The sequence below is a fragment of the Streptomyces sp. NPDC088766 genome (genome assembly GCF_044750845.1).
Taxonomy (GTDB): Bacteria; Actinomycetota; Actinomycetes; order Streptomycetales; family Streptomycetaceae; genus Streptomyces.
In genome coordinates this window covers 1-57,671 of record NZ_JBIVKQ010000027.1, presented here as the reverse complement: position 1 = coordinate 57,671, position 57,671 = coordinate 1, and the positions used below count along the sequence as shown (strand labels likewise).

At 71.1% G+C, this 57,671-nt stretch carries 45 protein-coding genes and 5 pseudogenes (1 of these 50 running past the window's edge); 24 read left to right on the top strand and 26 right to left on the bottom strand.

Annotated features, from left to right (window positions below):
• The 7 genes in view from fxsT to ACIP5W_RS29810 are tightly spaced (at most 46 nt apart) and all read right to left on the bottom strand, a layout consistent with a single transcriptional unit that may run on beyond the window.
• Positions 1–1,253: the beginning of an FxSxx-COOH system tetratricopeptide repeat protein gene (gene fxsT / locus ACIP5W_RS29840; protein ID WP_401480147.1), read on the bottom strand. The gene continues 2,647 nt to the left of window position 1, outside the view; only the first 1,253 of its 3,900 coding nucleotides appear in the window; it begins with the start codon at positions 1,251–1,253; its stop codon lies beyond the left edge, outside the window.
• Positions 1,250–2,383 carry a hypothetical protein gene (locus tag ACIP5W_RS29835; RefSeq protein ID WP_401480144.1) on the bottom strand — a complete coding sequence of 378 codons (1,134 nt, stop codon included), beginning with the start codon at positions 2,381–2,383 and terminating at the stop codon, positions 1,250–1,252. The genes fxsT and ACIP5W_RS29835 overlap by 4 nt, the downstream gene beginning before the upstream one ends.
• Complete coding sequence (locus ACIP5W_RS29830) at positions 2,380–3,429, bottom strand: AAA family ATPase (protein ID WP_401480141.1); 1,050 nt, start codon at positions 3,427–3,429, stop codon at positions 2,380–2,382. The genes ACIP5W_RS29835 and ACIP5W_RS29830 overlap by 4 nt, the downstream gene beginning before the upstream one ends.
• On the bottom strand, positions 3,423–4,670 hold the full coding sequence (locus ACIP5W_RS29825) for a toll/interleukin-1 receptor domain-containing protein (RefSeq protein ID WP_401480138.1): 1,248 nt from the start codon (positions 4,668–4,670) through the stop codon (positions 3,423–3,425). The genes ACIP5W_RS29830 and ACIP5W_RS29825 overlap by 7 nt, the downstream gene beginning before the upstream one ends.
• A 22-nt stretch (positions 4,671–4,692) precedes the next feature.
• The gene (locus tag ACIP5W_RS29820) at positions 4,693–5,580 is read right to left on the bottom strand and encodes a DUF4231 domain-containing protein (protein ID WP_401480135.1); all 888 of its coding nucleotides are present in this window, start codon (positions 5,578–5,580) and stop codon (positions 4,693–4,695) included.
• Positions 5,581–5,626: 46 nt separating this feature from the next.
• On the bottom strand, positions 5,627–6,892 hold the full coding sequence (locus ACIP5W_RS29815; protein ID WP_401480132.1) for an FxsB family cyclophane-forming radical SAM/SPASM peptide maturase: 1,266 nt from the start codon (positions 6,890–6,892) through the stop codon (positions 5,627–5,629).
• Position 6,893: 1 nt separating this feature from the next.
• Positions 6,894–7,097, bottom strand: coding sequence for a hypothetical protein (locus tag ACIP5W_RS29810; protein ID WP_401480129.1), 204 nt, complete (start codon positions 7,095–7,097; stop codon positions 6,894–6,896).
• A 362-nt stretch (positions 7,098–7,459) separates the two neighbouring features.
• Here ACIP5W_RS29810 and ACIP5W_RS29805 point away from each other — a divergent pair, with 362 nt between their 5' ends.
• Positions 7,460–8,905 (top strand): glyceraldehyde-3-phosphate dehydrogenase, encoded by a 1,446-nt coding sequence (locus ACIP5W_RS29805; RefSeq protein WP_401480126.1) that lies wholly within the window; start codon positions 7,460–7,462, stop codon positions 8,903–8,905.
• A 45-nt stretch (positions 8,906–8,950) separates the two neighbouring features.
• On the opposite strand, the gene gndA is transcribed toward ACIP5W_RS29805, so the two are convergent.
• Positions 8,951–10,393, bottom strand: coding sequence for an NADP-dependent phosphogluconate dehydrogenase (gene gndA, locus ACIP5W_RS29800; RefSeq protein WP_401480123.1), 1,443 nt, complete (start codon positions 10,391–10,393; stop codon positions 8,951–8,953).
• 329 nt (positions 10,394–10,722) lie between these two features.
• Here gndA and ACIP5W_RS29795 point away from each other — a divergent pair, with 329 nt between their 5' ends.
• Entirely contained in the window at positions 10,723–11,301 is a 579-nt protein-coding gene (locus ACIP5W_RS29795; protein WP_401480120.1) for a hypothetical protein, read from the top strand.
• A gap of 368 nt (positions 11,302–11,669) precedes the next feature.
• Here ACIP5W_RS29795 and ACIP5W_RS29790 read toward each other — a convergent pair whose 3' ends face one another.
• A complete protein-coding gene (locus ACIP5W_RS29790) occupies positions 11,670–13,730 on the bottom strand; it encodes a discoidin domain-containing protein (RefSeq protein WP_401480117.1) in 2,061 nt (686 codons plus the stop codon).
• 320 nt (positions 13,731–14,050) lie between these two features.
• On the opposite strand from ACIP5W_RS29790, the gene ACIP5W_RS29785 reads away from it, so the two are divergent.
• From ACIP5W_RS29785 to ACIP5W_RS29765, 5 genes are all read left to right on the top strand, one after another.
• On the top strand, positions 14,051–14,866 hold the full coding sequence (locus tag ACIP5W_RS29785) for an SAM-dependent methyltransferase (protein WP_401480114.1): 816 nt from the start codon (positions 14,051–14,053) through the stop codon (positions 14,864–14,866).
• Between the two features lie 181 nt (positions 14,867–15,047).
• Entirely contained in the window at positions 15,048–15,302 is a 255-nt protein-coding gene (locus tag ACIP5W_RS29780; RefSeq protein WP_401480111.1) for an EF-hand domain-containing protein, read from the top strand.
• A gap of 99 nt (positions 15,303–15,401) precedes the next feature.
• Positions 15,402–16,880 carry a glutamate--cysteine ligase gene (locus tag ACIP5W_RS29775; RefSeq protein ID WP_401480108.1) on the top strand — a complete coding sequence of 493 codons (1,479 nt, stop codon included), beginning with the start codon at positions 15,402–15,404 and terminating at the stop codon, positions 16,878–16,880.
• A 198-nt stretch (positions 16,881–17,078) separates the two neighbouring features.
• Entirely contained in the window at positions 17,079–18,323 is a 1,245-nt protein-coding gene (locus ACIP5W_RS29770; protein WP_401480105.1) for a hypothetical protein, read from the top strand.
• Positions 18,324–18,661: 338 nt separating this feature from the next.
• Complete coding sequence (locus tag ACIP5W_RS29765; protein WP_401480102.1) at positions 18,662–18,940, top strand: hypothetical protein; 279 nt, start codon at positions 18,662–18,664, stop codon at positions 18,938–18,940.
• A 48-nt stretch (positions 18,941–18,988) separates the two neighbouring features.
• Here the strand turns inward: ACIP5W_RS29765 and ACIP5W_RS29760 are convergent, their stop codons facing one another.
• The gene (locus tag ACIP5W_RS29760; protein ID WP_401480099.1) at positions 18,989–21,451 is read right to left on the bottom strand and encodes a tetratricopeptide repeat protein; all 2,463 of its coding nucleotides are present in this window, start codon (positions 21,449–21,451) and stop codon (positions 18,989–18,991) included.
• A gap of 232 nt (positions 21,452–21,683) precedes the next feature.
• Between ACIP5W_RS29760 and ACIP5W_RS29755 the strand changes: the two genes are divergently transcribed.
• Both ACIP5W_RS29755 and ACIP5W_RS29750 read left to right on the top strand, forming a co-directional pair.
• Positions 21,684–24,764, top strand: a complete 3,081-nt coding sequence (locus tag ACIP5W_RS29755; RefSeq protein WP_401480096.1) for an AfsR/SARP family transcriptional regulator — start codon at positions 21,684–21,686, stop codon at positions 24,762–24,764.
• Between the two features lie 416 nt (positions 24,765–25,180).
• Positions 25,181–25,588: a hypothetical protein gene (locus ACIP5W_RS29750; RefSeq protein WP_401480093.1), complete on the top strand. Its 408-nt coding sequence runs from the start codon at positions 25,181–25,183 to the stop codon at positions 25,586–25,588.
• A gap of 153 nt (positions 25,589–25,741) precedes the next feature.
• Here ACIP5W_RS29750 and ACIP5W_RS29745 read toward each other — a convergent pair whose 3' ends face one another.
• A complete protein-coding gene (locus ACIP5W_RS29745) occupies positions 25,742–26,020 on the bottom strand; it encodes a hypothetical protein (protein ID WP_401480091.1) in 279 nt (92 codons plus the stop codon).
• A gap of 339 nt (positions 26,021–26,359) precedes the next feature.
• Between ACIP5W_RS29745 and ACIP5W_RS29740 the strand changes: the two genes are divergently transcribed.
• Positions 26,360–28,276 carry a glycoside hydrolase family 5 protein gene (locus tag ACIP5W_RS29740; protein WP_401480088.1) on the top strand — a complete coding sequence of 639 codons (1,917 nt, stop codon included), beginning with the start codon at positions 26,360–26,362 and terminating at the stop codon, positions 28,274–28,276.
• Between the two features lie 62 nt (positions 28,277–28,338).
• Here the strand turns inward: ACIP5W_RS29740 and ACIP5W_RS29735 are convergent, their stop codons facing one another.
• Complete coding sequence (locus ACIP5W_RS29735) at positions 28,339–29,151, bottom strand: VOC family protein (RefSeq protein WP_401480085.1); 813 nt, start codon at positions 29,149–29,151, stop codon at positions 28,339–28,341.
• A 362-nt stretch (positions 29,152–29,513) separates the two neighbouring features.
• Between ACIP5W_RS29735 and ACIP5W_RS29730 the strand changes: the two genes are divergently transcribed.
• The gene (locus ACIP5W_RS29730; RefSeq protein WP_401480082.1) at positions 29,514–30,248 is read left to right on the top strand and encodes a hypothetical protein; all 735 of its coding nucleotides are present in this window, start codon (positions 29,514–29,516) and stop codon (positions 30,246–30,248) included.
• Between the two features lie 17 nt (positions 30,249–30,265).
• On the opposite strand, the gene ACIP5W_RS29725 is transcribed toward ACIP5W_RS29730, so the two are convergent.
• Positions 30,266–31,957 (bottom strand): MFS transporter, encoded by a 1,692-nt coding sequence (locus ACIP5W_RS29725; protein WP_401480079.1) that lies wholly within the window; start codon positions 31,955–31,957, stop codon positions 30,266–30,268.
• A gap of 550 nt (positions 31,958–32,507) precedes the next feature.
• Here ACIP5W_RS29725 and ACIP5W_RS29720 point away from each other — a divergent pair.
• Together ACIP5W_RS29720 and ACIP5W_RS29715 are read left to right on the top strand one after the other, a co-directional pair.
• The gene (locus ACIP5W_RS29720) at positions 32,508–33,497 is read left to right on the top strand and encodes an aldo/keto reductase (RefSeq protein ID WP_401480076.1); all 990 of its coding nucleotides are present in this window, start codon (positions 32,508–32,510) and stop codon (positions 33,495–33,497) included.
• 36 nt (positions 33,498–33,533) lie between these two features.
• Positions 33,534–34,538 (top strand): RimK family alpha-L-glutamate ligase, encoded by a 1,005-nt coding sequence (locus ACIP5W_RS29715; RefSeq protein WP_401480073.1) that lies wholly within the window; start codon positions 33,534–33,536, stop codon positions 34,536–34,538.
• Positions 34,539–35,337: 799 nt separating this feature from the next.
• On the opposite strand, the gene ACIP5W_RS29710 is transcribed toward ACIP5W_RS29715, so the two are convergent.
• The gene (locus tag ACIP5W_RS29710) at positions 35,338–36,684 is read right to left on the bottom strand and encodes an RICIN domain-containing protein (protein ID WP_401480070.1); all 1,347 of its coding nucleotides are present in this window, start codon (positions 36,682–36,684) and stop codon (positions 35,338–35,340) included.
• A 361-nt stretch (positions 36,685–37,045) separates the two neighbouring features.
• Between ACIP5W_RS29710 and ACIP5W_RS29705 the strand changes: the two genes are divergently transcribed.
• The 3 genes and pseudogenes from ACIP5W_RS29705 to ACIP5W_RS29695 all read left to right on the top strand — a co-directional run bounded on the left by ACIP5W_RS29705 (position 37,046) and on the right by ACIP5W_RS29695 (position 38,664).
• Positions 37,046–37,219, top strand: coding sequence for a hypothetical protein (locus ACIP5W_RS29705; RefSeq protein WP_401480067.1), 174 nt, complete (start codon positions 37,046–37,048; stop codon positions 37,217–37,219).
• Positions 37,220–37,234: 15 nt separating this feature from the next.
• A pseudogene (locus ACIP5W_RS29700) lies at positions 37,235–37,867 on the top strand (helix-turn-helix transcriptional regulator).
• 164 nt (positions 37,868–38,031) lie between these two features.
• Positions 38,032–38,664, top strand: a complete 633-nt coding sequence (locus tag ACIP5W_RS29695; protein WP_401480064.1) for a DUF6058 family natural product biosynthesis protein — start codon at positions 38,032–38,034, stop codon at positions 38,662–38,664.
• Positions 38,665–38,670: 6 nt separating this feature from the next.
• On the opposite strand, the gene ACIP5W_RS29690 is transcribed toward ACIP5W_RS29695, so the two are convergent.
• The gene (locus ACIP5W_RS29690) at positions 38,671–38,805 is read right to left on the bottom strand and encodes a hypothetical protein (protein ID WP_401480260.1); all 135 of its coding nucleotides are present in this window, start codon (positions 38,803–38,805) and stop codon (positions 38,671–38,673) included.
• Between the two features lie 298 nt (positions 38,806–39,103).
• On the opposite strand from ACIP5W_RS29690, the gene ACIP5W_RS29685 reads away from it, so the two are divergent.
• Both ACIP5W_RS29685 and ACIP5W_RS29680 read left to right on the top strand, forming a co-directional pair.
• Positions 39,104–39,565, top strand: a complete 462-nt coding sequence (locus tag ACIP5W_RS29685; RefSeq protein ID WP_401480062.1) for a pyridoxamine 5'-phosphate oxidase family protein — start codon at positions 39,104–39,106, stop codon at positions 39,563–39,565.
• Between the two features lie 407 nt (positions 39,566–39,972).
• Positions 39,973–40,140: a hypothetical protein gene (locus ACIP5W_RS29680; protein ID WP_401480059.1), complete on the top strand. Its 168-nt coding sequence runs from the start codon at positions 39,973–39,975 to the stop codon at positions 40,138–40,140.
• A 4-nt stretch (positions 40,141–40,144) separates the two neighbouring features.
• Here the strand turns inward: ACIP5W_RS29680 and ACIP5W_RS29675 are convergent, their stop codons facing one another.
• The 7 genes and pseudogenes from ACIP5W_RS29675 to ACIP5W_RS29645 all read right to left on the bottom strand — a co-directional run bounded on the left by ACIP5W_RS29675 (position 40,145) and on the right by ACIP5W_RS29645 (position 47,821).
• Positions 40,145–40,906: an isocitrate lyase/phosphoenolpyruvate mutase family protein gene (locus ACIP5W_RS29675; RefSeq protein WP_401480056.1), complete on the bottom strand. Its 762-nt coding sequence runs from the start codon at positions 40,904–40,906 to the stop codon at positions 40,145–40,147.
• 586 nt (positions 40,907–41,492) lie between these two features.
• A complete protein-coding gene (gene uppS / locus ACIP5W_RS29670) occupies positions 41,493–43,157 on the bottom strand; it encodes a polyprenyl diphosphate synthase (RefSeq protein ID WP_401480053.1) in 1,665 nt (554 codons plus the stop codon).
• 157 nt (positions 43,158–43,314) lie between these two features.
• The gene (locus ACIP5W_RS29665) at positions 43,315–44,181 is read right to left on the bottom strand and encodes an ABC transporter permease (RefSeq protein WP_401480050.1); all 867 of its coding nucleotides are present in this window, start codon (positions 44,179–44,181) and stop codon (positions 43,315–43,317) included.
• Complete coding sequence (locus ACIP5W_RS29660) at positions 44,178–44,786, bottom strand: ABC transporter ATP-binding protein (protein ID WP_401480047.1); 609 nt, start codon at positions 44,784–44,786, stop codon at positions 44,178–44,180. Before ACIP5W_RS29660 ends, ACIP5W_RS29665 begins: the two co-directional genes overlap by 4 nt.
• 142 nt (positions 44,787–44,928) lie before the next feature.
• The gene (locus tag ACIP5W_RS29655) at positions 44,929–46,338 is read right to left on the bottom strand and encodes an NF041680 family putative transposase (RefSeq protein ID WP_401480254.1); all 1,410 of its coding nucleotides are present in this window, start codon (positions 46,336–46,338) and stop codon (positions 44,929–44,931) included.
• Between the two features lie 187 nt (positions 46,339–46,525).
• Positions 46,526–46,897, bottom strand: coding sequence for a hypothetical protein (locus ACIP5W_RS29650; RefSeq protein ID WP_401480045.1), 372 nt, complete (start codon positions 46,895–46,897; stop codon positions 46,526–46,528).
• A gap of 14 nt (positions 46,898–46,911) precedes the next feature.
• Positions 46,912–47,821, bottom strand: a pseudogene (locus tag ACIP5W_RS29645) (IS5 family transposase).
• A 189-nt stretch (positions 47,822–48,010) separates the two neighbouring features.
• Here ACIP5W_RS29645 and ACIP5W_RS29640 point away from each other — a divergent pair.
• From ACIP5W_RS29640 to ACIP5W_RS29630, 3 genes and pseudogenes are all read left to right on the top strand, one after another.
• Positions 48,011–48,184 (top strand): annotated as a pseudogene (locus ACIP5W_RS29640) (DDE-type integrase/transposase/recombinase); the annotation flags it as partial.
• Between the two features lie 486 nt (positions 48,185–48,670).
• Positions 48,671–50,941: a hypothetical protein gene (locus ACIP5W_RS29635; protein ID WP_401480042.1), complete on the top strand. Its 2,271-nt coding sequence runs from the start codon at positions 48,671–48,673 to the stop codon at positions 50,939–50,941.
• Positions 50,942–51,156: 215 nt separating this feature from the next.
• Positions 51,157–51,483 carry a hypothetical protein gene (locus ACIP5W_RS29630; RefSeq protein WP_401480039.1) on the top strand — a complete coding sequence of 109 codons (327 nt, stop codon included), beginning with the start codon at positions 51,157–51,159 and terminating at the stop codon, positions 51,481–51,483.
• 609 nt (positions 51,484–52,092) lie between these two features.
• On the opposite strand, the pseudogene ACIP5W_RS29625 reads toward ACIP5W_RS29630, so the two are convergent.
• Positions 52,093–52,305: pseudogene (locus ACIP5W_RS29625) on the bottom strand (transposase family protein); the annotation flags it as partial.
• Between the two features lie 151 nt (positions 52,306–52,456).
• Here ACIP5W_RS29625 and ACIP5W_RS29620 point away from each other — a divergent pair.
• Positions 52,457–52,717, top strand: coding sequence for a hypothetical protein (locus tag ACIP5W_RS29620; RefSeq protein WP_401480036.1), 261 nt, complete (start codon positions 52,457–52,459; stop codon positions 52,715–52,717).
• Positions 52,718–52,871: 154 nt separating this feature from the next.
• The gene (locus ACIP5W_RS29615; protein WP_401480033.1) at positions 52,872–54,878 is read left to right on the top strand and encodes a hypothetical protein; all 2,007 of its coding nucleotides are present in this window, start codon (positions 52,872–52,874) and stop codon (positions 54,876–54,878) included.
• 75 nt (positions 54,879–54,953) lie between these two features.
• On the opposite strand, the gene ACIP5W_RS29610 is transcribed toward ACIP5W_RS29615, so the two are convergent.
• Together ACIP5W_RS29610 and ACIP5W_RS29605 are read right to left on the bottom strand one after the other, a co-directional pair.
• Positions 54,954–55,901 (bottom strand): hypothetical protein, encoded by a 948-nt coding sequence (locus tag ACIP5W_RS29610; protein ID WP_401480030.1) that lies wholly within the window; start codon positions 55,899–55,901, stop codon positions 54,954–54,956.
• Between the two features lie 104 nt (positions 55,902–56,005).
• A complete protein-coding gene (locus ACIP5W_RS29605; RefSeq protein ID WP_401480027.1) occupies positions 56,006–56,410 on the bottom strand; it encodes a hypothetical protein in 405 nt (134 codons plus the stop codon).
• A gap of 151 nt (positions 56,411–56,561) precedes the next feature.
• Here ACIP5W_RS29605 and ACIP5W_RS29600 point away from each other — a divergent pair.
• Positions 56,562–57,255, top strand: a pseudogene (locus tag ACIP5W_RS29600) (transposase family protein).
• 6 nt (positions 57,256–57,261) lie between these two features.
• Here the strand turns inward: ACIP5W_RS29600 and ACIP5W_RS29595 are convergent.
• Positions 57,262–57,423: a hypothetical protein gene (locus ACIP5W_RS29595; RefSeq protein WP_401480024.1), complete on the bottom strand. Its 162-nt coding sequence runs from the start codon at positions 57,421–57,423 to the stop codon at positions 57,262–57,264.
• Positions 57,424–57,671 lie beyond the last annotated feature (248 nt).

Sequence of the window (57,671 nt, the reverse complement as noted above, 5' to 3'; positions counted from 1 at the left end):
CCCTCGGGCAGGGGCGCGGCGGTCAGGGCGATGGCCGCGAAGCGGTCCCGGTGCGGGCCCACGATCATCCGGAAGGCTTCGGCCCAGGCCCGGTCGCTGTGCAGGTCGGGGCGCAGGGCCCGTTCGTTGACGAGCAGCAGGACCTGTCCGGGCGCGGCGAGCAGGGCGCCGAGGGACTCGGTGGGGGTGCGGGAGGCGGTGTCCCAGTGCAGCAGGGTGGTGGTGCAGCCGGCCCGTTCCAGCTGGCGGGCCGTCCACCTGGCCCAGGAGCGGCTCTCCCCGGCGTAGCAGATGCTGATGTGGCCCGCGGCCGGCGGGGGTTCGGCTCCGGTGCCGCCGGTCTCGTCCGGCTCGTCCGTGCCGTCCGGCCGGGTCGTGGGCACCGGATGGAGCCGGGTGGCCGCCGGGGCGGGCAGCAGGTACATCGCCCCGTCGGCGGTGCCGAGCCAGCCGCTCTCCGGGCCCACCCACTCCTCCACGGACGAGTCCCGTTCGATGAGGATGGTGCGGATCGAGGAGGCGGTGACCAGCTCCACGACCCGCGGGTCGGTGTCCGGAACGGTGATCGCGAAGGTGTCCGGGCCCAGGTCGCCGTCGCTCACCAGCAGCCGGGGCTCGGCCCACCGCAGGTACAGCGGCACCTGGGGCAGCCCCTCGGCGATCACCGAGACGTCGGCGAGGGTCAGGCGGGGCGGGCGGGGGGTGCTGGGCGGGGTCTCGGCCAGTCTGACCGCGGACAGGGTGAGCAGCTGCCAGGCCGTCGTGGAGCGCTGCACCCGTTCGGGCAGGGTGTCCCAGGCGCCCAGGAACCAGCGGGCGATGCCCTCGCGGTCGTCCTCCTCGACGAGGGCGCGCAGGGCGGGCTGGAGGGACTCCTCGATCCGCCGGTCGGCCTCCGGTCCGCCGTTCACGGCCTGCCAGGTCGCCGCCTCCTGGGCGATCAGGGCGGGGCTCTGGCCGGCGCGCACCTCCTGGAAGGTGGGCCAGAGGTGACGGATCGGGTCGTCCTCGGCGGCCCGTCGCAGCCGGGCACCCAGTTCCGCGCGCAGGTCCGGGAGCAGTCCGGTGTCCAGGACGACGAAGCCGAAGCCCCGCTGTTCGACCAGGTCGCCGAACCAGAGGTCGACCTCGGCCGCGACGTCCAGGTCACGGGCGGCGCGCAGCCGGACGGCCCGCATCAGCTCCGGCTCGATCCGGGCCGCGATGCTGAGCAGCACCGCCAGTTCGCGCCCGGCGCCGGACGCGAGGCTCACCGCCGGGCTCCCAGCGCCTTGCCGACGGTGGTGCCGCGGTCCCAGGCGACCATCGGCAGCAGCCCGCCGCGCGCCCAGTCCGGCCAGAGCCGCTCGGGCAGCGGCACCAGGGCGACGGGTTCGCAGCCGCGCTGGCGGATGGCGGCGATGGTGGTACGCCACTCCTGCTCGGTGGCCCGCCAGGGGTTCACCGCGGAACCCCCGGCGCCGAGGTCGGACAGGATCAGCACCCGCACGCCGGGCCGCGGCGGCCGGTACGGGCGCTGCCAGGTGGCCCGGGGGCCCGGTCCGGCGCCGCGCAGGGGTACGTCGGCGAAACGCAGCACCTGGGTGCCGGCGACGCCGGCCAGGGCCCGGACGTGGCCGATCACGTCGTCGACGTCCCGGGCGAAGGGCTCCATGGCGCTGGAGCTGTCGGCGAGGATCTGCACGCCGTAGCGCAGGGTGGGCAGGGGCAGCCGGGGGATGGCGGTCAGGGGGCGGGCCTGGGCGAGGTGCTCGGTGGCCCGCTCGACGTCGAGTTCGCCGTCGCGGGTGATCCTGGCCAGCAGGACGGTGAGCAGGGCGGCGGTGGAGCGGGGCGCGAGCAGCGGCAGGTGCGGGGGCCGGACCGGCGCCTGGTCCCGGCCGGGCGGGCGGGCCATGGGATCGGTCGTCCAGCGGGCGGGGCGGCGCGGCTGCCGTTCGACGGGGACCAGGACGGTCACGGTGCTCGTGCCCGCGGTGGTGGGGCGGCGCTGGAAGAGCGGCGGGGGCTCCTGGTCCCGGGCGGGCCGCTCGGGTGCCTCCCGGGCGGTCGCCTCCCGGGCGGGATCGCCCCGTCCCTCCTCGGACCGGGGCGGAAGCTCCACGTCGGCCGCCCCGCCGCCGCCCACCCCCAGCAGGCCGGCGATCCTGGCGAAGTCCTCCGCGGTCCGCGCTCCGAGCGCCCGGGCGGCCCGCGCGACGTCCCCGAGCCAGGCCTCCCCGATCACCCGGTGCGGGCCGGGAGGCGGGGCGCCGGAGGCGGCCCGGCCGGGCGGGGCGGACGGCGGGGGGCCGGAGCTGGCCCGGCCGGGCGGGGCGGACGGCGGAGGGCCCGGAGTGTCGCTCCCCCGCGCCTTCTCCGGCGGGCCGGGATCGCGCGTCACGCGCGGTCTCCCGCCATTTGCTGGGGCTTGATGAGGACGTTCCTGGTGAGGAGTTGCCATTCGTGGTCGCCGGGGCGGATGCCGAGGGAGCGGCAGGCCAGGAGGGCGTCGAGGTACTCCGCGGTGCTGGGGCGGCGTACGCCCTGTTTGTCGGCGTGCTGGCGGACCTTCATGAGTTCACCGGCGACCGCGTCCGCGAGCTCGCGGTCGGTGTCCGTGACACCGCCCGGCCACAGGGCCATGTGCTCCTCGGCGATGCGGACGAGCATGGCGCGGTCGTGCTCGGGCAGGACGTGGACGACGCAGCGGCGCAGCAGCGCCTGGGGCAGTTCGCGTTCCTCGTTGGTGGTCAGGACGACGAGGTGGCGGGCGCCGCGCTCCCCGTCCGGGGACTCGCCGTCCGAGGGCTCGCCGTCCGTCCCTTCCGGCCGCTCGGTGCGGATCTCGCGGCCGATCTCGGCCACCGTGAACCGGTGGGAGCCGAGGGGCACCAGGAGGCTGTTGGGGACGTCGGGGTCCGCCTTGTCGATCTCGTCGATGAGGACGACGGCCCGGTCCGGCTTGCGGGTGGCGTTCACCTCCTCGAAGGGGTCCGGGCAGGGGTCGGTGATGCCGGTGCCCTCCGGCCTGCCGCGCCTGCGCGCCGAGTGGGGGGCGAGTGCCCACCACAGGACGCCCGGTTCGACGTAGCTGGCGTCGTCGGGTGTCCGGCCGCTGCGGACGGTGACCTGCGCGTCGGCGAGCCGTCGCACGCTGTCGAAGCTCCACAGCAGGTCGCGGGGTTGCGTGCGGTAGGTGACGACGTGTTCGTAGTAGCGCCAGTTCATCCGGGTCGCGATGTACAACGCGAGGGAGGACTTGCCGGAGCCCGGCATGCCGCGCAGGAGCAGGGGACGGCGGGTGACGAGGGCGACGCGCACCGCGAAGCGGAGGTCGTCCGGCATCACGTACACGCGTCCGTCGCTGCGGTCGGGTGTGTCGAGCCATCCGACGTCGGCCGTGGCGTCGGCCTGCCGACCCTCAGGGATCTGATTGTCCGTCACCATGTCCCCCTGTGAACCGAGTTCAGACGGTCGATCAAGCGCCGTGTGACTCCCCTGACCAGAGTCTCATGCTTCTCCCCGAACGGTGGGTCGAGAACCAGCACTTCGTCGGGGTCACCGGGCCAGCTCCCCCGCGCGTCCCCGCCCCGGCCGGGAATCACCAGGACGTGCAGCCAGGGCACCTTCTCCTGGAGCTGGGAGACGACCCGGTGGACCATCACCAGGTCGCACTTCCTGGCGTCGACGACCAGGTAGAACCGGCCGGACTCGGTGGGCTCGTCGGGGTGGTCGAGCACGTCGTCCCGGTCGAGGCCGACGTAGTACTTCACCGCCCCCTCGCACTGGTCGCGCAGGGCCCCCTCCAGGTCCTCCACGCCCGGCGAGAATCCGGTGGCCGATGCCATGAAGTAGCTGGTGGCGTCGACGCAGAAGGCGCGCGCCAGGTACTGCTCGCCGATCTGCGGGCTGTGGACGTTGAGGATGACGACCCGGCGGGTGGAGCCGTCCCTCTCGCGCACGATGCGCCGGGCCTCGTCGCGGTCGATCCAGACCGGGAGGACCATGTCCGCGAGCTGGCGGGCGCGGCCGGCCTCCAGGCCGCCCATCCAGGCCTCCGCCACGGTGTTGGCGAGTCGTTCGATGTTGTGGGTGTCCAGCATCTGCGAGGCCAGCAGCAGATGGCCGAATCCGGGGGTCACCGCCTCGTGCTCCTCCTCGGGCAGGCCGAGGGCGACAGCCATCCGGCCGAAGACCGAGGGGTCCTGGATGTGGCTGAGCTGGACGCCGATGTTGGACAGCCATTTGCTGACGGCGTCGTCGGCGGCCCGGATCTCCGGGAAGAGTTCGACGAGCCGTGCCGCCTCCCGGTCGGGCGAGCCGTTGGTGGCCCGTTCCACGTCGTCGTCCGCCAGATAACGCAGGTCGGAGGCGCGCAGGGTGCCGGCGGTGACGTCGTCGACGAGGACGGTGATCACGACCATCTCCGGGTGGAGGGTCTTGCGCCAGTGCAGGATGTTGGTCTCGCGGCGCACCCAGGGGGAACCGAGCGCGTCCGCGTTCACCAGGACGAGGGCGGCGTCGCACTCCCCCAGGAACTGGGCCAGTTTGAGCTGCCAGGGCCGGCCGGGTTTCCTGATCCGGACGTCCAGCAGTACGTGGTAGTTGCGGTCCTCCAGACCGCGGGCCAGGGCGTCCCTCAACTCCGCGGTCCGCGGATCCTCGCTGGTGCTGTGGCTGATGAACACCTTGACCACCCTTGACCCGCTTTCAGTCCGCTGTCCACTTGGCCATCCAGCCCTCGTTCTGTACCGAGACGACGTGTTCGGTGCGTTCGGCGAGCCGGTCGGCCTCCGCGCCGGTGGCCGGGGAGAGCCGCCCCCACCACCTCAGGATGCGGTCCAGCTCGCCCGCGGTCCTGCTGTATTCGACCTCCAGGGCGACATAGCGTGCGGACGCTCCGTGGGAGACGACCGACGCCGAGACCGCGGCGACGACGGGGATCCAGGCCGCCGCCTGTTCGGCGGCGAAGGCGCCGGCCGTCGCGCCCAGGAGCACGGACAGCGCGGCGAGGGCCACGCCGCAGCGCTCGACGCGCCGGGCCCGGCGGGCCATCTCGTCCGCCTTCGGCCGGTAGTAGCCGTCGAGTTGGCCGCGCAGCCGGCCGGAGACGTAGCCGGCCGGGTCGGTGACCGGCGGCAGCGGGCGGTCGGCCGGCCGGATGCCGCGGATCGCGGCGGCGAGGTCGGCCGCCTGTGTCTGCACCTCGTCGGTACGGCGCTGGAGTTCGGCGTCCCGGTCCGGCTGCCGGTAGGGGGCGAGCTTCGCCAGGTAGACGTAGACCTGGCTCTTGAGTTCCTCGGAGACCGAGCGCAGCCGGGTCCACTCCCGTAATCGGTCGGGCGCCGCGCCCCGGGCGGCGAGGGGTGCGGCGCCGGCGGCGAGCAGGGCGAGGAAGGCGCAGACGCGCCCCAACTCGACTGAAGAAAGCATGAGTTGGGAGGAGGCGACGCCCAGCACACCGGCGGCGACCGAGGCGCACAGCGTCGCCGCCCGTGCGCGTCCGATGCTTCTTCTGCTGCGGTCCGCCGCCTGCGACCAGATGCTCTGGGCGCGCCAGACGTCGTCCACCACCGCCGTTCCCCCGACTGTGCTCACAGCAAGATTTTGACGCGGCTTCAACTCCACTGCAATCAGAACGGCTTCAATCGGGCAACAGGGGACCGACCGCCAGAACCCCTTCGAGTCTGCGGGCGATGTGCCGGATCAGCATGTCCAGGTCGGCGCAGTACACGGAAGGGTTGCGGAATCCGCTGCCGGGCCGGTAGCGGTGGGCGTAGTGGCCGCCCCCGCAGACGCGGACCAGCGGGCAGCCGCGGCAGGTGTCGGAGAGGGCGTCGACGCCCAACTGCCTTGCGGCGATGCCGGGATGCTCCAGGACGTCGTCGAAGCTGTTGCGGAAGACGTCCATGCCGGTCGAAGGGGCGTCCTGGTAGGCGGCTTTGAGCGAGTCCACCTGTTCGATGTCCCCGTCGGTCTCCACGAGAACGGCGGCGACCGGGGAGAGGCCGACGGCCTCCGCACTGCTGGGGAAGCCGAGGAGCAGCCCGATGATCTCGGTGAACAGCCGGATCCTGGTGCGGTACCTGCCTCCGTCGAACCAGCGGTCGAAGGCGTGGGCGAGCCATTCGCCGTACGGTGCCGAACCCGCGCTGGAGGGGCCCTTGCCCGGTGGAGGCGCGGCCCAGTTGGCGTGCGGGAGGAGCAGGTCGAGGGCGGCGGGCCGGAACTCCAGCAGGGAGTCGTAGACCTCGACGGGGTCGAGGTCCAGGTCGATGGTGCACAGGATGCCGGCGTACGCCTCGGGGTGACGGGCGAGGACGGCGAGGCCGCGGGTGGCGGCGTCCCAGGAGGGGCGGCCGGCGTGGTCCACGCGCCGTTTGTTGTGTCCGGCGCGGCCGCCGTCGAGGCTGACGCCGACCCGGATGCCGTCGGCCGCGAGCCGCCGGACGACGTCGGTGGTGAGGAGGGTGCCGTTGGTCTGGACGCCGATCTGCACCTCGCAGCCCGCGCCGGTGGCGGCGCCGACGGCGGCGCGCACCTCTGCGGCCTGCCTCAGTGCCGTGTCGGCTCCGCCCAGGAGCGGCTCCCCGCCGTGGAGTTCGACGCGGATCCGGGTCAGATCGTGGGTCGCCGCGTGCTCGCCGATGCGTTCGGCGCTGCGCAGCAGGACGGTCTCGGTGACACGGGCCGGGCGCCGGCGCCAGCTGGTGTCGGCCGCCGTGTAGACGTAGCAGTAGCTGCACAGCAGGTTGCAGCGGCTGTGCAGCTTGAGCACGAACTGGTGGAAGGGAACCGGCGCGGTGCCCGCGCGCCGGAGAGCGGGTACGTCCAGCAGCCGGTGCGGCCAGGGCGCCGACGTGTGCGCGTCGGGCGCGGCCGCCGCTCCCCCTCGGGGACCGTGACTCACCTCAGGGACTGTCCTCGTAGTGCGCGACGACCGGTCCCGTGGCGTGCGACTCGCGCTCCTGCAGCTGCCGCAGGACCTCCGTCAGCACGGGGTGGTCCACGCCGTCCCGGTGCGTGTGCGCGCCGCGGCCCGCAGCGGGACCGGGCCGGGCGGCCCGGACCGGGCCGTCGGCCAAGAGCTGCTCCCCCAGCCGAGGATTGGACACAGCACTCCCTCCGTGATCAGCCACGGGGCTGCGCCTGACCTCGCCGCCGTGACTCGGGGCCAAGCCTACGGGCAGCCTGAGCGGGTATCGCCCCTTCCGCACCAAGAGGGGCAGCGCATTTCGGCGACGTGCGGCGGCCCCGGCCGGGTCGGGCGCCGGAAGGCGGGGCCCAGGGCGCCGGAAGGCGGGGCCCAGGGCGCCGGAAGGCGGGGTTCCGGACGCCGGAGGGCGGGGCTCGGGCCCCGGAAAGCAGGCCCGGGACACCTCCGGAGGTCCGCGCACACCTGAGCGGGGGGCCGCTTGAATGATCGAAGGAGGAGGTGGTTAGCATATGAGCGCCACCTAGCTCGAAAGAGAATTCTGTGACTGTCAACGACGACTCGTTCACCAACTGGAAGAACCGCGAGGAGATCGCGGAGTCGATGATCCCGATGATCGGGAAACTCCACCGGGAGCGGGACGTCACCGTCCTGCTGCACAGCCGCTCCCTGGTGAACAAGTCGGTGGTGAGCATCCTCAAGACCCACCGCTTCGCCCGGCAGATCGCCGGTGAGGAACTCTCGGTCACCGAGACCCTGCCGTTCCTGCAGGCCCTCACCGCGCTCGACCTCGGCCCGTCCCAGATCGACATCGGCCTGCTCGCCGAGCACTACCGGGCGGACGACCACGGTCTGTCGGTGCCGGAGTTCACCGCCGAGGCCGTCGCCGGTGCCACCGGCGCCCACAAGATCGAGCGCCGGGAGCCGCGCGACGTCGTGCTGTACGGCTTCGGCCGCATCGGCCGTCTCGTCGCCCGCCTGCTCATCGAGAAGTCCGGGTCCGGCAACGGCCTGCGGCTGCGCGCCGTCGTGGTGCGCGGGGGCGGCGAGCAGGACCTCGTCAAGCGGGCGTCACTGCTGCGCCGCGACTCCGTGCACGGACAGTTCCAGGGCACGATCACCGTCGACGAGGACAACAGCACCATCGTCGCCAACGGCAACGAGATCAAGGTGATCCACGCCGACGACCCGAGCGAGGTCGACTACACGGCGTACGGCATCACCGACGCCATCCTCATCGACAACACCGGCAAGTGGCGCGACCGCGAGGGACTGTCGAAGCACCTGCGTCCCGGCATCGACAAGGTCGTGCTGACGGCGCCCGGCAAGGGCGACGTCCCCAACATCGTGCACGGCGTCAACCACGACACGATCAAGCCGGACGAGCGGATCCTGTCCTGCGCGTCCTGCACCACCAACGCGATCGTGCCGCCGCTGAAGGCGATGGCGGACGAGTACGGCGTGCTGCGCGGCCACGTGGAGACCGTCCACTCGTTCACCAACGACCAGAACCTGCTGGACAACTACCACAAGTCCGACCGCCGAGGCCGCTCCGCGCCGCTCAACATGGTCATCACCGAGACGGGCGCCGCCTCCGCCGTCGCCAAGGCGCTGCCCGACCTCGACGCACGGATCACCGGCAGCTCGATCCGGGTACCGGTGCCGGACGTGTCGATCGCGATCCTCAACCTCCAGCTGGCCCGCGAGGCCGACCGCGACGAGGTCCTCGACCACCTGCGGAACGTCTCGCTGACCTCGCCGCTGAAGCGCCAGATCGACTTCATCAGCGCCCCCGACGCGGTCTCCAGCGACTTCATCGGCTCGCGCCACGCCTCGATCGTCGACGCCGGCGCCCTGAAGGTGGAGGGCGACAACGCGATCCTCTACCTCTGGTACGACAACGAGTTCGGCTACTCCTGCCAGGTCGTCCGCGTCGTCCAGCACGTGTCGGGCGTCGAGTACCCGACGTTCCCGGCGCCGCGCGCCTGACCGGCGGTCCGGCCCGGTTCCGCCGGGCCAGACACGTGGTGCGTCTCAGCCCGAGACCGTCTCCGGGCGGCCGGGCTCGGCCCACTGCGTGTGGAAGGCGCCGGGGCGGTCGGTACGGCCGTAGGTGTGCGCGCCGAAGTAGTCGCGCTGGCCCTGGAGCAGGGCCGCGGGGAGCCTGCCGGCGCGCAGGGTGTCGTAGTGCGCGAGGGCCGCGGAGAACGCGGGGACCGGAATGCCCCGGCGGGCCGCGGAGGCCACCGTCTCGCGCCAGGGCACCTGGGCGTCGGTGATCTCCATCGCGAACTCCATCTCCCCGAGCAGGCTGACCAGTTCGGGGTCGGCGGCGTACGCGGTGCGGATGCGGTCCAGGAACGAGGCGCGGATGATGCAGCCGCCGCGCCAGATCCGGGCGACCGCGCCCAGGTCGATCTTCCAGCCGTACTCGCCCGCCGCGTCCTGGATCATCTTCCAGCCCTGGTCGTAGGCGATGACCTTGGAGGCGTACAGGGCGTGCTCCACCTGCGAGGTGAAGCGCGCGGCCTCCGTGCGGCTGATCACGGGGGTGGTGCCGCCGGGCAGTCCGGAGTACGCGGCGCGCAGGTCGGCCTGGCCGGAGGCGGCACGGGCGAAGGTGGCCTGGGCGATGGCGGTGACCGGCGAGCCGAGGTCGAGGGCGGTCTGCACGGTCCAGCGGCCGGTGCCCTTCTGCCCGGCCGCGTCGGTCACGATGTCCACGAACGGCGCTCCGGTGGCCTCGTCGGTGTGGGCGAGGACCTCCGCGGTGATCTCGATGAGGTAGGAGCCGAGCCGCCCCTGGTTCCAGGCGCGGAAGATGTCCGAGATCTCGGCCGGGGTGTATCCGGCGACCTGGCGCAGCAGGTCGTAGGCCTCCGCGATGAGCTGCATGTCGGCGTACTCGATGCCGTTGTGGACCATCTTGACGAAGTGCCCGGCGCCGTCGGTGCCGACGTGCGCGGCGCAGGGCTCGCCGCCGACCCGCGCGCTGATCGCCTCGAACATCGGCCCGAGCACGTCGTACGACTCGGTCGAGCCGCCGACCATGATCGACGGCCCGTTGAGGGCGCCTTCCTCGCCGCCGGAGACGCCGGTGCCGACGAAGTGCAGGCCACGCGCGCGCAGGGCCTCCTCGCGGCGGCGGGTGTCGGCGAAGTGGGCGTTGCCCCCGTCGATGATCATGTCGCCGGGCTCCAGGAGCGGGGCGAACTCGTCGATGACGGCGTCCGTGACGGCGCCCGCCTGCACCATGATCATCAGTCGGCGGGGGCGTTCGAGTGCGGCGACGAACTCCCGCGCCGTCTCCGCCGCGACGAACGCGCCCTCGTGGCCGAACTCCTCGACGAGCGCACGGGTGCGGCCGGCGGTGCGGTTGTGGACGGCGACGGTGTACCCGTTGCGGGCGAAGTTCCGCGCGAGGTTGCGGCCCATCACACCGAGACCGGTGACACCGATGGCGGCGGTTGCGTTCATGAGGCGAATTCCCTTGGATCGACTGGCTCGACGGCGATGCCGGGGGCGCACGGCCCCTCGTGCCCCCAGATACGGCTGGGAGGCCGGATCGTCTCGACGGCGGCGCCGGCGATCGCGGAGCCGGCGGCCGCGCCGCCGGAGTCCTGCCGCGCGGGGTGCGTCCCGGGGGCTGCTCGCGAAGTCCGTCCCGGGCGTTGCCGGGCGGCCGGTGAACGCCTGGGGCGGACGGTTCACCGGTGGCCTGCCCGGGGCATGTTCGTCTCCGGGACGGCCCTCGCCGTGCGGTGGCGTCCCGCTCGGGGCAGGCGACGGACGAGGGGGAAGACGCGGTGGGTTGGACGACGGAGGAGTTCGGGGAGTCCCACGAGGGCATCGCGGGTGCGGTCCTGGCCGACGGCAGCGAGCCCAAGCCGGTGTACCTGGACTTCGGCAGCAGCGCCGACGGCGTGCTGGAGACCAGCGAGTGGTGGGCGTACGACGGAAGGCTCCGCCGCCCGAGAGCGGCCGGCTTCCGCGCGGCCTGCGCGTGCGGCTGGCGCGGCGAGACCCATCCGATCGACGGGGTGTGGACGGCCGACGGCCGGCTCCACGACCTGGACGTCTCCGCCGCGCGCAGCGACTGGAGGGTGCACATCCGCGCCGTCGAGCGCCGGACCGTGCCGCTTCCCGACCAGCTCACGCACCTGATCCACCAGCTGGAGGAGCAGCTGACCGCTCTGACCGAGCGGGCACCGGTGGCCGCGCTCAAGGCCGTGACCACGCTGGAACGGCTGCTGCCCGACATCGGGCAGGAGGCGGCCCAGGCGGTGCGCGACGACGAGCTGTCCTGGGCGTCCGTCGGCACGGCGCTGGGCGTCAGCCCGGACCGGGCCCGTTCCCTGCTCTCCCGCTACCTGCTGCGCCACTGAGCACGACGGCCATGGCCGGCGTGTGGCCGGAGCCACCTCGTTCCCGAACGCTCGGCCATGTCCTCACGCGCGGGGCGCGGGCTGCGGTTCGGCAGGTCCCCTCCCCGTACGCAGCTCGGACGGCCATCGGTGTGCGCGGCTCTCTCCCCTGTCATGGCGGCGACCGACCGGTGACGGCGACCGCCCGGTGACGGACGCGGGCCCGCCCGTCCTGCGGTGGCGCGCTCGCGTCCGCCCCGTGCGAGGTGCGGGCCCGCCGGGCGGCGACCGTCGCGGCACGGCTGCGCCGTCCGGCGCCGACGGTACGGGGGCGGACGGCTCGTGGCGGTCCGCCCGCCCGCGGGCAGGCGGGCGGACCGGGTGGGAGGTCAGCCGCTGTGCACGCCGACCTCGTGCAGCGAGTACCCCCACTGCGTGCCGCGCGCCAGGCCCTCCACCCGGACGTGGCGGGCGGGGGTGCCGGTGAAGCGGGCGGTGTCCAGGCCGCCGTCACCGGAGACCGTGGACCAGGCCGTCCGCCAGTTCCGGCCGTCGGTGGAGAGCTGGATCCGGTACGACTTCCCGTACGCGCGTTCCCAGTCGAGGGTGACGCGTCCGACCAGGTGCGTGGCGCCGAGGTCGATCTGCAGCCACTGGTCGTCGCTCCAGTCACTGGCCCAGCGGGTGCCGGAGTCGCCGTCCACCGCGCGGCCCGCCGCGTAACTGGTGAGGAGGTTCCACTCCTGCGAACTGGCCTTAGCGGCGGCGCCCTCGGCGAGGTTGACGCCCGCCCGGTGCGTCTCGGTGCCGCCCCAGGTGTCGAGGTAGGACTCGGCGCCGCGGAACAGGTCGTCGACCACGTCCTGGCCGCCGACCAGCCGGATGTCCTCGATCCAGTCGGGGACCATGCCGTAGTGGGCGGCTCCGTCGGTGTTGAGGTCCCAGGTGCGGTCGCCGGTGGTCTGCCTGTCGATGACGGACCCGCCGTCGACGCTGCGGAAGGGGTACGTCACCGGGTTGGAGGTGTCCGCGCCGCGGGGGGCCGGCCAGCCGCCGACGCCGTTCATGTCGGTGCCGTAGCCGTAGCCGACGCCGTACTTGTCGCGCAGGGCGTCCGTGCGCCTCGCCTCCGCGCTGAATCCTTCGGAGCCGTGCATGTACTGGGCGACGAAGCCGCCGAGGGCGTAGACCCGCTCGGTCCAGCCGAGGTCCATCCAGCTGTGCGAGGAGAGCACGCCGGGGTAGGAGGCGGACTCGAAGATGTCGAGGACGCGGCCGGTGGCCTTGACGCTCATGTGGTCGATCTCGAGCATCATCCTGCGTTTCATCATGCCGCGCACGGCGTACTCGCCGAGGTCGCTGAGCCCGCGGACGTTGCACTGGGCGTTCTCGTCGTAGGCGGGGACCTCGACGCCTGCCGGCAGGTCCTTCTCGGCCCCGGAGGCCGCGGTGCCGATGGGGTTGTCGTGCTGCGGGCCGGTGCACTTCTCCGTCTTCCAGAAGGTGCCCGTGGACAGGAACTGCCCGACGTTGATGGCGGTTCCGAGACCGCCCTCGTCGAAGCGGACGCCGCACAGCGCGTTGTCGAACTTGTGGCAGAGGAACATGCTGCGCACGCCGAGCGCGTACAGCTCGTCCAGGCCCTTGTCGATGTCCTCCTCGTCGCACTGCGCGACGTCGAGGACCTGCTTGCAGCCGAACGGCTCCGAGGTCTCGACGCCGAGGACCACCGCGAGTTTGCCCTGCTCGATCACCTGGCGGGCCTGGGCGCTGTCGGTGACGATCCGGAACCAGCCCTTGCCGGGGCCGCCGTACATCTTGTCGACGTGGGCCTGCAGGTCGTACGTCAGCTTCGCCTGGAGGCGGATGGACGTCATCTCGTCGCAGCTGCGGTCCTTGAAGAAGTACACCGAGCAGATCACGCCGTTGGTGACGAGGTCGTTGACGAGCACCCGCTGGCCGCCGCGCCAGGCGCGCTCCACCCAGGCGTAGTAGTTCTGCTGGTGGGTCAGCGAGTCGTGCGCCGGCCAGTCCTTGAAGGTGGGCCAGCCGACCGGATCGTGCTTGCCGTCGCCGCCCCTGGTGATGTAGTCGAAGATCGCGAGGGAGCCGTCGGGGTAGTGCTCGGGACAGTCCTTGAGCGCGTCGGCGACGCCCGCATCGGAGAAGACCCTGCCGCAGATGAGGCGTCCGCCGAAGGCCTCGTTGGCGAACAGGTGGTCGTGCGCGTCGACGAAGCCGCGCACCTCCCCCCGGGCGTTCGTGCCGGTGAACGGTTCCCCGGTGACGTCGATCCCGGAGTCGGGGGCGGGCCGGGCGGTCGGGTCCCACCAGTCGGCCCCGGCCGCCGAACTCGGCGTCGGGCCGAAGGTCATGGAGAGCACGAGCAGGAGCAACGACACGACGGTGATCTGCCGGTGTCTGCGGTACGGGCGGCCGGTACTGGTCACTGCCCACGTCCCTCGGTCGGCGGGAGCGCGCGGTGACGAGCCGGGGGACGCCGGGGGTCCGGGGACGCCCACGACCCCCACGAAATTGTCATGACCGCGCAAGAGATGCGACGAGGATCGCTACTGGCGGGTTACGAGTCAAGGGTCCGGGACGGCCGACCTGCTGGGGCGGGGCGGAGCGGGACGGGCGCGCCGCACGCAGGGCGGGCGCCGCGGAGCCGGGTCGTTCGAAGAGGTGAACTGGTGTGCACACCGTGGCCGTTGGGACGTACGTTGTGCGGTGGAACCTGCACGCCTCGGCTGAAAGACGGACACCACCCATGAGCGACTCAGCGACGCCGCCCGGATCGTCGGTGCACCAGAAGATCGACACCTCGGTGCCGCACTCGGCCCGGATCTGGAACTACTGGCTCGGCGGGAAGGACAACTACCCCGTGGACGAGGAGGCCGGCGACGCCTACACCGCCGTCTTCCCCGGCATCGTCACCATCGCCCGCAGCAGCCGGGCCTTCCTGCGCCGCAATATCACCTACCTGGTGTCCGAGGCGGGGATCCGGCAGTTCCTGGACATCGGCACCGGCCTGCCGACCGCCGAGAACACCCACGAGGTCGCCCAGCGGATCGCCCCCGAGGCCCGGATCGTCTACGTCGACAACGACCCGATGGTCCTGGCGCACGCCCGCGCCCTGCTCTACTCCACCCCCGAGGGCGCGACCGCCTACATCGACGCCGACGTCCTCGACCCGGACCGCATCCTGGCGGCGGCGGCCGAGACGCTGGACCTCAGCCGGCCCACCGCTCTCATCCTGAGCAACATCCTCGGTCACGTGGCCGACTACGACCAGGGGCGCGAGCTGGTGACCCGGCTCATGGGGGCCCTGCCGTCGGGCAGTCACCTCTCGATCAACGACGGCTCCCGAGGCGTCGACCCCGTCTTCGAGGCGGCCCAGGACGCCTACAACGCCAGCGGCGCCGTCCCGTACAACCTGCGGACCGTCGAGGAGATCACCTCGTTCTTCGACGGGCTGGAGCTGATCGAGCCCGGCGTCGTCTCCGTGCCCTTCTGGCGTCCGGACCCCTCCGGGCCGGCCCCGGAGGTCGTCGCCGAACACGGAGGCCTCGCCCGCAAGCCGTGACCCGCTACGGTACCGGCGGCGGAGAACCCGGACGGGAGCGCGAGCGCTGCCGTCCGGGAGCGGGCCGGGGCCTTCCCGTGCGCCGACGAGCGATCGCCGGGGACCGGGGACCGCGGACCGGGGACCAGAAACCGGGGCCCAGGGGCCAAGGGCCAGCAGACATCGTGAACGGGGAAGCATCATGAGCGACAAGGCGCGCAAGCTGTTCGAGGCACTCGACCTCGACGCCGACGGGACGCTGACCCGCGAGGAGGTGATCACCGCGCTGTACACGAAAGGGCCCACCCTGGCCGCCTCCGGGGACCTGCCGTCCTGGGCGCTGGGGGACGCCGACGCCTCTTCCGCCCTGTTCGACGCGGCCGACCAGAACGGGGACGCGGTGCTCAGCCTGGAGGAGTTCACGGCGGTCGTGGACCGGCGCTTCGGCTGGGGCTGACACCGGAGCCGGCAGTCGGCTCACGTGGTCGGGGGCGCCCGGTGGTGCGACGCTGGACGGGAGAGCTGTCCGAGACAGACCCGGACTCCGGGAGGCCCCATGGGACGGGACGTCCCGGCGATGGTCTTCACGCGCGAGGACCGGCGCCGGTACCGGATCAAGATGCAGGAGTGCCTCGACGCGTTCGCCCGGATGCTGCGCGAGGCCCGGTTCGCGTCCGAGCGGCCCCGGGTCGGGCTGGAGATCGAGCTGAACCTGGTCGACGACGCGGCCGAGCCGGCGATGCGCAACAGCGATGTGCTGGAGGCGATCGCGGACCCGGCCTGGGACACCGAGCTGGGCCGGTTCAACCTCGAGATCAACGTGCCGCCGCGCCGTCTGACGGAGGGCGGCCCCGACGCGTGGGAGTCCGAGATCCGTGCCGCGCTGAACCACGCCGACGAGCGGGCCAGGTCGGTCGGCGCACAGCTGATCATGATCGGTATCCTGCCGACGCTGCGCCAGGAGCACATCGGCGAGTCCGCGCTGTCGGAGAACCCCCGCTACCGGCTGCTCAACGACCAGGTGTTCGCGGCGCGGGGCGAGGACCTGCGCATCGAGGTGGACGGCGTCGACCGGCTGCGCACGTACGCGGACACGATCACCCCGGAGGCCGCGTGCACCAGCACCCAGTTCCATCTCCAGGTGTCCCCGGAGGAGTTCCCCGCGTACTGGAACGCGGCGCAGGCCATCGCCGGCGTGCAGATCGGACTGGCCGCCAACGCGCCGTTCCTGTTCGGCAGGGAACTGTGGCACGAGACCCGGATCCCCCTGTTCGAGCAGGCCACCGACACCCGTCCGCAGGAGATCAAGGTGCAGGGGGTACGGCCCCGGGTGTGGTTCGGGGAGCGGTGGATCACCAGCGTCTTCGACCTGTTCGAGGAGAACCTGCGCTACTTCCCCGCGCTCCTGCCGCTGTGCGACGAGCAGGACCCGACGGAGACGCTGGAGCGCGGTGACGTCCCCGAGCTGGCCGAGCTGACCCTGCACAACGGCACCATCTACCGCTGGAACCGCCCGGTCTACGCGGTCGCCGACGGCACCCCGCACGTCAGGGTGGAGAACCGGGTGCTGCCCGCGGGCCCGACCGTCGCCGACACCCTGGCCAACGGCGCCTTCTACTACGGCCTGACCCGCGCCCTGGTGGAGGAGGAACGGCCGGTGTGGTCCCGGATGTCCTTCGCGGCCGCCGAGGAGAACCTGCACACGGCGGCCCGGCACGGCATCGAGGCGGCCCTGTACTGGCCGGGGACGGGCGAGGTGCCGGTGCCCGAGCTGGTCCTGCGTCGGCTGCTGCCGCTGGCGCACCGGGGCCTGGAGCTGACCGGGATGGACACGGCCTGGCGGGAGCCCCTGCTCGGCATCATCGAGCAGCGGTGCGTCACGGCCCGTAACGGCGCGGTCTGGCAGAAGGAGATGTTCCATCACCTGGCCGCCTCCCCCGGTGTCGGCCGCGACGAGGCGTTGCGGCGCATGACGCGGCAGTACATCGACTACATGCATCTCAACGCCCCGGCGCACACCTGGCCGGTGGACTGACGGGAGAGCCGGCCGGCGGACGTGGTCCGCCGTCGGCGGGTCGCGGAGGCGGAGGCCGTAGGACGGTGCGTGCGTACCGGGTACGCCGGCCGCCGTTCCGGACAAGGGAGCTGCAAGGAGACTGCAAGGAAAGTGCCGTGCACGACGGGCAGGTCCCCTTCGGCTGCGGTGGCGCAGCCCTGAGCGATGGGGGAGCGCGTGTCTGTCGGAATCACGAAACCAGCCCTGATCGAACAGGGGCACTGGCTGACCCTGCGGGACTGCAAGAGGGTGCTGGTGGTCGCCCACACGGTGACCTTCGCCCAGCGGTTGCGTGAGGTCTTCGGCCTGCTGGAGGCCGACCTGCGGATCCAGCTGGTCTTCACCACCCCGCCGCACGCCTTCGGTGCGGGAGTCGGGCGGTATCTGCGGGAGATGGGCATCACCACCGTGTCCTGGGAGGATGCGCTGGAGGCCGAGTTCGATCTCGCCCTGGCCGCCGGCTCCCGCGGTGTGCACCGACTGCGCAGTCCGGTCGTCCGTGTCTCGCACGGGGCCGGGCACATCAAACCCCTCACCGACATCGGCTCGCTGCCCCCGGGAGCGGAGCGTCCGCCCGGGATGCTGAGCCGTCGGCACCTGCTGCACCAGGGCCGTGTGGTACCGGCTGCGATCGTCTACGCCCACGATCGCGACCTGGCGGAACTGGCCCGCACCTGCCCGGAGGCGCTGCCCGTGGCGCACGTCCTGGGAGATCCGTGCGTCGACAGGATCACGGCGGGCATGCCCCGGCGTGCGGACCACCGCCGGGCGTTGGGCATCGACGAGGGGCAGCGACTCGTCGTCGTCACCTCCACCTGGGGACCGTCGTCCACCTTCGGGCGGCTCGACTCCCTGCTGCCGCAGCTGCTGGGGCAGTTGCCGGGCGGACGCCACCGGATCGCGCTGCTGGTCCATCCGAACGTGTACGCCGGTCACGGCACGTGGCAGGTGCGCAGCTGGCTGGCCGGCTGCCGCGACAGCGGAATCGCCGTCGTGCCGCCGGAGGCCGACTGGCAGACCCTGCTGATCGCAGCCGACTGGATCATCGGCGACCACGGATCGCTGACCGCGTACGGCACGCTGACCGATGCCGCCCTGCTGCTCACCGCGGCAGCCGGACGGCAGGTGGCCCCCGGCTCCCCGGCGGCACTGCTGACCGGGATCGCCCCGGTGATCTCCCCCGTGCACCCGCTGGCCGAGCAGTTGGAGTACGCGGCGTGCACGCGCCGCCCGGATCAGTACGACCAGGTGGCCGCCTCGCTGTCGTCGGTACCGGGGCAGTTCCACCGGCGGATGCGATCGGTCCTGTACGGGCTCCTCGGGCTGGGCGAGCCGGCCCTGCCGCCCGTGGTGGCTCCGCCACCGGCACCTCTTCCGCTCACGCGGTGGGAGATCTCCGCCGGCCCCGGTTCGCCGCGGTGAGGCGGGGGCTGCCGGAGCCGTTCCCCGACGGCGCCTGGATGTCGGTGTGCTTCACGGGACCGGAGGAGAGTGCCGGGCCGCAGGCCGCACGCCCCCGCCGGGCCGGTCTCCGCACCCGGTCGGTCGCCGTGCTCGCCTCCGTCGTCTGGCACACGGAGTCGGCGCGAGGCCGGGCTCACGTACGTCTCGACGCGCCGTCCGGCCCGAACGGAGACCTCTCGTGCGGGTCGCTGCCGCCCTGTACGCACCCGCCGGGCCCACTCCCCTGCGACGTGCACCTGTGGGCGGAGCCCGGCGCGACGCACCGGTGGGGCCTGGTGGAATGTGCCGATGTGCTGGTGAGCCGTACACCGTCGTCCCCCGCCGGGGCGCGCTCGCGGGTGGCACACCTGCTGGCACGTCACCCCGGTTGTCTCGCGGCGGCGGTGCCCGAGCCGGGCACCGGGTGCTGGGTGGGCGTACGGGGCGGGCCCCACGGCGTGCGCTACGCGCGCCCCGACACGGGTGACTTCACGGACCGGGCCGCACCGCTGATGGCCGCCGCGCTCGTGCATGCCTGGGTGGCGGCGGGGCGGGCACCGGCCGCCCTGCGCTCCATCGCTCCGGCCGACGGGTAGCCGTCGTCCCGTCCGGACGGCGTCCGGGACCGTCGGCCGCGGCAGGTCTCACAGCTGCCGCAGCCGACGGTCCACACGCTCGGCGTGGTCGGGGCTCACCCGTCGTAGCAGGTCCCGGGCCGCCTCGTAGTGGGCGACGGCGTCCACCGTGTCGCCCCGTGTCTCTGCCGCCTCGGCGAGCCAGACCAGGGTGCGCCCCTCCCAGTGTTCGGAGCGGGCCGCGCCTGCCCGGAAGCTCACGAGTGCCTCCCGCAAGTGGTGCGCCGCCTCCTCGTGCTCGCCGCTGCGCTCCAGGACGTGGCCGAGGAGGGCTCGGACCCGGGCCGCCTCGTACCTCTCCTCCAGCGACTCCAACTCGGCTCGTGCCTGCCTCAGATGCCGTACCGCCGTGCCCAGGTCGCTTGCCGCCAGGGCGGTTTCGGCCAGGCGTCGCCGGGTCAGTGCCACTCCGCGCCGGTAGCCGATCGACTCTCTGAGCCGCAGGGCCTTGTCGAAGTGACGGCGGGCGTCGTCCAGACGACGGGTCAGAAGGGCGATGTGCCCCAGCCCGTTGAGGGCCTGGGCCTCCTGCCGTACGTCCCCGTCCGCCAGGGCCAGTTCCCGTGCCTGCCGGTACCAGTCGGCCGCCTCCGCGTACCGGCCCGCGTCGCGCAACCCGATCGCGCCGGAGGTGAGCATCCGGCCCTCGCCCGCCCTCGATCCGCTCCGGCGTGCCGCGTCGAGGCCCAGCCGATGCGCCTCGATCCACATGTCGGTGGGACGGAACCTCAGGAAGAGTGGCCAGATCAGGTCGGCCAGACGCCAGCAACTCGTGTCCAGGCCGGCCTCGGCGCAGTGCCGAAGAGCGCTCATCAGTCCGTTGCGGTGCGTGTCCAGCCAGGCCAGCGCCTCCTCGGGACCGGCGAGTGGGGTGGGAGCGACGGTCCTTGCGGCGGCGCCGTGCTCCGGCATCCGGTGGCTGGGCGTGAGGATGGCCTCCGCCACCGCGGCGGTGGCCAGACACCAGTCGACGAAGGCGTGCAGGACGCGTCCGCGCAGGTCCTCACCCTCCTCGGCCTCACCGCGCCGGCGTGCGTGCGACTGCACGAGGTCGTGGAAGCGGTAGCTCCCGGCGCCGGTCTCCTCCAGGAGGTTCGCCTCGAGGAGCGCGTGCACGGCGGTGTCGATCGCGGCGGTGTCGATCGCGGCGGTGCCGGACGCCCCGCCCGACGTCCGGTGGCCGCCGTCGGCCACGGCTGCCAGCAGGTGGAGGTCGTAGTGGTCCGTGGGCAGCAGCCCCATCCTCCGGTAGAGCACCGCGCTCTCCTCGGGCAACAGGCCGTACGACAGGTCCAGAGCCGTTCCCATCACCGCTTCTCCTTCGATCCGCAGGGTGTCGACGGCGCCCCGCGTCCCGGACAGCGCTTCGGCGAGGGCGGACACGGAACGGTGCGGGCGTACGGCGAGTTGGGCGGAGGCCAGGCAGACCGTCAGCGGCAGACGCCCGCACAGCCTCACCACCTCGTGGGCGGCGGCGGATTCCCGCGTCACCCGCGCCCCGCCGCCCACGGCCAGGAGCTCGACGGCCGATTCCGCCGGAAGCCCCTCCATCCGGTGCACGGACGCCCCGTCGACCCGCAGACCGGTGAGGTTGCTCCTGCTGGTCACGACGGTGAGTCCGGTGGGTGTGCCGGGCAGGAGCGGCCGTACCTGGGCCGCCGTGAACGCGTTGTCCAGCAGGACCGCGATCCGCAGTCCCGAGGTCAAGGAGCGCCACAGGGCGCTGCGCCCTGCCGTGTCGGCCGGTACGGAAGGTGCGCCGAGCGCGATGAGGAAGCGCTCGAGGACCGTGCCCGGGGAGACCGGCCCGGAATCGTCGTCGGCGGCGTGACCGCCGAGGTCCGCGTAGAGCGTGCCGTCGGGAAAGTCGTGCGCGTGCCCGTGCAGCCAGTGTGCGGCGAGAGCGGTCTTCCCGACGCCGGGCAGTCCGCTGACGACCAGGAGCTGGGGTGCGTGCGCCGGTCGCTGCGCGCGCAGTGTGTCCAGAACGTGCCTGTCGTGCTCGCGGTCCACGAACTGTGCCGTGACCGGTGGCAGTTGGCGGGGAACGGGGTGACGGGGACGGTCCGCTCCGGGCGGCAGGTGGAAGTGAAGTCCGTGGATGTCACGGGCCTGCACGCTGGGGCCGTGGATCACGGAAGTCCCGCCGACGACGTTGGCCGTCGAAGCGGGCGGAGGCTCCGGTGGCGCCGCTCCGTGGTGCCGGAGCCACGAGGTCACGGCGAGCCGTGTGCCGGCATCACGCGAGGCAAGGGCGTCCAGTTCCCGGGCGAGGCGGCGCAGTGCCCTGCGGGTCCGCTCGGGCCGGATGCCCTCGTCCGGGGGCCAGAGGCCGGACACGGCGGGGTCCGCGAATGCCGCGGTCCGGACGACCTGGGCCAGCGCCCGCCAGGCGGGGGACCGTCTGTCCGCGTGGCAGGCGTCGATGGCCGTCGACAGCGCCTCCAGCCTGCTCGTTGGGGGAACGTGCACCCGCATGGCTCCTCTCGACGCGTCCGGCGATCGTGTCGTCCACCCGTCCGGCGCGCGTACGCGTTGTCCGGCCCGCTGGAAATCACTCCCCGCTTTCGGTGACGCGTGAACAAGAGCACTTGTTCGCCGGTCACTTCCGGACTCAGCCAATATCCGTCTGGTCATCCTCAACAGGAACATGACACGCTCTACGGTCCAGCCGACAGAAAGCGCTACCGGCGGGAGGACGCTGGTGGAATGGGAAATCCGCCTTTCGGGTTCGGTCGACGTACGGGCCGCCGGCCAGCGCAGCGATCCGGGCTCCACCAAATCCCGTCTGACGCTGGCCGTCCTCGCCTGGGAGGCCGGCCGGACCGTGAGCATGGACACCCTGATCCACCGCGTCTGGGACGACCACCCGCCGGTCAAGGCGAGGGAGGCGCTGCACACCCATGTGTCGCGCATCCGCAGCGCCCTGCGCGTCATCGACGGAGCCGACGCGCCCGCGATCGTCAGCCGGACGAACTCGTACGCGTTGCACGCCGACCCCGACCACGTGGACCTGCGCTGCTACGCGAACCGTGTCGGCCAGGCCCGTTCGCTGCGGCAGGACGACGCGGAATCGGCCCTGCTGCTGCTGAGCGAGGCGGAGGACATCTGGCACGGCGAGCCGCTGACCGGGATCACCGGCTCCTGGGCGGAGCACGTGCGGACCACCGTGGCCGAGACACGTCTCGGCGCCGCGATGACCCGGGCCGAGATCCTCATCGGCATGGAACGGTTCGCCGACGCCGTCCCCGTCCTGCTCCCCCTGGCGGAGGCGCATCCCGTCGACGAGGCTCTGATCGAGCAACTGGCCCTGGCGCTCCACGGGAGCAGTCGTACCGCCGAGGCGACCAGGCTGCTGCAGCGGACCCGGCAGCGCGTCATCCGCGACATCGGCCTCGACGCCGGACAGCGACTGCACCGCGTCCAGCAGGGGATCCTGTCGGGGGCGCCCGCCGCGGCGCTGCTCGGGCACACGGCAACGGTGTCGCGGTCACACGCCGGCCCTCCTCGCCGGGTGCCGGACAACCTGCCGCGCGACGTCCCGTGGGTCGGCCGTCGTGACGAACTGCGGCGGCTCACCGCGGCCCTCTGCGAGGGGGACGAGGCGGGAGGCACGGTGGTCGCCGTGGAGGCCATCGACGGCATGGGCGGTGTGGGCAAGACCTCCCTGGCCGTCCACCTGGCCCATCGGCTGCGGGACCGCTTTCCGGGCGGCCGCCTCTTCCTGCACCTGGGCGGACACGCCTCGGACCGGACGGCACCGACTCCGGCCCGGGCGCTCACCGAGCTTCTGCGCCTGCTCGGCACGGACGCCAAGGACCTGCCGCACGAGACCGACGAGCTGGCGGCGCTGTGGCGTGCGGCGGCCCGCGAGCGGCGCATGCTGGTGATCCTCGACGACGCGACGGGCCCCGGCCAGGTCCGCCCACTGCTCCCCGGCGCCTCCCCCACCGCCGTCGTCGTGACCAGCCGGAGGCGGCTCCCCGGACTGCCGGGGGTGCGACCGGTCTCCCTGGACGTCCTGCCCCGGGACGACGCGATCGCCCTCTTCGAGCAGCGTCTCGGGGCGCGACGCGGCGCCAGGCAGTCCGAGATCGCCGAGATCGTCCACATCTGCGGTTTTCTGCCGCTGGCCATCGAGATCGCCGCGAGCCGACTGCTCACGCACCCCTCGTGGACCACCCGCGACCTGCTGGCCCAACTGACCGAAGGCGCCGGAAGCCTCGCCGAACTGCGCGACGGCGAACGGACGATGACCCACGTCTTCGCACTGTCGTACCGTGCGCTGAGCCCTGAACAGCAGTTGGTCTTCCGGCGGGCCGGGCTGCACTTCGGGACGGAATTCGGACCACCCGCGGTCGCCGCACTGTCCGGCCTCTCCCTCGGCACGACCGAACGCGTACTGGAGGAACTCCTCGTCAACCACTTGATTTCCGAGCCGGCGCCGCATCGATTCACGATGCATGATCTTCTTCGGGTGTACGCGCGATCATTGACCGACGCCGACGAGTTCGAATCTTCCGACGATTCTCGACCGTGCATGCGAAGACTCGTGGATCACTATGTCGCCACCGCCGACCGAGCCGACCGACTGGCCTATCCGTTCCGCTCTCGCATGACCGTCGACCTGGACGGTTCTCGCATCAAGCCCCGGCGGGAGATCACCGACGCGCACGCGGCCGAGGAATGGCTGATCACCGAAGGCGGCAATCTCCTGGAAGCGCTGACCTGGATCGCGGAACACGGGCCGGAACACCAACTGGCGAACAGCGTGCACGTACTGGCCGGTTTCCTGGACATGGAAGGACACCCGTCCATCGCCGAGCCGCTGCTGCGCCGGGCCGTCACCCACTGGGACGGCACGGGTGACGAGGCGTCGAAGGCCCGCGCCCTGCTGGACCTGAGCACGGTGTACACCCACAGCTCGCGCTACGAGGAGGCGATCTCGGCCGCCCGCGCGGCCCTGACCACCGCTCGCGCCCTCGACGACACCGCGCTGGAGAACGGGTGCATCCACCAACTGACGGTGCCCCTGTGGCAGACGGGCCGTTACAAAATCGCCCAATCGCTCCAGAAGAAATCCCTTGAGTTGCTCAAGCAAACCCAGGACAAGCTCCAGACGGCCCGCAGCGAGAACCTGTTGGGAATAACCCACCTCCATCTGGCCGAGAGCGACGAGGCGCTCGCCTGTTTCCGGTCCACCCTCTCCGCATTCAGAGAAATGGGCGACGACCGGGGAATTTACAGCACCCTCAACAACCTGGCGGAGCTGCACCGGAAAGCAGGAGAACCAGGAACGGCGGAAAGGTTCTACCGCCAAGCAATAAGTGTGGCGGCCGGAATGGGAAGTCGGCGGGACAGTGCCACTCTTCACATGAACCTGGCGAGCGTGCTGGAGGCGCTGGGAAAACCGGACGAGGCCCGTGAGCTCTACGAGCGGATCCTGCCGGTGCTGCGCGATGTCGGGGACCTGCGCGCGGAGGCCATCACGCTCAACGGGATCGGCAGGGCCCACCGCGCGGCCGGCCACGGCGAGCGCTCCCTGAGCCGCCACTTGGCCGCACTCGTCCTGGCCCGGCGCATCCACGCCGCGGGCGAGGAGATCGACATCCTCCACGACCTCGCCCAGGCCGAGCACGACGCGGGCCGACTGGCTCAGGCCGTGGCCCACCTGGAGGAGAGCCGGTCCCTGAGCAGGCGCGTCGGCGCCTCCTCCGAGGAGGTTCGCGCGGCCCGCGCACTGGAGCGGATACGTGAGCGGCCCGGCGGACTCGCCGAGCACTGAAACAGCTGACACGCGCACAGATCCCCGCTCCCCGAATTCTTCTCGTACGGGGCGCGCACGCCCTCCGGGAGCCGCTACGATCATGCTGCGGAGGCCGGTCAGGAATTCACCGGCACATCACCGCGCGCACATACGCGCCTTGAAGAGATTGTCATAAAGGAGCCACCCGCACGTGAAGATTTACGCCGCCATCGCGCTGACCTGTATCGCATACTTCGTGATGGCAAACGAGATATCGCGCCCCATCACCGGCGCCTGACGGACACCACATCCGGCGTCCTGGCCTGAGTGCGGGTCCTGCCGAAACGGTTCCCCGACCGGCCGTCCTCCGCGGAGGACGGCCGGTTGACTTCTCCCCCCGCCGGTGCGACCCCTGGGACGATGAGGCTCCGAACACGCGGCAGGGGGACTCAGACGTGGATCCGATCTCGGCGGGACTTCTCGTGGCGATGGCGACCGGCGCGGGCGGTGAGGCGGGCCGGCAGCTGTGGGCGGTGCTGAACCGTCTGGTGCGCGGCAGGCCGGAGGACCGGGGTTCACCCGCGGTGGCAGCCGGTGAGGCCGAACTGGTCGCCCTGAGCCAGGCTCCGCACGACGAGGAACGAGCACGGGCGCTGAGCGCGGTCCTGCTGCACCGGGCGGAACAGGACGCGGTGTTCCGGGCGGACCTGGCGCAGTGGTGGCAGCGGGCTCGGACACTGAGCACCGGGCAGGGAGAGACCACCAACACGATCAGCGGAGGCACGCAGAGGAGTCAGGTCCTCCAGGGACGCGACTTCTCCGGCATCACCTTCAACGGTCCCGGTGGGCCGTCTGCGGAGTGACCCGCCCTCGCACCGACGGCCACGAGCCGCCCGGCCGCTCCTCCCGCTCCCGTGCGGTGGCCGCGTCGGGCGGGCGCCGTACGGGAGCGGGCGGCGATAGGTGCCGCGGGCGTCTCGCGCGACGGCGCACGGACCCCGTGCGGGGAAGCACCCTCAGCCGGCAGGCCGATCGGGGCGCCCGGCCGGTGCGTCCGGTGCGTCCGGTGCGTCCGGTGCGTCGAACAGTTGCACGCCGATACCGGCCAGGACCAAACCCGTGGCGATGAGCAGACTCTGAGCCAGGGCGACGCCGGTGACCAGGGCGGCGACCCCGGAGGTCAGCGTCCACCGGGCCCCGGTACGGCGGCGCCGGCGAGGCCGCGCGGGTCGAGGACCGGTGGGCGGGAACCGTCCCTCGAGGACGGCCGGGCACTCGTCGTCGGACTGCGGCACGACGCTCCTCCCCTCCCGGGCGATCCGGAGCGCGGCCCTTCCGGGGTCCGGTCGTCCGCAGGGCGTCGACTCGGCCTGCCGAGGTGTTCCAGCGGCTCCTGTTCCGATGCCCAACTGGCTTATTTCCTGGGAAAGTAGAGGCAAACTCCACCGCCGGCAGGCGTCGGCCGCTCACCCTGCCCTGCCCTGCCCGGCCCTGCCAGAACTGCGGCTGCGGCTACGGCTACGGCTACGGCTACGGCTGCGGGGTGGCTGACATCAGGGTCGACCCGACCGGTGTTCCGCCATAAGGTGACAGCCGCCGGTAGCCGACTCCCCTCCCCCGCCACAGAGGATCCGATGCCGACCCTCAAATTTGTCAAGTCCCTGACAGTGATGTCGGTGGTGGTCACGCTGCTAGTCACCGCCCCCACCCCCTCCACCGCGACCGCCGCCTCCGTCGCACCCGGGGTCCCGCCCCGATCGGTCCCCTCGGTCCCCTCGGCCGTCGACGCCTGGCAGCCGCCGCTGTCCACCCGCGGCCGGTACGTCGTCGACGCCGAGGGCCGGCGCTTCCGCCTGAAGTCGGCCAACTGGGACGGCGCGCAGGGCTCGTGGACGGGCAGCGGCACCGACCACCACGCCGGGCAGAACTCCCACGACATCCCCCTCGGCCTGGACCGCGCCCCGCTGTCCGCCCTGCTCGCCGACTTCCACGCGCTCGGCATCAACAGCGTCCGGCTGCCGTTCTCCAACGCGATGATCCGCGCCACCGCGCCCGTCCCGGACTCCGCCGTCACGGCGAACCCGCAGCTGCGCGGCAGGACACCGCTCCAGGTCTTCGACGCCGTCGTGGCCGCCCTCACCCGGGACGGGTTCGCGGTCGTCCTCAACAACCACACCAACACGTCCCGTTGGTGCTGCGGCATCGACGGCAACGAACGCTGGAACAGCAGCCGGTCCACCCGGCAGTGGGCCGACGACTGGGTCTTCATGGCCCGCCGCTACGCCGCCGACCCCCGGGTCGTGGGCGCGGATCTCTACAACGAGGTACGCCGGGACCTCCTCGACGACCCCAACTGGGGCCTGGGCGACGCCCACGACTGGCACGCCGCGGCGCAGCTCGCCGCGGACCGCATCCTCACCGAGGCCAACCCCGGCCTCCTCATCGTGATCGAGGGCATCAACTGGACCGGCCTGCCCGTGGACGGGCTGCCCCACGGCCGGCCCACGCTCACCCCCGTCCGGGCGCTCTCGCACACCCTCGTGGACGCCCACAAACTGGTCTACTCGGCCCACTTCTACGGCTACACCGGTCCCCGGCACAGCGGCGCAACCGGCATCGGCGAGACCCACGACGCCCGTTACCAGGACCTGACCCGCGAGCAGCTGTACCAGGTCCTCGCCGACCAGGCCTTCTTCGTGACCGCGGAGGGACAGCACCACACGGCACCGGTGTGGATCAGCGAGTTCGGCGTCGGCTCCGGTGAGACGGGCGCCGCCGCCCGCACCTGGTTCGGCAACATCACCGACCACTTCGCCGACCGGGACGCCGACTTCGCCTACTGGCCCCTGGTCGGCTGGGAGGGCCACGACGACTGGGCCCTGCTGCGCTACGACCCGGCGGGGCGGCGGTACGGCATCCTCGACCCGGGCGACTGGCGCGCCGCCGCCTGGAACCACCTCATGACCGCCGCGAGCCGCACGGGAACTGTCGCACCGGTGCCTGCCTGGCGCATGCTCACCACCGACCACGGCGACGCCGTGCAGTCGTTGCGGGAGCGGGCGGCCGGCGACTGGGACCCGGGGGCCCGCAAGGCCGTCTGTCCCGACGGCCTGCGTCTGATCGGCCTCAGCCACACCGGCGTGCGGGCCCTGTGCACCGACGTGACGACGGGCGGCCTGCGGGCGGACGGCGACGCCCGGACGGTCGTCACCGACGAACGTCATGTGCCCGCGGGGGGTGACTGGGCGAGCGGCTACACCAAACTCCAGTGCCCCGCGGGTGAGTTCCTCATCGGCCACAGCCGCCGGGGTGACCGGGTGTCGGCGGCACTGTGCGCGCCCGCCCGCGTCGCCCTGGGCCGCACGGGCCGTACCGTCTGGTTCGACCGGAACGACAACCGCCCGGCCGACGGTGCCGGGGGCGACTTCGCCGTCGGACGCCTCAAGGGGCAGTGCGCGGGCGGCGAGTACGCCGCGGGAATCGCGTTCACCACCCGCCTGGGCAGCGCACCGGGTCTGGCGGCGCTGCTGTGCGTGCCGTTGCCGGCCTGAGCGCAGGACGAGCGGCTCAGCCCGGGGAGGACAGGCGGCCGTGCTCGCGCAGGACGAGCGGCTCAGCCCGGGGAGGGCGGGGTGAGCACCACGAAGTCGGCGCCGGACGGGTCGAGGCAGACGGCGAGCCGTCCGACGCCCTCCGCGTCCACCGGCCCCGTCTGCACGCTGCCGCCGTTCCCGGTGACCGCGGCGACGGCGGTGTCACAGTCGGCGACGGCGAACACCGGATGCCAGTACGCCCGCCCCTTCGCCAGGGAGAGGTCCTCCTCACGGACCTGCATCAGCCCGCCCTGCATACGGTCCTCGGGCAGCCCGGCCGGGGTGATGAGGGTGTACGTGCCCCCGTCGCCCGGCATCTCCATGTCGCTGAACTCCCAGCCGAAGACCGCGCCGTAGAACTGCCTCGCGGCGGCCGCATCGCTCGTGTACAGCTCGGTCCAGGACAGTGAGCCCGGCTCGTCGGCCAGTTCGAAGCCCGCTTGCCTCCCCGGCTGCCAGGCCGCGAACCGGCCGCCCGCGGGGTCGGTGTACTGCGCCGCCCGGCCCCACTCGCCGAGGTCCCTCGGGGGCACCCGGACCGTGCCGCCGGCGCCTTCCACCGCCCGGGTGGTGGCGTCCGCGTCGGTGACCGTGTAGTAGAGCATCCAGGCCGAGCGGGCGCCCTCCTCGGTCAGCTTTCCGAGCCCGGCGACGGTCCTGCCGTCCTTCCGGAACATCCCGCCTTCTCCGTCCCCGCCCGCGCCCCCGCCCTCGCCCATGGACTCGAAGTCCCAGCCGAGCACCGCGCCGTAGAAGGCCGCGGCGGCCCGGACGTCGGGGGCACCGAGGTCGAGCCAGCAGGGGGAGCCGGGAGTGGGGTCGGTAGTGATCACGACGGTTCCCTTCCGCGGATTGCGTGTCGTTCCAGCGTGACACCGGCCGGCGACGACCGCGCGCCGACCGGGTGGCGGAGCCGCCGGGCCGACACCACGGCGCCACACCGCTCGCGAGGTGGCCCGAGCCCTCAAGGCCTCCCCAAGACCTGGCAAAACCTCGGGAGAAAGCGGAGGCTTTGACTTCGCTTTGAGCAACCGGTGATCAATCTGTGGCCTACATCCATCTAAGGTCGCTCCGGGCTCGGTGATCTTCCGGCCCCGCAGGCCCGGCCCCGGGGTCCACACGCGCTTCCGCGGCGCGCTCACCCCCGGCCCCCACCCGGACCCGGCGCACGTGCACTTCAGTTTCGAGGACTTCCATGCGTCTCCCGTCCCCCACCGCCAAGATGCTCGCCGTCGCGGCGCTTCCCCTGGCCCTGGTCGCGTGCTCCGCCGAGTCCGCGGACTCCACCGGCGCGTCCCCCGCGGCCGCTTCACCGTCACAGGCCAAGGACCCCAACGCCGGTCTCCTGACGGGGGCGCAGCTGAAGGAGGCGCTGGCTCCCGCCTCGTACTTCCCCTCCGGCTTCGCCGCCGACCCGAGCCTCGCCCGCGACACCGGGGACACCTACCAGGCACCGGCCACCCACGACTCCGCCCAGCCGCACTGCGCCGACCTGGGGGCCACGAGCTGGATCAGCCTCACCGGTGTGGAAGGCGTCTCGTTCGCCCAGAACTCCTACATCAACCAGAACACGTCCGCCGAGCTCGACCAGGAGATCGACGTCTACCGCGACAGCACCGCCTCGGACGTGCTGAAGGGCCTGGCGGCCGTCGTCGCCGCCTGCCCGACCTACCCGGACTCCGACACCCACAGCACGGTGACGGTCACCGGCGCCGCCACGCCCGGGCTCGGGGACGGGGCGTACACCATCACCCTCACCAACAGCGCGTGGGAGAGCGGCACCACGCTGATCGCCGCCCGCGCGGGCACGGCGGTCGTCAGCGTGCTGTCCACCGACGGTGCCGACAACGGGGCCGCGAGCGCGAAGAAGCTGACGTCCCAGGTCCTGTCCTCGCTGAAGAGCGGGAGCGGCACGGCCGGCCAGGGCTGACCGGACCGCCCTCTCGGTCACCGCTCCCTGCGGATGGAGGCGCGGGGAAGTCGTAGTGCCACCAGGAAGCCGATCACGGCCAGGGCTCCCATCCCGAGGGCCGCGACGGTCAACGCCTCTCCCCGGGCCCGGGCGTTGATCCGTACGAGTTCGTCGGCCGCGGCCCCCGTGATGCCCCGGGCCGTGAGCCTCGCGCGTACGGCGTCGTCGGTCACGGCGGTGATCTGGACCTGGTGCTCGACCGTGTGCGTGACGAACCGCTTCTGACCGGAGGTCAGGACGTCGCTGTCGTCCGCCCCCGCCTCGAACGCGAGGAGCAGCGCGGTGGTCATGAACGCCCCGGCGAGGGCGACCCCGAACGAGCTGCCGAGGTAGGTGGCGGTGCGGGAGAGTCCCGTCACGTCGCTCACCTCGTCCGGAGGAACAGCCGACTGGACCAGGTCGGTCGCCGTCGTGGCCATGCCGCGGCCGAGTCCGACGAGGAGGAGACCCGGTGCGAGCGCCAGGCCCATGGCCGACACGTCCTGCTGGTGCGGGTCGAACATCACGGCGATGGCGACGCAGCCGGCGGCCATGAAGAAGAACGCCCCCAGCTGGGCCGTACGGTGGGTCATCCGTCCGCTGCCGATGAGCCCGGCGGCCGCGGATGCCGCCACCGCCAACGCCACCGGCACCACGATCAGCGTGACTCCGCTGCGCAGCGCGTCGAAGCCCACGGTCGTCTGCAGGAAGACCGGGACCAGGAAGAGCACGCCGGTGGGCACCAGGATCTGCATCACCAGGGTCAGGGTGCCCACCCGGACGGTGCGGTCGCGCAGCACCGACAGCCGCACCAGCGGGTCCCTGCCGCGCTTGGTCAGGTGACGCTCCCGTCCGGCGAACACGGCCAGGACCACCAGTCCCACGCCGGCCAGCAGGGGCACGGGGGACACCTGGCCGCGGCGGAGCAGGGTGGTGCCGAAGACCTCGAAGTCCTGACGGTCCTTGAGCAGGCCGTACCGCCCTGCCAGCAGGGTCGCGACGACGAGCAGCCCGAACCCGACGGCGGACAGCACCGCCCCGAGGGCGTCGAAGCGCTGTTCGGGGCGCGCTCGCGGCAGCCCGGGATCGGGCGTCCGCCGCATGAGCACCACCACGGCCAGCGTGATGACGGACGACAGGAGGAACGACACCCGCCAGTTCAGGTAGTTGGTGATCAGCCCGCCCACCACCGGGCCTGCCCCCGACGCGATCCCCGCGGTCATGCCCAGCGTGGACAGGACCTTCGTACGGGTGGCTCCGGTGAAGGCCTCGGTCAGCATCGACACCAGGGCGGGGAGCATCAGTGCCACCCCGACTCCCTGGAGCACGGACCAGCCGACCAGCATGAACGGCAGGGTCGGGCCGAGGGCGGTGACCATCGCGCCGAGGGCGAAGATCTCGCCGCCGACGACGAAGGCCCGCCGGTACCCGTGGCGTGCCCCGAGCTTGCTTCCGGTGATCAGGCACGCGGCGACGACCAGCGCGTACAGGGAGATCACCGCCTGCACGCCGGTCAGTGAGGTGTCCAGGTCCCTGACCAGCTCCGACAGCGCCACGTTCATCGCGGTCGAGGTGTAGTTGATCAGAAAGTTCTCGGCGGTGAGAAGGACGAACAGTGTCTTGACCGCCTGTGACGCCGCGTCCCCGGCCTCTCCCCCGATGCGCCCCGCTCTGCTTCGCCTTTTCACGGTCCCGTTCTGCCATCCGATCGTTCTTCCGAGGCAGGCCCCGTCTCCCGGGCCGGCTTTCACCGCCGTCTCGCTCCCGGTCCAGGGTGCACGCCCCGCACCTCCCAGCCCTGCGGGACGCGCCATCGTCCACCGGGGCGCGCCCCCTGCGGCGGGCCCCGGCCGGCCAGGCGCGCGGCCCCGGCGCCACGGGCCCCCGCACCGCCGATGACGTCACCGCACCGCCGGTGACACGGCATCGCAGCCGCGGGCGAGTAACCCGGCCCTCCTCCGGGCCCCACGGACACCTCACCCGGACGGCCCAATCACAGAGGCCGCGGTCACCGGCTGGGGACATCATCGGAAGGAACGCCGAGAGCCCGGCGGCACCGTCCGCACACTGCCGGGAAGGTGGTCCCGACGCAGTGCCGCCCGTGACCGGGCCGAGGTTCGTCGGAGAGGAGGGCTCGGGCGGCCCGGGGTACCGGGGGCGCGACGAGCGCGTCGCCCCGCCCGTTTCCGGCCGGCCCCGCCCGCACATGGCCCGAGCGGCCGGAGAGGACAGGGACGAGTGCGATACACCACGCTGGGCAGAGCGGGTCCCGAGGTCGGCGTCGTCGGCCTGGGGTGCATGGGCATGAGCTCGGGAATGAGCTTCGGCTACGACAGGAAGGCCTCACGGGACGACGCCACATCGATCGCGGTGATCCACCGGGCCCTCGAACTGGGCGTGACGCTGATCGACACCGCGGACGTGTACGGCCCGTACACCAACGAGGAGATGGTCGGCAGGGCGCTGGCGGGCGGCCGCCGCAAAGACGCGGTGCTGGCCACCAAGGCCGGTCTGGCCCTCACCGCCCCCGACGGCGGCTCCGGCACTTCGCCCGGTGCGGTCCCGGACGGCCGTCCCGAGCACATCCGGGCCTCGATCGACGCCAGCCTGCGCCGGCTCGGCACCGATCATGTGGACCTGTACCAACTGCACCGGGTGGACCCGCGGGTTCCGCTGGAGGAGACCTGGGGAGCGATGGCCGAGGTCGTCGCGGCGGGGAAGGCGCGCTGCATCGGCCTCTCCGAGGTGACCGTGGAGCAGGTCGAGCGGGCGCGGAGCGTGCACCCGGTGGCCTCCGTGCAGTCCGAGCTGTCGCTGTGGACGCGGGACCCGCTGACCGCGATGCTGCCGTACTGCGAGGAGCAGGGCATCGCCTTCCTGCCCTTCGCACCGCTCGGACGGGGCTTCCTCACCGGGCGCTTCTCGTCCTTCGACGACCTGCCCGAGGACGACCTGCGGCGTCGGCTGCCGCGCTTCCAGCGCGAGGCGTTGCGCGCCAACCTGGCCATCGTCGGCCGGGTGCGGGAGATCGCCGGGCGGGCGGGAACCACCCTGGCGCAGGTGGCGCTGGCCTGGCTGCTGGAGCAGGGCCGGTACGTGGTGCCCATTCCCGGGACCAGGACCGCCGAGCACCTGGCCGACAACGCCGGAGCGGCGGACGTCAAGCTCGGGCCGGGGGACTTCGCCGACCTGGACGCCTTGCCGGCCCCGGAGGGCGACCGCTACTGAGCCGCCCGCCGCCCGCTTCCCGGAAGGACGCCGCCCATGCCGAGAGTAGGAACCTTCCTGCCGCCCGCCCCCCGCGGCGGGACGACGGTGCCGGCGCACACGGGGGTCGGCAGGATCCCGCCCGACGACCACGCGCTGTTCATGAAGCTGCTGCGGGATCTCACCGACGTCGAGTTCCTGCACGACCTGGACATCCGCCGGTCCTTCATCCGTGACGGCAAGGTGTACTGCGGTGAGGTCTGCCTCAACGACCTCGACCTCTACCTCTGGCACGCCCGGGTGGCCCAGGAGCCCGGCGGCTACGACCTGGAGGCGTTGCGCACGCTCAGCCTGGACGTACCGGTCGTCCCCGACCCGACGCGCTTCTCGACGGGCCTCGACAAGTACCGGGCACACCTGCGGCTGTCCCGGGCGGGACTCCCCGTGCCCGACACGGTCCTGCTCGACCGGCGCGACCCGGCCGCCGCCGCACCCGTCATCGCGCAGTGGGGCCGCGCCCTGCTGAAACCCCGGCGCGGCTCCTTCGGACGAGGGGTCCTGCTGATCGAGGACTTCGCCACCCTGCGGGACCTGGCCGACTACCTGGACCACACGCTCGCGGCGACCACGGAAAGCACCCTCCTGCTGGAGCGCTTCTACCCCAACGACCCCGCGGACTGGGTGGGCACGACCCTCATCAACGGCACGCTGATGTACGGCTACCGCAAGCGCAGCCACCGCTTCGCCCGCCTGTCCGCCGACGCCTCGAAGGTGTACGACCCCGAGGGGATCGGCGGCGACGTCGACGGCTGCGAAGTCCCCGCGGAGCACGCCCGGCTCGCCCGCCACGCCCAACAGGCCCTGGGACTGCCGCTGGTGGGCTTCGACCTGATCCTGTCCGAGGGGCGGCCCGTCATCGTGGACGAGAACACCTTCCCCGGCCTCTACCCGGATCTGTTCGCCGCTGCCGGACGCTCGCTGAGCCAGGAACTCCTCGCCCTCGTGAGCGACTTGACCGGACATCGTCCCGGCGGGGTCATCCATGCCGAAGGAGTGCGGTAGCGGCAGCCGGAGCATGCCGTACCCGGCAGGGCCCGGAGCCACTTCGCCGGCCGCTGGGGTTCCCACCCGCGTCCGAGGAGGGGAGGCGGCTGCACACGTTCACCACCCGCTCCTGGACGCGGCCGCCCGGCGACGGCGAGACCTGTGCGATGATCCGCATGCACTGGGAAGCCGACCGCCCGGCGGACGGCGAGCGAAGGACGGACCACGGGCCGGGAAGCAGGTAAGACCGGCCAGGCCGCGGCGGGCGAACGCCCCGGGCCCCGACGACTCGGAGCGGACGGCGACCGTCTGCCGCCACGGCCGGCGGATCGTCGCCCCACGTCAGCGGGGTGCGCACGTCAGCGGGCAGCGGTCGTGCGGGACGGCAGCCGAACGGGGCACGCACAAGAACCGAGCCACCCGTCCGACCCGGCCCCGCGGAGCCCGCACGCCACACACCCCGGCGGCACTGCGACGTCCGACCTGCGGCTCATGCCGGACTTCCACGCTCCGTAGTGGGCACGGGAATCAGTACGGCACCGGCACATCAGGCCCGGACAGCGCGGCTTGGACAGCGCGGCTCGGCCAGACTCGTCCGCGCCGTCGTCGGCGCCGTCACGCAGGCCCTGGCACCGCCTGCGTGGTGAGCGCACGCATTCCCACGCCCAACACTGCGGCTTCCCACCAAGTACACCCCTGACCTGCGCCTTCCTACGGTGCGGCGACACCTGCGTGCAGCTTGCCGCCGGGTTCGGCGTCGCGACCGCCTGTCGCCACGTGCGCGAGCCCGTTGAAGTGCCCGGCACGCTGGGCTCGGTCAGGACCGCGTGAAGATCCACTCGTGGTTGTTCCGGCTTTCCGGGGCGCAGGGCCAGACGATCAGGTCGCGCGTCGCGTCGTCGGGTTCGTAGGAGTCGAGGCACTGGTTGTTGCTGGCAGCGTTGCGTATCCAGAACGTTCCGTCGGACTGCTTGTCCAGCCACCACAGCTGGTTGTCGTTCGTGGTGCCGTCGCAGGGAAACTCCGTGACCTTGGTGGCACCTCCGACGCCTTGGTAGCCGGGCAGGTCCAAGCACATGCTGTCCATGACGTTGCGTATCTGGAAGAGCGGTACCCCGCCGGGGCCGGCCTTGTCGTAACGCTTCTCGACGTTCCACAGCTGGTTGTCGTCCGTGTTGCTGTTACAGGTGGCATGCGTCACCGGCCCGTCCGGTCGGCCGCTGGTGAAGCCAGGGACATCGACGCAGGTGCGGTTGGTGTTGTTCTTGATCAGCACTCTGGTCAGGACGGCCGGCAGATTGCTCGGCGCCTTCTTCACGACGGCCTTTGTCCTCCGGCTCGGCGAAGGGCTGGGCTCCGCTGCGGGCGCGGCGGGCTTGTCCGCAGTCGGCGTTGCGGACGCCTTCTTCTTCGCGGCCTCCTTCTTCGGGTCCTTCTTCTCCTGCTCGGTCTGCGCGGGGGAGGGTGACTGGGTGGCGAAGACGCCGACCGGGTCTTTTGCCGTGTCCAGGACAGTGTCCGAGCCCACGGTGTCGGTCGCCTTCTCCTTCTCGTCCCTGTCGTTCGCCGTGATCAGCAGCGGGACAGCGACCAGGAGCGCTCCCACCACGGCGGCAGCGGCGAGCACGGGCTTACGCGGGCGGTCGGCCCCGCTCTGGCCGGAGCCGGTCGCGCCACCATCGTCCACGGCGGTCGCGATGGCCTTGCGCTGCCCCTTGGCAGCTGCGGCGGACAGGCCCTGCGCGCCATTCGTCTTGTCGGCGCCCACGCCCTCGGCGCCGGCGGCAGCGCCCTTCTCGTCCTCGCCGGCATTCACGTCATCGCTCGCGGCCTCAGCGGCCGTCGCCTCGGAGCTGTCGGTGCCCTGAGGCTTTTTTCGGGTGGAGGCTTCCTCGGTGTCACCTGCGGTACCCGTCCGCCCCATGGCCGCAGCACCGGCGTTCCGTCCGCCCGTGAAACCGGTGGGCAGGGCCCCTTCGTCAGGGTCGGCCCCCGTCTCCGCTTCGGTCGCCGCGGTCCTTCCCGCACCGGCGCCTTCCGGCGCTGAGGCACTCGAGGGCTTCCCGGCGTCGCTGAGGAATACCTTGACGGCCTCGGCGTCGGGCGTCGCAGCTGCCCGCTCGGGGGCAGTGGGCTCGCTGGACGCCTGCTGCTGGTCAGACATGTACTCTCCATACCTTTCTTCTCGGGCTCGGCCGGAAAGCGCGCGTGGCACGCCGGGTGGTGCCGGGCGTCGACGACACCTGCGAAGAGGCGGAAGATGCCCTTCTCGGCGTCGGCGTCGGCGTCGGCGATCGAGCGACGCGCTGACCGGGACGGCGATTCCCGGGCGGGGGCGGGCTTGACAGGGCTGTGTGAAGAGGAATCACGGCTGGGGGCAGCTTAGTTGATGGTGCATGGGGTCATGTCGCCGCCGTCACGCGTCAGGAGACGGCTCGTGGGACGGAGCCGCTCAGCCCGACGGGCCCTGCTCGGCCAGGTCCACTTCACGTTGGGAGGAGACCGGACGTCATCCCCTGCCGGCAGTGCGCCGGCCCCGCCGTTTCAGTCGGGGCTGCTGGGCGGCCGAGCGGATCCAGGAGCGCTTCCTGCTCGACGCCCCCGGCTGGTACGGCGACGCCGACCGGGTGCCTCACCTGGCCGCGGTCGCCGCCGCGGTGTGGGCGCGGCGGGCGGCGGTACTGCGGTACCGGCGCTGACGGGCGCCGGAGGAGATCGAGCGACGGGTGGAGCCGTACGGGCTCGTCCTCAAGGCCGGCCGCTGGTACCTGGTCGCGGGCGGGCCGTCCGGGATCCGCACCTACCGGGTCGACCAGATCCTCGAGATCCGTCCGCTGGAGGAAGAGTTCGTCGTTCCGGACGGGTTCGACCTTGCCTGATACCGGAACGGCTACCCGGCCGGCTTCCGAGCGCGACTGCACACCGCGGAGGCCCTGGTGCGGCTCACCCCGGAGGGCGCCCGCCGCCTCGGGGTGACACCCACGGGCGACGGATGGACGGAGGCCCGCGTGCCCATCGAGTCGGTCGACCACGCCCACCGAGAGTTCCTGCGGCTGGGCGCCGACGTCGAGGTCATGGCACCGGCCGAACTACGCAACCGCATCGCCGAGACGGCACGAACCCTGGCCACCCGCTACGAAGGGTGTCCCCTGGAAAGGGGGTTCTGCCGACCCGGGCACCAGCCACTCGCACCAGACACCCGCACACGCGTGCAGTACCACCCGATGGGCCTCTTCACCTCCTCTTCACCTGAGGAGGGCGGCGTTCCCGACCGCGCCAAGACAGCGGCGGGCGAGAACCCGGCGCCGGCGGTCGGGGCGATGCCGGGGCCGCATCTCGACGAGTAGTTGTCAGGAGTTGTGGAATCGGTGTGCGGGACTCGGAGAGCGAGGGTGTTTCCACCACCGTGTCGACACCTCCGGACAGTTCGGTGAGGACCGAACTGTGCGGCCGATAGCGTGCGCAGAACCCTGCGGGAGGCGCCCGTGCGGGTGAACGTGAAAGGCCTCTGATGCCAGGGACAGACCTCAAGCAGCAGCTTGCCGACCGTTTCCGCGAGGTCAACGGCGACCATCCGATGACCGATGCCGATGACGCGTACGTGAGCGTGCAGTTCGTTGTCCTGGATGAACTGTGCGCGGCCCGTGGCCGTGATACCGACGAGGTTCGCCGGCTGATGTTGGAGCAGCGCCTGCCGCTGCCGGGATACCTGCGCTCCGACGGTGCGGAGATGGTGCCGCGCGACCTGTTCTCCCTTGCCGACGAGGCGGGCGGCACCGACGGGCTCCGAACCTGGTTCACTGCGCACTGGGAGGACCCGGCCGTCGGCAAGGAGGAGTGGAATTCCTACCTCAGCGGACAGTACGTGTGCCTGCACTCGGTCACCCCGGCCACCATCCAGCGCAAGAACCACTTGACGACGGCGATCAGCTCCGCGCCGAACGAGCCCGATGCCGGTTCAGCACCGTGGTTCGTCCGACTGCACGCTCTGATCGACGAACTCGACGCGCTGGAACCTGCCTTCACCGCCTACGACCGTCTCCGCTTCAACAGTCCTACGTCCCGGGACATCTGCATTGATGCGATGCGGACGCGCTTCCCGCGTTCCGGGTCGGCCGATCGGCTGCTCCTGTCGATAAGTTGAGGTTGTTCATGCAGCGGCGGCCGCGGGGCGATCGACGAGGTGTCCGTTCTCGAAGCGGGCTCCGGCGCGAACGAGGGCGACGAGGCGGGGTGCGGTGATCGCACGCAGGCGGTTCTGGGCGGACTTCGGGAGCGCACTCATGGCCTTGCGGACCTTGTGGACCCGGCTGTGTCGGTGCCGGACTCGCCTCCCCGGCCCGCCATCCGGCCCATCAGGACCTCGAACACCTCGTGCCGGCGGGCAGGGGCTACGCCGCGACCCGCGGACACCGTCTCTTCGTTTGTCCGCACAAGACACGATGATCAGCTGTGGCCGTACCCGTGTGTCAGCCGGCCTGTACCGGCCGCCCCGAGTCAGAGGCCGAGGGGGTTCATCGGTCGCCGGGCGTAGGTCCCTCGCCTCATGCGCACTCTGAGCCCGCTGGCTATGGTCGGCACTCATGCGGACCAAGGGAATCGTTCGCCGCCAGGCGGCGGAGCGCAGGCGCGACACGCTGGAACGGCTCGTCGCCGAGCGGGATGTATGGGTGTCGACAGCACATCCCGATCACGGGCCGCACCAGGTGCCACTGTGGTTCATGTGGGACGGGCGAGCGGTGTGGATGTGCACCAGTGCCACTTCCGCGACTGCGCGCAACGTCCGTGAGGAGCCGCGCGTGCGTCTGGCACTGCCGGACACCTTCGACGTGGTGCTCCTCCAGGGTGAGGCGGAATGCTTCCTGGACCAGGACGTGCCCGGAGAGGCGGCCGAGGCGTTCGCCGCCGAGTTCGAGTGGGACCCGCGTGCGGAGGAAGGTTCCTTTCTGTATGTGCGCGTGGTGCCGGAGAGCGTCCGCGCGTGGCGCGGCGAGCCGGAACTGCGCGGCAGAGTCATCATGCGCAACGGTACGTGGCTGGAATAACGGCCGTCGCTGACCGACGCCACTGTCTCCACCAGCAAGATCACGAACTGCGGCTGGAGTACCAGGCCCAGGAGGACCGGCCCCTGGACAGTCTCGCCGAGCGCTTGGCATCCCCGGCCCCATTCCCATGAGGTCGGGAGGGTGTTGAAGATGGCGTCGGCCGGCTCGTCCCCCTGATCCAGGCCGTCCGGCCCGTACGCGGACGGTGCGGACGGTCCCGGCAGCGACCGGTCGCGCTCCACGCCGACCGCGGCTACGGCTACGGCTACGGCTACGGCTACGGCTACGGCTACGGCTACGGCTACGGCTACGGCTACGACTACGACGAGTACCTCAAGCAGGTGCGGGCCCCGGGGATCACCCCGGGGCCCGCACGGCGCGGCGTCGACCACGGTTCCGGGTCGGGCGTGCACAGCTGGGTGGTCGAGCAGAGCTTTGCACTGCTGCACCGGTTCCGCCGACTGCGCAATCCGCCGGGAGATCCGCGACGACATCCCGAAGCCTTCCTCGGCCTGGCCCGCGGCATCATCTGCCGGCGCCGACTGGTCGGCCTCCCGCTTTGTCAGGAGATCTGACTCTTCAGGGTGCCCACGGCCCGAGCATGTCCTTCATCGCATCCGTCATCGCGAGCTGCAGCAGCGGGCCGTAGGTGATCCGGCCGACGCCGAGCCGGCGGAAGCGCTCAAGACTGTGCTTGACGGGATGGGCCGTGGAGTTCACGGGAACGGCGACGGCGCCGGTCACCGCCACGAGCAGGTCGTCGTTGTCCTGAATACCCACCGGGTAAACACTGTCAGCGCCGGCCTGCTCCAGGGCCCGCAGCCGCTCGATCGCCTTGTCGAGGACGCCGGAGGCGTCCTCCGCGTGCAGGAAGAGGTCGGTGCGCCCGTTCACCCAGACCGGTACCCCCGCGTCGTCAGCCGCCGCGCGCAGGCCGGCGATGTAGCCTGCGTGCTCCTGCGTGCTGCGCACGCGTCCGCCGTCCGAGTGGACGGTGTCCTCGACGTTGAGACCGACGCCGCCGACCTCGATGAGCCCGGCGACGAGATCCGCCGGCTCCTGTCCGTACCCGGCTTCCAGGTCCACGGACACGGGAACGTCGACCGCCGCGATGATCGGCCTGACGGCGGTGAGCACCTCCTCGAAGGTCTGCCCCTCGTGGTCGTCGGCCCCCCGGGAGTCGGCGAGCGGATGACTGCCGATCGTCAGCGCGGGAAATCCGGCGGCAACTGCCGTCCGTGCGGACCAGACGTCCCAGACGGTCGGCAGCACGAGCGGCTTGTGCGCGGCGTGCAGTTGCTTGAGGCGTTGAGCGCGCTCAACGGTGGTGCGAAGGTCCATGTCAAAGACGCTACACCCGGATCGCCGCGAATATTGTGCCGGCGGGGCGCAGCCCGGTGCCGAGAAGATGCGGCCCGGTTCCCTGCCGAGCCGGGGGTGATCGACCGCCGGCGGAGGTGAGTGCAGGACATCGCGGCATCCGGTGCGTGCACCCGACGTCGGCGGTGCGTTTCATCGCCCACGGCGCGGTGACGATGCATTTCATGGTGCGCACCGACGACGTTGTGCACCCGCCACCTGGCGTGGTGTGCACCACCATGGCGCGCGGGAGCGGACTCCACTGAGCCTCCGTCAACTCGGATTCGTAGGTCCAAGGGTTGGTGTGACCCAAGCTCGGGGCGCTCACGCCGGTCGTGGGTGGCTGTCTGCGGAGCAGATCACCTGTCAGCGATTGACTTCGAGGTTTGCCAGGACGAGCAGGGCGTCCAGGAGGCGGTCGGCTGGCGCCGTGCCCATGCCGCTCGGCTGGGCCCGTTCGGCCCGATCGGCGAGCGGCGGGCATCGCCCCGCACACAGGGGCCCGGGATCCAGCAGTCGCGTACGAGTTCCTACGGCCTGACGACCAGGAATCCTGGACCCGCGCGCCTTACTGCGTGGCGCCGCCGTGGCGTCGTTGGCGTCGGCTGTATTCGGTGATGGCCTGCCACAGATCACGCCGGTCGACGTCGGGCCAGTAGTTGGGGGTGAAGTACAACTCGGCATACGTGATGTGCCAGGGAAGGAAGTTGGAGGTGCGCTGTTCGTTGCCGGTGCGCCACAGCAGGTCGACGTCCGGCATGTCGGGGTGGGGCAGGTGGCGGGCGAAGTCGTCTTCCCCGATGAGGTGGGGGTCGATGTCGCCTGCGTGGGCTGCCCGGGCGAGGGCTGCGGCTGTCCGCGTGATCTCGTCGCGGCCTCCGTAGTTGATGCAGACGGTGAGGGTTAGGCCGGTGCGGTTGCGGGTGCGGCGTTCCCCGCGCAGGAGAGCCTGGACGAGTTCCTCGGGCAGTTTGTCGGGGTGGCCCGACCAGCGCTGGCGTACGTCGAGGTCACGGATGGGTCCCTCGTCGAGGTCGCGTCGGATCGCTTCCAGGGTCGCAGTGATCTCCTCGGTGTCGCGTTTCCAGTTCTCGGTGGAGAACGCGTAGAGGGTCAGGTGGCGCAGGCCGATCTCCAGGGCGCCGTAGACCATCTCGTGGGCGGCGGCGGTGCCGGCGCGGTGGCCTTCCGGGCGGGGCAGACCGCGCTGCTCGGCCCAGCGGCCGTTGCCGTCCATGATGACCGCCACGTGGGCGGGCATCCGGTCGGCCGCGACCTGCGGGGGCCGGGCGCCGTCGGGGTGCTGTGGCGGGGGCCGAAGGGTGGTGCTTTCGGCTTCAGGGCTCGGACCGCTCGCGGTCACCGCGGGTCGTCGGGGTTCGGGTACGGTCAGGGGCGTCAGGCTCCAGGCCAGTTTCGAGCGGATGCGGGCGGGGGCGAGGATGCGGGTGCGGGCCGCGAGAGATGGGCGCGGGGCGCGCTTGAGCAAGGCGTGGCCGACCGCGTCGACGGCATCGAGCTGGGCGCGCATCAGGCAGGCGGCCGTGTTGAGCACGGTGGCAGCGCCCGGGTGCATACCTGTGGTCATTGCAGGCCTGGTCACCCATTGACGGGCCAGAGCAGTCAGCTCCCGGATCAAAGCCGCCGTGGCCGGGCTCCAACTCCCCTGCCGCAGGTCGTCCTCGGCGCCGGGGAAGGCATCCAGGGCCTCCTGCGGCAGAAGCAGGTCGCCCTGGGCGAGATCGGCGCTCAGGTCGGTGAGGATGTCGGTGAGCTGGGCGCCGTCGATGAACCGCCTGTAGTCCTGCTGCCGGTCCAGCCGGAGCGTCATCGGCGCTCCGGCCCGTTCGAACAGGTGCCGTACCTGGTCCACCCAGGGCACGACTCCTTCGCTGCACCAGGCCCGCCACGCGGCCCAGTCGGCGAAGTGCCGGCCGCCGGTGTCATCGCGTGTGCTGTTCATGGCGCCTCGTAGGCTGGACAGGTCCAGGTGCCATCGCAGGGCGGTGTCCACCAGGGCGTGCCGGACCGGATCCCTGCTCGTGCCGGCCGCCAGGTCGCACTGCAGGGCTTGGGTCCACGCTTCGACGCGGGCCGCGCGTTCGGCCGGCTCCGCATCCTGCTGGTCGGCCAGGTCGTCCAGGACGGTCGCTGCCGCCCACAGGGCCCACCCGGCCGGGCGCAGCACGGTCGGCATCAGCTGGATGAGGATGTGGATCGCGGGATCGTGCACTCGTGTGGTGCGTCGGCACAGCCGGTACGCCGCCCGCAGAGACGGGTCTTCGCCGATGGGCGGGCGGTGGGTGGGTCGCCCTCGGTGTGCCGGCAGAGCTGCGTCGAGGTCTACCGTAGTGGAGTGCGTGGTGGTGCGCATGTCGGGAGCCGGGACCTCAGTGTGCTTTCGTGTCGGACGCTGTGGCCGATGGGCTGGCAGTTCGGCGCGGTGCGGGAATGTCGGCCTTGCTGCTTCCCGGCCCGGGCGGCGCAGTGGAGGCGGTCGGCAGGCGGTTACGGGTGCTGTTGCGGAAGCCCAGGAGGGCGACGAGGGCGGCCAGCCCGAACCAGGTGAGCTGGAGGGCCAGATGCCCGGGGACCGGGCTGGTGGAGAATCCGGCCGCCGTACTGGCCTGCATGGCCCCGTACGAGGGCAGGTAGCGCATGACCGAGTTGTCAGCCCCGGAACTCGTGATGGGGTTCTGCAGCGCGAGATCGATGATGCTGGTCATCACGATGGCGAACATCCCCTCGACTTCCCGGCGTAGCAGGGACCCGAAGCCAACTCCCAGAGCACCGTAAGTGAGTCCGGCGCAGAACAGGGAGGCAGCGAGCAGGAGAGGCTGGCGGGGGGTCCAGGCCAGGCGGATGACCACGGTGGCATAAGCGGCCACCGCCGCCGAGACCAGAGCCAGGGCGGTGACTTTCGCCAGGACGAGGTGGGCGCGGGGGTAGCCGGCCATCGCCAGGCGGCGGTCGAAGCCGCTGCCGGAGAAGGTGGCGGCGAACATCATGAAACCGGTGATCAGGGTGACGGCGTTGAGCGCTCCGCTGATTGCGGTCAGTTCATTGCCGTGCGGGGCCAATGCTTCCCCGGTGGCGCGAAGCCGCATCCGGGCCGGGGTGTCGGGCATCGCCAGGTACGCCAGGGATGTCCACACCGGGACGAACAGGATCACCAGAATCATGGCGAACCGGTTGCGGCCGTGTTCGATGAGCGTGAACCGGGTGGCGACAGCGAAGCGGGTCAGGTGAAACCTCACGCGGCGGCCCCCGCCTTGTCCGCGCGCAGCATTCCGCCGTCCAGGCGCCACAGCTCGTCCAGGCGCTCGGTGTCGTATGCGAGGTGGGAGACGACCAGGACCGAGCGTCCCGCATCCCGCAGCCGCGCGGCCAGGTCCCAGAACCGCTGGTAGGTGTCCCAGTCGAAGCCCTGATACGGCTCGTCCAGCAACAGGACCTGCGGATCGTGCATGAGCGCCAGCGTCACGTTCAACTTCTGCCGCGTGCCGCCGCTGAGAACTCCGGCCCGCTCATCGGCGTATCCGGTGAAGCCCAGCACGTCCATGATCTCTTCGGCGTAACACACATCGGTGAGGCGGTAGGCCGTCTGGAAGAACGTCAGGTGCTGCCGGACGGTCAGCGCGTCGTTGAGGACCGCGTGCTGTGGGCAGTAGCCGAACCGGCCGCCATGACGGACCGTTCCATGCGTGGGCCGCAGTTCGCCGGACAGAATTTTCAGCAGCGTGGACTTGCCTGCGCCGTTCTCTCCGACGACCCCGCACAGATTTCCGGCCCGAAGCCGCAGGTCAACGCCCCGCAAGACCACACGTCGACGGTAGGCATGATGCACATCCCTGATCTCCACGCCCGTCTCCTCCCCCTCGCAATCCTGGACCGACCGTGACCGAATGGCCTAACGCTCGCGACGCGTCACAGACACGGGGCCCATGCCGCCGGGCGTCGGCGCCAGAGGCATACAAAGCACTTCGGACAGCTGAGCTTGGCGTTTAACCTCGCTGGGCTTGGTGTTCCTTGATCGATTCGGCGCGTTTGGCGGTCTTGCCGACGTCGTGGCGCCTGGCCCGTTGCTTGTTCTTCGAGCCGGGAGGCCGTCCGGGGCCTGGGCGGGACGGTTTCGGCGCGCTTGCCGGGCGGGCTGCTGTCGCGCGGACGTTGCGAAACCCCCGGCGGACCCGGGCAGGGGTGAGGCGGCGCGGTGCGGCGGGCCGTTCCCAGGGGCGCCGGAGGTCCTCGGCCAGGGGCCGGACGAGACGGAGCTGGGTGTGGGCGACGATGATCAGCCAGGTCCACAGGTCGGCCGTGTCGGGATTCCTGATCTTCGGGGCGGTCCAGCCCAGGGTCTGCTTCATCAGCCGGAAGGTGTGCTCCAGGTCGAAGCGGCGGAGGAAGGACTGCCACCAGCGGTCCACGTCCGCCGGTGCGGCGGCGGTGGCCGAGCACCACAGCCAGACCGGTTTCGGGTCGCGGTCGCCGGGCAGGCGCTCGACCTTCAGGCGGATCAACGTGCCATGAAGGATGGGGAGTTCCTCCTTGGCATGGTTCAGCCAGGGTCCGCGGTGGGTGAGCCGGGGGTGCATCCGGTCCCAGGCCGGCGCGGTGGCCGTGCCGTAGCGGGTGGTGTCCGTGGCGGTCGTGACGTCGGGCTCATGCCGGCTGTCGGGCTTCTTGAACGTGAGGACGCCGCCATGCCGGCGGGGGCGCCCGCCCCGGGGACCCGACCGGGCGGGGCCGGGATCGCGGAGCATGACCCGGTCCGAGCGCAGGCGCCCGACCAGCACGACGGGCAGGCCGGCGAGAGCATGGGTCAGGTAGGCGACGTCGTAGCCGGAGTCCATCACGATCAGGATGTCCGGGTCGCCCGGTCCCCAGTGGCCTGCGCTCGTCAATCGCTCGACGACGTCGCGGAGTTGGGCGGCAGTGACGGTGGTCGCGTCGTCGGCCGGGCCCAGACGGACCGCGTCCAGGAGAGCGACCCAGGATGTGCGCCCGGACTCCAGGGCCGCGACGAAAGAGTAGGGCCAGCCGGGCACCAGTTGGTCCGAGCTGCGCTCGCCGCGTCCGTAGACGTGGCAGAAGAGCCGGTCGCCGCTGGTGGGAGCGTCGGGTCGCAGCCAGTGCGACACGTCCACGGCGAGCACGATCCACCCGTCGGCCGCCTTCGGCAGCGGCAGGTCTGCCAGCACGCGGCGCAATCGTGTCGGTTCCAGCCAGCCGCGGTCCAGGGCCGCGTACAAGGCTCCGTGCCCGCGCCGGTGCTCGACCGCCAAGGAGAGCTCGACCAGGGTTTTCACCGGCCCGTCCGCGCACAGCATCGCGTCGGTGAGCTCGAAGAGTGCGTCCGCGCGGCTGTACAGGCAGTCGTAGAACTCGACACGAAAGTGGGACAGGACGCCCAGTGCGGCGTCGGCGGGACCTGCAGGAGCGAGACTCTTCACCAGCGGCCGTTCCTTCACGCGACGTTGCTCGACACCTCGAAGCGTGAAGAACGGCCGTCCTGCTGTCCCGGGAACGAACCAAGATCAGCGGGTCAGGTGAACGGCCGAGGTTGAACGCCAAGCTGAGATCGCGTTTGAGATCTGGTCTCTACTTGGCGTCGTAGCTGATGCCGAAGACACGAGTGATGCAGGCGTCGAGTAGAGAGGCGAACGCCTGAGCGGAGACCACCGTAGGAGCGGGGATTACACCTGCGTCGTCGGCACCGACCATGTAGTCGATGTCGGCCCACCCGCCGCGGTAGAGGACAACGAGGAGTTCGGCCTCATTCGGACCGTGCAGATGAATGCCGACCGAGTCGGGGTCGTTGACCTGGGAGCGCTCTGTCTTCGGTTGCCGGGGCCACGGGGCCGTCTGGTCGCGCCAGGTTACGGGCTTGGCAGTCAGTCCCGCGGCCTGCCAAGCAGGCCGGCGGTCCGCGATGGCGGCAGCGGCTTCATCAAGGTCTACGACACGCTCCATGCAGCGATCATCACCTACGGGTCTGGTGTCTGCTCCACAGCGATGCGGCGCAGGGGGCGAGGACCTGGACGCGTGGCCGGGCATCCCCGGGCAAGCCGGCGGACCATAACGCTGATCATGGCCCAGCGGATCATGGTCTCGGCGTGGGCGGAATGGTGCTCATAGTCGCGGGCCAGACGGCGATGGGCGGTCAGCCGGGAAAAGGTCCGCTCGATCGCCCACCGCTTGGGCCGGACCCGAAAACCCCGCTGGCCGGGGTCTTTTCGGACGATCTCCAGCTCGCGGCCGAGGACCTGGACGGTCCAGTCCACCAGGCGGCCGGCGAAGCCCTGATCGGCCCAGACCTTCCGCACAGACGGGTGGTCCAGCCGGGCCCACAGCAGCGGACGCTTGGCTCCGTCGCGGTCCTGGATACTCGCGGCCATGACGTGAACGGCCAGCAGCAGGCCGAGAGTATCGGTGACCAGGAACCGCTTGCGGCCCTTGACCTTCTTGCCCGCATCGAAACCGCGTGTGGCTGCGGGGACGGTGTCAGCGGTACGGACCGACTGCGAGGCGATCAGCCCGGCACTGGGCTCTTCGCTTCGCCCCTCGACCCGGCGGACCTGGGCGCGCAGGGCGTCGTGAACTTGGGTGACGGTGCCCCTCGTCGTGCCAGCGTACGAAGTACCAGTACACGGTCCGCCAGGGCGGGAAGTCCTTCGACAGCTGCCGCCAAGCGCAGCCCGTCCGCACCACGTAGAAGATCGCATCCACGATCCGTCGTCGCGAGTGCTTCTCGCGTCGCCCACCCTTTGGCCCAGTCCGTGGCGGCGGGAGCAACAGCTTCACCAGCGTCCACTGCTCATCGGTCAGGTCCGACGGATACCCCCCAGTACCGGCCACGGCAGGCTCAACGACCACTCCCGCCACAGGACATGGCAGATCTCAAACGCGATCTGAAGCCCCGACCGATACTGCCGGGTCGTGTCCGCAACCTCCGCTCGCGCAGAGAGCACCATGCAAGCGGCACCATTGAGGATCCGCCACCTTGAAGTTGTTGGCCACAACGCACTCAGCAACCACGTCGCCACCAAGAGGCCGGGGCCTGTCCACCACTCCGGGACAGGCCCCTACGTCGGCGACATCACCTACCTGCCAGTGGGTGACGGCGAGTTCCTATATCTGGCGACCGTGATCGACTGCTTCTCACGCCGCCTGGTGGGCTGGTCGATCGTCGGCCACATGTGCACCTCGCTGGTCACCGACGCGCTCAGGGCGGACGCCACGACCCGGCTTTACGCAGGCTTTACGCCACCTGTGCCGAACTCTTCCGAGCCGACAGGCGGATCGCGGAGCGGACGCCGGGGCTGCGCGCGGAGGATCGCGCCACCGTCATCGAGGAGGAGGAACTGGAAGAACGGTCGGCGGCCACGCGCCGCAAGTACCGCGAGCGCCAGGAAGAAGCCAGGCCCATCGTGCGACGCCGGCTCCGCGAGGTCTTCGTCGCCTCCCACGACCAGCCCTGGGAGCACCGTCTGACAGACACCCCGCGCTTCACCCTCACTCCGACGACCCCAAAAGCCAGCACCCGAGATCTACCTTGCGGTCGACGCCGACGATCTGTTCCCCCACTGACCGCTGCCGGGGAACACGCCCGGCACGGAAGAAGGGCGCGCTCAGGGCCACATGGAACAGGACTCCACTCGGCAGTCAGGCTCGGGCCCACTGTCCATCCATGGCTCACCCGCCCCGCGTCAAAAAATATGCATATGCCATTGACATAATGCGCGCATGTCGAGCCGTGACACCATCCAGTACACCCCCGACGTGGGGCTCCTCATGATCCCCGGTGATCCGGCGAAGGACCACTCCCCGGGGTTCGCGGTCTTCGACGACTCCGTCCCCGCCCTGCGCGCGTTCGTGCTGGGCCAGCTGCGGAAGGAGGACGTCAGGCCGGCGCCGTCCAAGGCGAGGAGCAATGCCGTCATACCCGTGCGCCTGGGTCTCGTCCCCCGGCCCGACAACGACTACGACTCCCGCGCCGTGTCGGTCGCCGCGCCGCCCCACCAGGGCGGGTCCGTCCTCGACCGGCACATGGGCTACCTCTACAGCAGGGCCCTGTACGTCACGAGCGAGAGCATCCGCGAGCTCACCGAGGAGACGGGGATGCCCGTCGGCTGCCACGGCTGGATAGAGCTCTACGACCTCAACGCCGACAGCCGCTTCTACGACGACGAGGACGGCACGGACGGCGACGACGCGGACTGGGAACCCAGCCGCGACGAGCCGGTGTCGTGGGCGGAGCAGAAGGCGTTCGGGTACGCGGTCGGTCCGGTCCGGGTCCTGCTGCCCGAGCGTCAGACCGTGCGCGCCCTGGTGGACGACCACCTGGCCGCTCACCGGCGGGAGGCCCACCGGTACGCGGAGAGGGCGCCGGCCCCGTCCGGTGTCGAGCGGGACCTGCGCCGGGCGCTCGCCGAACGCCTCGCCGTCCGGCTGCGGACCGGTCTGAGCCACCGCGCCGCCGGTGGGGCCTGGGGCCGGGAGACCGAGCGCGAGCGCGCGCGCCGGCGTCGGGACGCCGAGGCACGGCCGCTCCTGGACGCCTGGGAGGCGTACCGGACCTCGCCGCACGGTTTCCGTGACCTGCGCGCCGTCACCCGGTCCGTCTTCCACCACACCCGGATCCTCGTCCTGGACGGATCCGGCGTGGAGGTGGGGCAGTACCACGAGCCGGACGGCCCGCTCACCCTGGTGGACGAGCGGGTGCGCGCCGAGGCGCTCGACGCGCTGCGCGCGCACGGGGTGGACGTGGACGCCCCCGAGGACCTGGTATCCCTCGATGGCTTCCCGGACGCCGTGGTCGTCGCGGGCGGCGACAAGTGGTCGATCCGGCTCTCCAAGCCGGGCGTGCCCCGGAGCCGGCTTCCCGAGGCCGGCTGGTTCGACCCGGACTCGGGCACGCTCACCGTGTACGCCGCGTCGCTCGCCGAGCCGCTGACGGTGCTGCTGCTCCGGCACGGCGTGCGTCCTCTGCTCGTGACCTGGGGCACACCGCACGAGGAGGTGGAACGGCACAACCTCCGTGCCGCGGTCGCGCCGGCCGAGATCAGTCCCGTCAGCAGCCACAGCCGGGTGACGGCCGCCGCGCAGCGGCTGATCCCGGAGCTCCACCGCCGGTGGCTCAACGCGAAGCCCGACGACCCCGACGACGGGGAGGCGCTCGCCGCGCGGGCCGGCAGCCTGCTGCCGCCGCTCATCGACGACGCGGCCGAGGACTCGTACTACCGGCGAGCGCTGGAGGCGCTCTTCGGCGCGCCCGTGAACCTGGCCGAGCGCGGGCCGTGCCGGCTCTGCGGGCGCTCCGCCCAGTCGGCCCGCCCCGGGTTGTTCTACTGCCACGGCTGCTGTGCCCTGGCGAGGAGCGGGGTGCTGCGGGACACCGGAGTGGACGGGGCGTGGACGGAGGCGATCGTCTACGCGCTGCGCAGGCTCGCGGAGATCGAGTTCTCCGGGCCGCCGTCCCTCACCCAGCTGGACCGGGTCGGCGTTCCCTTCGAGGACCACGCCCTGGTCGACGAGGTGCTGCTCTGCCGTTTCCTGCTGCCGCGCCCCGGCTCCGCGGTGCTGAGCACGCGCCCGCTCCGCCCGGCCCGCACCTGGACGGAGTGGCTGGCGCACGCGGGGCTCCTCACGGACGGGGTCCGCACCTCGTTGGGTACGGTGACCAGGGCCACGGACGGGCATCTGTGCCGCTCCCTGTTCGAGCGGCACGTGGACGACTTCCTCCACCACCGGGGCGTGGCCCACGAACCGGAGCCCGCCTATCCGCGGCACCCGGAACTCAACACGACCGGCCTGCGGGCGGACTGGCGCCTGGCGGACGGCACGTTCGTCGAGGCTCTGGGCCTCATGACGAAGGAGGCGTACGCGGCGAAGGTCGCCCGCAAGCGGGAACTGGCCCGCCACCACGGCCTGCGGCTCGTCACCGTCACGGCCGAGGAGCTGAACCGCCTGCCGGAGATCTTCGCGGACTGGCTCCCCAGGGGCTCGGCCGGCTGAGGCCGGAGAAAGCCGGTTCCGTCGACGGGGAAGAGCCCGAGGCAGCAGCACCGGCCCATGAACTCGACCATGGTAGGGACCATCATCGCTCACCGTACGTCGCCCTCACCAGGGCACGGCACATTGCTCCGGCCGTCTGACAACCAGGTACGGCTACCTGATCTCGTTACCGAGCCGGAGCCCGTCCAGTGGTGCGAGACGAAGGAGAATGCGTCATGACTCACCGATCGCGCCCCCGCGTGCACCTACTGACCGGCGGGCCCGACTGGGAACAGCGGCAAGCCACCGTGAAGTCGGTGCCGTTCAGCAGACGGCAGAAGGAGGCTCGCAAGCCGTTGCTGACGCTGATGGAGGAGCTACGCGAAGCCGTAGAGAGAGGTGACTGGGCCTCCGCCCGCGCGGCCCGGTCGGCCGCCTGGGGCGAGGTAAACCGCCTCGCGGACAACCTCACGACGGAGGAACGCAAGCAGCTGTGGCGGTACAAGCGACGCATCGTCGCCGGTGAGGTCCGCGACCGTGCTCGACGCGCCGGTCGCGGCTGAGACCGGCGCACTGTAACGAGGTCAGCTCAAGGCGAGCAGATGTCGTAGTGTCAGCTCTTGGGCGTCACGCGCGGACCTGTTGAACGCCCGGCGCGCAATGGCCCTGCTCTCGTTACTGCACAGCACGGCCAGCACGTCCCAGGTGGCCAAGCAGTCACCGAGGGCACTGTGCGAGGCGGTGTTCCCGGGGGAGTACAGGAGCGCCAGGTCGGCCAAGCTTGCTGCTTCCCCGGCGACGCTGAACGCTCTGGTGGATCCGCATGGGGTCCACGACCTTCAACGGCCGCCCTACTCGGTCTTCCAGAGTGGGCAGGCCGTGGCGTCGGCACTCCGCGGCGAGGAATGGCAGGTCGAAGGTTCGATTGAACACGACCAGAGTGGCACCGTCGACGATGTGCTTGGCAACCGCTCCAGTCACCTCGTCGATGGCCTCCCGGGGATTGCGGCCGTGGTGGAGGGCTGTCACGTCGTCTATGGCGTGGATCCGATAGGGTCCTTCACCGGTACGCCGGGATTGATGAGAACGCTGTCCCAGGCCAGCGCCCATCGGTCCGCCAGCAACCAGGCCGCCTCGACGATCCGGTCCTGGTGTTCGTTCAGGCCGGTCGTTTCCAATAGGACCTTCAGCAGGCCCGGTGCACGGCCGGCGAGGAGGTCGATGACCGCGCTGGTGCAGGCGTGGGCGGTGGACTCGCTGATCCCGAACCCGGCAGCGACCTTCGTCAGGGTGGTGTGCTCGCGCAGGTACCCCAGTGCCACTATCGCGCGCTGGGACGGGCGGAGCTTGCAGCGGCGGTCACCCTCACGGGTGACGATGAGCATGGTGACCCACTCCACGAGCGCATGTGGCAGGTCGAGTGCGGCACGATAGGTGACCGACGAGGCCCCTGAGCAGCGTGGTTGAGACGTCAGACATCTCGATCAACTGCCCGGGGGCCTCGCTCGTTGCGCTTCACGGACCATCACCCGATCGGTGGCCCGCTCGAAGAAGCTCAATGACCGGCAACTGGTCTGCGGCTCGACCGAAGACGCGCGGGCCCTTGATGCCGTCGCCGCTGGAGAGGCGCTGCCACGCGCCGTCCGGTGCGTCGGCGATCAACTGGTCAATTCGCCAGATACCGGCCAGGGACTTGACCTGCTGCGTTTTCCGCACAGCCAGCACATAGCCGAGGCCATGCGTCTTCGGCGCTCTCAGGCCCCTGGCCTGAATGATTTCCCGCCCTGCAAACCATGATCTTGATCATATTGTGTTACATGTGGGCGTGATGGGGTGCGGGTTGTCGTGCACAACTCACAAACCCATCAGGGGGATTTACCAAGTGAGACACTTACGCGCGTCGGCGTGGCGGCATGTTGTTGCTGGTGCCGCGCTGGCGTTACTGGCGGGGGTGGGCACTGCAGCAGCGGCCCCTACGCCTCCTGCGCCCGGCCTGGAGGCTTCTCCGGCCGAGGTGGCGGCAGCAGGGCCGCAGGACCTGGCGGCCATCGCCGCAGCCTCCCGGCCGGTGTCGGGCACGGCCCCGTCGGCTGGCCCCAAGTTCTCCAAGTCGGGCGCTGTCTGGCGGGTCATCGCTCCGGAGGCGGTGCTGCGGAACACTGTGACCGACGCGGACGGCGATACCGCGAACCTGACGTTCCAGGTGTACACCGCGAACGCGGACGGTACCCCGAAGGCTCAGGTCGACCTCGACGGGTCAGGCTCGTACGGGGTGCTGGTGTCGCCGTATGTGGCCTCGGGCGGAACCGCGAAGGTGACGGTGCCGTACGGCATCCTGAAGCCGGGCGTGCTGTACAAGTTCCGCACCTCCGCCTTCGACGGCACTCTGTACGAGACGACCTGGTCACCGTGGGCAGACTTCCGTATCGATCCCTACGTGAAGTTCCCTGCTGCGCAGACGTCGTCTACGATTGACAAAACCGCGCAGGAGATAGACGAGTTCACCCGGACGGATCCGGGTCCGGCGCTGCCGACGTTCGACGCGAACGGTGCGGTGAAGCGGGAGGCCACGCAGGAGCGTACCTGCGGCAAACAGGACGCCCAGGGGCGCAAGCTCTGTATCGAGCTGTCCCCTCCCACCGCGGAGTCGCAGGCGCGTGCGAAGCAGCGCGTCGAAGCGCTGCGCAAGGCTGAGGAGACGAAAGCCCGCAAGGCCGGCAAGTCTCCTGCTGAGGCGGCTGCTGTCGCGCCTGCTGTGGAACTGGTCGACTGGTGCTGGGACCAGCCGGTGGGCAAGAACTACATGACCCGCGGCGAGGCGTGCCTGAAGAACATCGGGTCGGGCACGCTGGTGTTCGTCGATGCGGACAATGCACAGATCGGCCTCGCCGAGTTCGACTTCCAGCAGCGGATCAAGGCGTACCCGAACAAGGGCGCGTCCGGGTCGAACTTCGCGGAGTTCGACCAGCAGATCGCGATCATGCCGGTCTCGATCGACCAGGCGCTGGAAGGCGTCACGATGAAGTGGAACGTCGGGTCGACGTGCCAGTCGTGTGTGACGTCGAACGTGAAATGGACGGACGGGCAGAACAACAACGCCGGATCGACCGCGTACTGGGACGTGGACGACGGTCCGCCGTACGGCGACCGATGGGGCCGGGTAACCACGCAGTGGAACGGCACGGGCAAGGAAACCATCGACCTGGGCTGGTCGGTGACCGCGACCGTGGACGCCAGCAGCACCGCAATCGCGACGGCGAACTTCGGAACCTCCGGCATCGACGAGGTTCGGGAGCTTGCGCCGCGCTGCGACGACTGGGTGGCGGGCTCGGCACCGGGATGTGTGCTGCCGTACTTCAAGACGACCTGGACGCTGGACACCAACCTGTACCCGGCCGCCGGGGCGTACTACTGGTACATGCAGCAGGTGATGCCCGATCACGCCGGCTCCAGGCGGTGGGACTCTCTGATGCACTACCTGGGCCCGGACACCCCGGTCAAGACCAGCACCGGCGGTACGTGGACGTCGGACAACAGCCGTAACGTCATATGTGGCACCAACTCCTCCTGGAGCGTGCACCCTTCCGATGCCTCAGTCGGGTCGGTCGACTGCGACGAGTACGCGATGGCCTCCACGCACGAGTCCGGCGGCTACCCCAAGAGCGTCAACCTGGTGACGTCGGGTACCAAGTGCGCCCAGCTGTTCACCGACAAGATGGGCGACGGCTCGGCGAACTTCGGCATCCTCGCGGACACCCGCACGGCGACGAACGGGCCAAGCGGTACCGAGCGGTGCGGGCGTGCGGCGATCCCGAGCGTGCAGAATCAGCAGGCGTTCAGCGGCTTCCCTGCTCCGGCGTGGCGACTGCTGGACGGTGACGGGTTCTTCGTAACCCTTCCCGGATTCGAACACTGCACGTCAACTGCGACTACCTGCACGTGGAAAAAAATCGGCTGACGTAGCCTGAGCACCAGCATGTGAAAGCCGGAAGGGGGGCCAGCCCGCAGGGCTGGCCCCCCTTCTCGTATGTGGTCAGCCGGCCCAGGGCTGCCACCGGTCTTCCTGTGCCGGGTCGATACTGCTGAGCCACACCAGCGCCCCGCCGATCAGGCCGGGCTTGTCCCCCGTGGCCAAGGCGGGGGCTTCGAGCATGTCGGCAGCCTCTTCCAGGTAAGTGACCAGGGTGTCGAGTACTTCACCGGGTCCTTCGCTGGAGCGGGACCACCGGCCCAGGTAACCGGTCTCGGCGTCCAGGTACAGGCCCGAGGTGCTGTCAGCAGGGCCCAAAGCGACAACCGGAATCCGGGTTGCCTTCCACACGGTGATCCGCTCGTCCTCGGGGCGGTCGGTATTGAAGGTGTCCTCGTGGGCCTGAGCGTCCATCTTCAGCCGGTAGGTGGCGGCCACGGCGTCCAGGTTCATCAGAGCCCTATTGCCCGGAAGACATCCCCAGCCATTGCCCCCGTCGTCGCCCGAGGTCAGCAGCCACAGGACGTGCAGCTCGACGGGTATCCGGATGCCGAGGTCACCTTCCAGGGCAGCGATGGCGGTGGGACTGGCGCCGGCGCGGAGTGCAGCGTAGGAGTCGGGGGCGTTGTGCTTCAGCCAGCCGGTGATGCGCCGCCAGGCATCGGCGACCTCCCGCACGGTGAACGCGGCGATGGCAGGGTCGGCAGGCTGGTCCTGGTCTCGGCCCTGCTCCTGGTCGTGCGCGTCCGCGGAGGGCTCGGTGGAGGGAGCCGCTCTCAGAAACCGGATCTCGATCCGGTCCGGCTCGCGGATGTAGCCGACGTACAGGTCGGGGCAATCCTCGAACATGGCGCCGTCAACAGTCACGTTCAGGATGCCTGGCAGATTCGAGGGCCGGCCCATGTCAGGGTCGTCAGCCAGCTGGCCGACCAGGACCTTCAGCGCGTAGGGAACGCCTGCCCCTAACTGAGCGGCGATGTCGCGTACGTCCGGCTGGATTTCGACCTTCACAGCCTGGTGCTCCTTGCTCGTCGGATGGAGGACGGTGCCCCTCACACAGTAGGACGTCGGCGGTCACCGGCGGGCGGTGCGCGCGTCCTGCCGTGCGGGGCGGGTCAGGTGGTTGTGGGATCTCCTGCGGACGGCGCTGATCCCGGAGCGGCGATCTGGGCTTCAAGGTCGGCGACGCGGCGGTCTTGGAAGCAGAGGTTGGAGCGGGCTGCCTTGAGCCGCTCGTCGAGGGAGCGGTTGTCGGCGGTCAGCCGGCGGACCCGTTGTTTGAGGGTGGAGTTCTCGGTGCTGATCCGCTGGATGGTTTCCTCAGTCCGCTCTGCTTCCAAATCCATTATCTGGCTGAGGAGTTCGCCGATGCGGGTGCGCTGGGCGAGGATCTCGGCCTGGGCGGCCTTGAGTGTGTCCACGGCGTTCAGCGTGCGCTCGCGCCACGTCGCCTCGCGCTCGTCGTCTTGTTCGGCGGGCTTCCGGGACCGCCGGTCATTGAGCTTCTTCGAGCGGGCCACCGATCGGGTGATGGTCCGTGAAGCGCAACGAGCGAGGCCCCCGGGCAGTTGATCGAGATGTCTGACGTCTCAACCACGCTGCTCAGGGGCCTCGTCGGTCATCCATCCTGCCGCACTCGACCTGCCACATGCGCTCGTGGAGTGGGTCACCATGCTCATCGTCACCCGTGAGGGTGACCGCCGCTGCAAGCTCCGCCCGTCCCAGCGCGCGATAGTGGCACTGGGGTACCTGCGCGAGCACACCACCCTGACGAAGGTCGCTGCCGGGTTCGGGATCAGCGAGTCCACCGCCCACGCCTGCACCAGCGCGGTCATCGACCTCCTCGCCGGCCGTGCACCGGGCCTGCTGAAGGTCCTACGCGAGCAGGATCCGGACTTCGTCCTCCTGGACGGCACGCCCGCCGAGTGCGGCCGGGCCGGCGACGGACGGGCCGACTACTCCCACAAGCACCGCCGGCACGGGGTGAACGTGCAGGTGGTCACCGATCCGGACGGCCGGCTGCGGTGGCTCTCGCCCGCGCTGCCGGGCCGCTCCCACGACCTGACCGCCGTCCGCACCCACCGGATCATCCGCATCTGCGAGCGCCAGGGCGTCCCCCTCCTGGCCGATCTCGCCCACCAGGACGGTGACCCCTTGGCTGATCACGGGCATCAAACGCAGGCCCCTGCGGGAACTCACCCCTACCGAGAAGACCGTCAACCGGGCTCTGGCCGTGGCACGGGCACCGGTTGAGCGCGGCGTGGCCTGCCTGAAGCCCTGGCGGATCTTCCGCAGATCCCGCTGCAGCCCCCACCGCATGACGTCAATCACCAAAGCCATTCTCACCCTGGAGCGGCAACGCTGAAGAGGCTCAGTGCATCCGGACGCGGCCCTCAGCGACAAGCCGCTCGATCAGCTCCTGTGCCTCCGCCCGCCGGGCTCGCGCGACAGGCCGCTCGCCATAGGGCGGGCGAGGGTTGGCCGGCACCGCCGGCTCACTGCCGTCGGAGGCCGAAGATTCGTCGTCGATCATCAGGCCCCACGATCCCGCAAGGCATCGGCTGAGCGCCAGGCGCTCGACATCCAGGTTCCAGTGCTCTCGTCGAGAACGAGGCGTTCGACGAGCCTGTATTGCCGTACAGAGCCGAAAGACGCCCGCGAGCAGTGGGAGTCCCCTGGGACTTATCTAGTAGGACTCCGTTAGGTTGCTCTGGCTCTGAGGTTCTGGCTGGTGGTGGATGTTCTGGGCAGGGGGCGGTGGCAGGTGGTGCAGGTGCCGGC

Excerpts from the sequence above, each read along its gene's own strand:
- ACIP5W_RS29775 (WP_401480108.1), top strand. The coding sequence starts at position 15,402 with ATGGGACGGGACGTCCCGGCGATGGTCTTCACGCGCGAGGACCGGCGC.
- gndA (WP_401480123.1), bottom strand. The coding sequence starts at position 10,393 with ATGAACGCAACCGCCGCCATCGGTGTCACCGGTCTCGGTGTGATGGGC.
- ACIP5W_RS29685 (WP_401480062.1), top strand. The coding sequence starts at position 39,104 with ATGCGGACCAAGGGAATCGTTCGCCGCCAGGCGGCGGAGCGCAGGCGC.
- ACIP5W_RS29595 (WP_401480024.1), bottom strand. The coding sequence starts at position 57,423 with ATGATCGACGACGAATCTTCGGCCTCCGACGGCAGTGAGCCGGCGGTG.
- ACIP5W_RS29710 (WP_401480070.1), bottom strand. The coding sequence starts at position 36,684 with ATGTCTGACCAGCAGCAGGCGTCCAGCGAGCCCACTGCCCCCGAGCGG.
- ACIP5W_RS29690 (WP_401480260.1), bottom strand. The coding sequence starts at position 38,805 with ATGAGTGCGCTCCCGAAGTCCGCCCAGAACCGCCTGCGTGCGATCACC.
- ACIP5W_RS29675 (WP_401480056.1), bottom strand. The coding sequence starts at position 40,906 with ATGGACCTTCGCACCACCGTTGAGCGCGCTCAACGCCTCAAGCAACTG.
- ACIP5W_RS29715 (WP_401480073.1), top strand. The coding sequence starts at position 33,534 with ATGCCGAGAGTAGGAACCTTCCTGCCGCCCGCCCCCCGCGGCGGGACG.
- ACIP5W_RS29650 (WP_401480045.1), bottom strand. The coding sequence starts at position 46,897 with ATGGAGCGTGTCGTAGACCTTGATGAAGCCGCTGCCGCCATCGCGGAC.
- ACIP5W_RS29740 (WP_401480088.1), top strand. The coding sequence starts at position 26,360 with ATGCCGACCCTCAAATTTGTCAAGTCCCTGACAGTGATGTCGGTGGTG.
- ACIP5W_RS29730 (WP_401480082.1), top strand. The coding sequence starts at position 29,514 with ATGCGTCTCCCGTCCCCCACCGCCAAGATGCTCGCCGTCGCGGCGCTT.
- ACIP5W_RS29635 (WP_401480042.1), top strand. The coding sequence starts at position 48,671 with ATGTCGAGCCGTGACACCATCCAGTACACCCCCGACGTGGGGCTCCTC.
- ACIP5W_RS29695 (WP_401480064.1), top strand. The coding sequence starts at position 38,032 with ATGCCAGGGACAGACCTCAAGCAGCAGCTTGCCGACCGTTTCCGCGAG.
- ACIP5W_RS29785 (WP_401480114.1), top strand. The coding sequence starts at position 14,051 with ATGAGCGACTCAGCGACGCCGCCCGGATCGTCGGTGCACCAGAAGATC.
- ACIP5W_RS29830 (WP_401480141.1), bottom strand. The coding sequence starts at position 3,429 with ATGGTGACGGACAATCAGATCCCTGAGGGTCGGCAGGCCGACGCCACG.
- ACIP5W_RS29630 (WP_401480039.1), top strand. The coding sequence starts at position 51,157 with ATGACTCACCGATCGCGCCCCCGCGTGCACCTACTGACCGGCGGGCCC.
- ACIP5W_RS29780 (WP_401480111.1), top strand. The coding sequence starts at position 15,048 with ATGAGCGACAAGGCGCGCAAGCTGTTCGAGGCACTCGACCTCGACGCC.